Source organism: Alcanivorax sp. 24, from assembly GCF_004360225.1.
GTDB lineage: Bacteria > Pseudomonadota > Gammaproteobacteria > Pseudomonadales > Alcanivoracaceae > Alloalcanivorax > Alloalcanivorax xiamenensis.
Genome location: NZ_SNUA01000014.1, coordinates 56,003 through 111,544, shown reverse-complemented (window position 1 = coordinate 111,544; position 55,542 = coordinate 56,003). Strand labels below are relative to the sequence as shown.

Here is a 55,542-nt window from a genome sequence, read left to right as displayed (position 1 = left end):
TTTCTCCGACGTGTCTCCTCTGTATCGGGCCCTTGGCGTAGTGGTGGTTGGCCTGGTCGCGGCCTTTGTGGCTTTGCAGACCGAGCAGGGCAAGTCCTTCAATCAACTGCGTAAGGACTCCATGGTGGAGCTGCGCAAGGTGGTGTGGCCCACCCGTCAGGAAACGCTGCAAACCACGCTGATCGTTCTGGTCTTCGTGGTGATCGTGGCGTTGCTGTTGTTCGTGCTCGACTGGGCGCTCAACGGCCTGATCTCGACGCTCATCGGCTAAGGGGTACACATGGCTAAGCGCTGGTACGTGGTACACGCCTATTCCGGCTTTGAAAAGCACGTTAAACGAGCTCTGGAAGAGCGCATCAAGTTGCGCTCCATGGAAGAGTTGTTTGGCGAGATTCTCGTGCCCACCGAAGAGGTGGTCGAGATTCGTGGCGGCCAGAAACGTAAGTCCGAGCGGAAATTTTTCCCAGGCTATGTGTTGGTGCAAATGGAGATGTGCGACGACTCCTGGCACCTGGTGAAGGAAACGCCGAAGGTGATGGGCTTCATCGGTGAAGACCCGAAGAACCCGGGGCGTGTTTCACCGATCACCCAGAAAGAGGCGGATGCCATTCTGCGCCGCATGGATGACGCTGTTGAAAAGCCGAAGCCAAAGACGCTGTTCGAGCCCGGCGAAGTGGTGCGGGTCATCGATGGGCCGTTCGCCGACTTCAATGGCGTGGTCGAGGAAGTCAACTACGAGAAAAGCCGGCTGCATGTGGCCGTGCTTATTTTCGGTCGCTCTACTCCGGTGGAGCTGGAATTCGGTCAGGTCGAAAAAACCTGACGCCCGTCCCGGCGATCTTCGCCGGGTTGTCGACAACCTGAGGGGAGCCTGTTTGATGCGGGCGTTCGCACCCAAGGAGTCTCAATACCATGGCTAAGAAAGTACAAGCCTACATCAAGCTGCAGGTGGCAGCGGGTCAGGCTAACCCTTCACCGCCTGTTGGTCCCGCGCTGGGCCAGCATGGTGTGAACATCATGGAGTTCTGTAAGGCATTCAATGCCCAGACTCAGCAGCTGGATGCCGGTGCGCCGGTTCCGGTGGTGATTACGGTTTATAACGACCGTTCCTTCACCTTCACCATGAAGACCCCGCCGGCCGCGTACCTGCTGAAGAAAGCAGCGGGCATCAAGAGCGGTTCCGGTGAGCCCAACACCAAGAAGGTGGGCAAGGTGAATCGTGCGCAACTGGAAGAGATCGCCAAGGCGAAAGAACCGGATCTGACGGCTGCCGATCTGGATGCCGCCGTGCGCACCATCGCGGGCTCAGCCCGTTCCATGGGCCTGGACGTGGAGGACTAATCAATGGCCAAGTTGTCCAAACGCGCCCGCGCCATCCGCGAAAAAATCGAACCGGGCAAGGCGTACCCGGTTGAAGAAGCAGTGGCTCTGCTGACTGAGCTGTCTGCGGTGAAATTCAAAGAGTCCATCGACGTGGCGGTGAACCTGGGTGTTGACCCGCGTAAATCCGACCAGAACGTTCGTGGCGCTTCTGTTCTGCCTCACGGTACGGGCAAAACCGTTCGTGTGGCGGTGTTCGCTCAAGGCGCCAAAGCCGAAGAAGCGAAAGAAGCCGGTGCCGACGTGGTGGGCTTCGACGACCTGGCCGAACAGGTTCAGGGCGGCGAAATCAACTTCGATGTGGTGATTGCTTCTCCCGACGCCATGCGCGTGGTTGGCAAGCTGGGTACCATCCTTGGTCCCCGCGGCCTGATGCCGAACCCGAAAGTGGGTACCGTGACCCCGGATGTGGCCCAGGCGGTGAAAAACGCCAAGGGCGGCCAGGTTCGTTACCGTACCGATAAGGGCGGCATTATCCACTGCACCGTTGGTCAGATTGGCTTTGACGCCAATGCCATCAAGGAAAACGTGGAAGCGCTGATCGCCGACCTGAAGAAAGCGAAACCGGCTTCCGCCAAGGGCGCGTACTTCAAGAAAGTAACGCTGTCCAGCACCATGGGTCCGGGCTTGGCGATCGATACCGCTTCCCTGGCCATGTAAGGTATTCGGGCCGTGCCGAGTGATCGGCGCGGCTCACGTTCTTTGATCCCGGCGGCATGTCGTCGGGGCGTCAAAGACCGCAGGTCCGTCTCGTGAGACGCAGTCTGGCTTTATGAGCTCAGGTCTCAGGGAAGGTTAAGGGGTGACCGCCTGCGTAGGCGCGGTAGTTACAAATCCTGTGTCAAAGCAGGGGCTGGCTTCCGCGATAACGACCGGGTAACCGGTCATGGCAACCGCCGGATCCTCGGTTATGCAGTCTGGGAATCCGGTTTGTTTGTGAATCCAGGAGGTAAATTGTGCCTTTGAATCTGGAGGACAAACGGGCGATTGTGGCTTCGGTGAACGCTGTTGCTTCCGAAGCTCTGTCTGCTGTGGTTGCCGACTATCGTGGTCTTTCCGTGGCTCAGATGACCGAGCTGCGCAAGAAGGCCCGCGAAACCGGCGTGTATCTGAAAGTGGTTCGGAACACGCTGGCCAAGCGCGCTGTTGAAGGTACCGAGTACGAGTGCCTCAACGATTCGCTGGTCGGCCCCACTGTCCTGGCGTTTTCCCAAGAAGATCCGGGCGCTGCTGCTCGGCTCATCAAGGATTTCGCCAAGGATCATGACAAGCTCGAAGTGAAAGCACTGGCTGTCGGCGGTGTGGCGTATGGTGCTCAGGATATCGATGTCCTGGCCAAGCTGCCTACTCGCGACGAAGCCCTTGCTCAGCTTTTGTCCGTCATGCAGGCCCCGGTGGCCAAGTTTGTCCGCACCCTCAACGAGGTGCCCGGCAAGTTTGTTCGCACGATGGCAGCCGTGAAGGACAAGAAACAGCAGGAAGCTGCCTGACATTAAGTCTGGTGGCGTAACTACCCGATCCAATCATGATCGCCCGTACGGTGATTTAGGAGATTGAAAATGGCCGTTTCCAAAGAAGATATCCTCAGCGCAGTTGCTGAAATGAGCGTTATGGACCTCGTTGAACTGATCGAGGCCATGGAAGAGAAGTTCGGTGTAACCGCAGCTGCAGCAGTGGCAGCCGCTCCGGCAGCCGCCGGTGGTGACGCTGGTGGCGCCGCTGAAGAGCAGACCGAGTTCGACGTGGTTCTGACCGGTTTCGGCGACAAGAAAGTCGGCGTGATCAAGGCAGTTCGCGAAGTAACTGGTCTGGGTCTGAAAGAAGCGAAAGACATGGTCGAGGGCGCTCCTGCTCCGGTCAAGGAAGGCGTTTCCAAAGACGAAGCCGAAGAGATCAAGAAAAAGATCGAAGAGGCTGGCGGTACCGTCGAGCTCAAGTAAGCGCGGTAACGCGATGTCTTTCCGCGACATCGAGGAAAGACGCCGGCTGGCAGCTTAAGGGCTGCCAGCCTTTTGTCGTTTCTGTACGAACGGTTTCGTGCAGAGATATCACCCAGGGGTGATAGGTGGTCAACAGCCGAGGAACGCAGATGGCATACTCATTCACTGAGAAAAAGCGGATCCGCAAAGATTTCGGCAAGCTTCCAAAGGTCATGGAGGTCCCGTACCTGCTGGCCATACAGCTCGATTCTTACCGCAAATTCCTACAGCAGGATAAAGGCGCCGAGGCGCGCTTGGATGAAGGCCTGGAAGCTGCCTTCCGGTCCGTTTTCCCGATTTCCAGTTACTCGGGCAACGCGGCCTTGGAGTATGCCGGCTATGAGTTCGGCAAACCGGTCTTTGATGTCAAGGAATGCATCATTCGTGGCACAACCTACGCCGCGCCGCTGCGCGTGCGCATCCGGTTGGTGATCTACGACAAAGAATCCAATGGTGCGATCAAGGACATCCGTGAGCAGCAGGTCTACATGGGCGAGATCCCATTGATGACCGAGAACGGTACCTTCGTGATTAACGGTACCGAGCGGGTCATCGTGTCCCAGCTACACCGCTCTCCGGGTGTGTTCTTTGACCACGACAAGGGTAAGACCCACTCTTCCGGCAAGCTGCTGTATTCCGCCCGGGTGATTCCCTACCGTGGTTCCTGGCTGGACTTCGAATTCGATCCGAAGGATCTGGTCTATGTGCGTATCGATCGCCGCCGCAAGCTGCCGGCGACCATTCTGCTGCGCGCGTTGGGCTATACCTCCGATGAAGTTCTGGAGATGTTCTTCGACACCAACGAGATTCTGGGCGAAGACGATGTCTATCGTATGCGTCTCGTGCCCGAACGTCTCCGTGGCGAGACCGCCACCTTCGACATCCTCGCCGGTGACGAAGTGGTGGTGGAACGTGGCCGCCGGGTAACCGCCCGCCACATTCGCCAGTTGGAAAAAGCCAATATCGAGTACCTGGAAATTCCGGCGGAATACCTCCAGGGCCGTTATCTGGCCAAGTCGATCATCGATGAGGACACTGGTGAGATTCTGGTCGAGTGTAATACCGAACTGACCGCCGATGTCCTGGAAAAACTGAACAAGGCGGGCGTGACCCGTTTCGAAACCCTGTATACCAATGATCTGGACCATGGTCCGTTCATTGCCGATACCCTGCGCGCCGATCCCACTCGCAGCCCGCTTGAGGCCCTGGTGGAAATCTATCGGATGATGCGCCCGGGTGAGCCGCCGACCAAGGAAGCGGCGGAAAATCTGTTCAAGAACCTGTTCTTCACCGACGAGCGTTACGACCTTTCCGGTGTCGGCCGGATGAAGTTCAATCGTCGTCTCGGCCGTGAAGTGGAAACCGGTCCGGGCATCCTCTACGACGGCCGCTATTTCAGCGCCCGTACCGACGAGGAGGGCAAGCAGTACCACGAGCAGCTCGGTGACGACGTGTCCGATATCGTCGACGTGCTCAAGACGCTGGTGGATATCCGTAACGGTAACGGAGTGGTGGACGATATCGACCACCTCGGCAACCGCCGTGTGCGGTCCGTGGGCGAAATGGCGGAAAACCAGTTCCGCGTTGGTCTGGTGCGTGTTGAGCGGGCGGTGAAAGAACGTCTGAGCCTGGCGGAGTCCGAAGGGCTGATGCCACAGGACCTGATCAACGCCAAGCCAGTGGCCGCCGCGGTGAAGGAATTCTTCGGTTCCTCCCAGCTGTCCCAGTTCATGGACCAGAACAACCCGCTCTCCGAGGTCACCCACAAGCGTCGGGTGTCCGCGTTGGGTCCGGGCGGTCTGACCCGTGAGCGCGCCGGTTTCGAGGTGCGTGACGTGCACCCGACCCACTACGGTCGCGTATGTCCGATCGAGACCCCTGAAGGTCCGAACATCGGTCTGATCAACTCCCTGGCGAGTTACGCGCGCACCAACGAGTACGGCTTCCTGGAATCGCCTTACCGCAAGGTCATCGACGGCAAGGTCAGCGAGGAAATCGAGTACCTGTCCGCCATTGAGGAAGCTGAGTGCGTGATCGCGCAGGTCGACGCCAAGATGAACGATGACGGCAGCTTCGTGGAAGACTTCGTCACCGTGCGTCACCGCTACGAATTCACCGTCATGGAGCGCGACACCATCACTCATATGGATGTCTCGCCGCGCCAGGTGGTGTCCGTGGCCGCGTCCCTGATTCCGTTCCTGGAGCACGATGACGCCAACCGGGCACTGATGGGTTCCAACATGCAACGCCAGGCGGTGCCGACGCTGCGTGCCGACAAGCCTCTGGTGGGCACCGGCTTCGAACGTCACGTGGCCCGGGATTCCGGGGTTTGCGTGGTGGCCCAGCGTGGTGGCGTGGTCGACAAGGTGGATGCTTCGCGCATCATCGTCAAAGTCAATGACGATGAAGTGGCCGAGGGTGAGGCCGGTGTGGACATCTACAACCTGACCAAATACACCCGTTCCAACCAGAACACCTGCATTAACCAGCGTCCGCTGGTGAAGGTGGGTGACAAAGTGGCGGCACGGGACATCATGGCGGATGGTCCGTCCGTGGACATGGGTGAGTTGGCGCTGGGTCAGAACATGCGCGTCGCCTTCATGCCCTGGAACGGTTACAACTTCGAGGATTCCATCCTCATCTCCGAGCGGGTGGTGAAGGAGGATCGCTTTACCTCCATCCACATCCAGGAGCTGACTTGTATCGCCCGTGATACCAAGTTGGGCGCGGAGGAAATTACCGCGGATATTCCCAACGTGGGTGAAGCCGCGCTGGCGAAGCTGGACGAGTCCGGCATCGTCTACATCGGCGCGGAAGTGGAAGCTGGCGATATTCTGGTTGGTAAGGTGACGCCGAAAGGCGAGACCCAGCTTACCCCGGAAGAGAAGCTGCTGCGTGCCATCTTCGGTGAGAAGGCGTCCGACGTGAAGGACACCTCTCTGCGGGTTTCCTCTGGCGTCAAGGGCACGGTCATCGACGTGCAGGTGTTCACTCGTGATGGTGTTGAGAAAGACGAGCGCGCCAAGCAGATCGAGCAGGAGGCCCTGGAGAAATTCCGTAAGGATCTGAAAGACGAATACCGGATCCTTGAGCAGGACATTCTGGACCGTCTGCGTTCCGTGATGACGGGCAAGAAGGTCAACGGTGGTGCCGGTCTCAAGCGTGGCACCCAGCTGACCGACGAAGTCCTCAATGAGCTGGATGCGGAGAAATGGTTTGAACTGCGTCCGGCGGACGAGGATGTGGCCGAGCAGCTCGAGCGTGCGCACCAGTATCTGGAGCAGCACAAGAAAGAGCAGGACGAGCGCTACAAGGATAAACAGGCCAAGATCTCCGGCGGTGACGATCTGTCCCACGGTGTATTGAAGGTGGTCAAGGTTTACCTGGCTATCAAGCGTCGCATCCAGCCCGGTGACAAAATGGCCGGTCGTCACGGTAACAAAGGTGTGATCTCCGTGATCATGCCCGAGGAAGATATGCCGTATGACGACAATGGCGTTCCGGTGGACGTGGTGTTGAACCCGCTGGGTGTGCCGTCGCGGATGAACGTGGGGCAGATTCTTGAAACCCACCTTGGCTGGGCCGCCAAAGGTCTGGGTGAGCGTATCGGCGAGATGCTGGACGAGCAGAAGAAAGTCGCCGAAGTGCGTGACTTCCTCGATCAGATCTACAACCGCACCGGCGCCGGCGGCAGCCGCGAAAGCCTGGATCAGTTCTCCGATGACGAGATCATCGAGCTGGCCAGCAACCTGCGTGGTGGTGTGCCGATGGCGACCGCGGTATTCGATGGTGCCAAGGAATACGAGATCAAGGCGCTGTTGGAACTGGCCAGGCGGGACCAGTCTGGTCAGATCGAGCTGTGGGATGGCCGTACCGGTGAGAAGTTCGACCGCAAGGTGACCGTCGGCTACATGTACATGCTGAAACTGAACCACTTGGTGGACGACAAGATGCACGCGCGTTCCACCGGTTCCTACAGCCTGGTTACCCAGCAGCCGCTGGGTGGTAAGGCGCAGTTTGGTGGTCAGCGTTTCGGTGAGATGGAAGTGTGGGCGCTGGAGGCTTATGGCGCCGCCTACACGCTGCAGGAAATGCTCACCGTGAAATCCGATGATGTGAACGGGCGCACGCGCATCTACAAGAACATCGTCGACGGAGATCACCGGATGGATCCGGGCATGCCGGAATCCTTCAACGTGCTGTTGAAGGAGATCCGCTCCCTCGGTATCAACATCGAGCTGGAAAACGACTGAGGTCGTGGCGCCGTTTCGCCAGAAGCGGAACGGCGCCGCTGCCTGACCCGGATTTAGTAGGAAAGAATCGCGAGCGAAAGCTCCATACGGAGGACTGGCCTTGAAAGACTTGCTGAATTTGCTCAAAAGTCAGGGACAAGTCACGGAGTTTGACAAGATCCGCATCGGTCTCGCACCGCCGGATCTGATCCGCTCCTGGTCTTTTGGCGAAGTGAAAAAGCCGGAGACCATTAACTACCGCACCTTTAAGCCGGAGCGTGATGGCCTGTTCTGTGCACGCATTTTTGGTCCGATCAAGGATTACGAATGCCTGTGCGGAAAGTACAAGCGTCTCAAGCACCGTGGTGTGATCTGTGAGAAATGTGGCGTTGAAGTCACTCTCTCCAAGGTTCGCCGTGAGCGTATGGGTCATATCGAGCTGGCCAGCCCGGTTGCCCACATCTGGTTCCTGAAGTCACTGCCGTCCCGTATCGGTCTGATGCTGGACATGACCCTGCGCGACATCGAGCGGGTGCTGTACTTCGAATCCTTTGTCGTAACCGAGCCGGGCATGACCACCCTGGAGCGTGGCCAGCTGCTGACCGACGAAGAGTACTTCGATGCGCTGGAACAGTTCGGCGATGAGTTCGAAGCGAAGATGGGCGCCGAAGCGGTGCAACAGCTTCTGCAGGATCTGGATCTGCGTGACGAGATCAACACTCTGCGTGAAGAGATTGACTCCACCAACTCCGACACCAAGCTGAAGAAGCTGTCCAAGCGGCTGAAGCTGATGGAAGCGTTCCAGGCTTCCGGCAATGAGCCGGAATGGATGATCATGACGGTTCTGCCAGTGTTGCCGCCGGATCTGCGTCCGTTGGTACCGCTGGATGGTGGCCGCTTCGCCACTTCCGACCTGAACGATCTGTATCGCCGGGTGATCAACCGGAATAATCGTCTCAAGCGCCTGCTGGACCTGAATGCCCCGGACATCATCGTGCGTAACGAAAAACGCATGCTGCAGGAGTCCGTGGATGCGCTGCTGGACAACGGTCGCCGCGGCCGTGCCATCACGGGCTCCAACAAGCGCCCGCTGAAGTCGCTGGCGGACATGATTAAAGGTAAGCAGGGGCGTTTCCGGCAGAACCTGCTCGGTAAGCGGGTGGACTATTCCGGTCGTTCCGTGATCGTGGTGGGGCCGACCCTGAAACTGCACGAGTGCGGTTTGCCGAAAAAGATGGCGCTGGAGCTGTTCAAGCCATTTATCTTCTCCAAGCTGGAAGGTCGTGGCCTGGCCACCACCATCAAGGCGGCCAAGAAGATGGTCGAGCGCGAGACCGCCGAGGTCTGGGATATCCTGGCTGAGGTGATCCGCGAGCACCCGGTGATGCTGAACCGGGCGCCGACACTGCACCGTCTTGGTATCCAGGCGTTCGAGCCGGTGTTGATTGAAGGTAAAGCCATTCAGCTGCACCCGCTGGTGTGTGCCGCCTTCAACGCCGACTTCGACGGCGACCAGATGGCGGTGCACGTACCGCTGACCCTGGAAGCGCAGCTCGAAGCGCGCGCTTTGATGATGTCCACCAACAACATCCTGTCACCGGCGAATGGTGAGCCGATCATCGGTCCGACCCAGGACGTGGTGTTGGGGTTGTACTACATCAGCCGTGAGAAGGTGAACGTCAAAGGCGAAGGCCGGGTATTCGCCGACACCAAGGAAGTGATGCGTGCCCTGGGCACCAAAGAGGTGGATCTGCACGCTCGCATCAAGGTGCGACTGGAAGACGTGGTCAAGGATCAGGAAGGCAACATTCACCGGGAATGGCGTATCGCCGATACCACCCCGGGTCGTTGTAAGCTGTGGGATATCGTGCCGGAAGGTATCGGCTTCGACATGGTCAACCAGAACATGACCAAGAAAGCGATTTCCAAGCTGTTGAACACCTGCTACCGGATTCTGGGCACCAAGGAAACCTGTATTTTCGCTGACCAGATCATGTATCTGGGCTTCAGGGAAGCGACCCTGTCCGGCTCTTCCATTGGTGTGGAGGACATGGTCATTCCGCAGGCCAAATACGAGCTGATCGGTAAGGCCGAGGAAGAGGTGCGCGAGATCGAGGAGCAATTCGCTTCCGGTCTGGTAACCCGCGGTGAGCGCTACAACAAGGTTGTGGACATCTGGTCCCGTACCAACGACCAGATCGCCAAGGCGATGATGGAGAACCTGAAGACCGAAGTGGTGAAAAACCGCGAAGGCAAGGATGAAGAGCAGGGCTCCTTCAACTCCATCTTCATGATGGCCGATTCCGGGGCGCGGGGTTCCGCCGCCCAGATTCGTCAGCTGGCCGGCATGCGCGGCCTGATGGCCAAGCCGGACGGCTCTATTATCGAAACGCCGATTACCAGTAACTTCCGTGAAGGTCTGAACGTACTGCAGTACTTCATCTCCACTCACGGTGCCCGGAAAGGTCTGGCGGATACCGCATTGAAGACCGCGAACTCCGGTTACCTGACCCGTCGTCTGGTGGACGTGGCCCAGGATCTGGTGATCACCGAGGAAGACTGCGGCACCGAGCAGGGTCTGATCATGACTCCGCTGATCGAGGGTGGCGATGTGGTCGAGCCTCTGCGTGAGCGGGTGCTGGGCCGGGTCGTGGCTCGCGACGTGATGAATCCGCTGAACCAGGACGAAGTCGCCGTGGAAGCCGGCACCCTGCTGGACGAAGTCTGGGTGGACAAGCTGGAATCCATGGGTGTGGACGAAGTGAAGGTGCGCTCTTCCATCACTTGTGCCACCCGCTGGGGTGTATGTTCCGCCTGTTACGGCCGTGACCTGGCTCGTGGCCATCGGGTCAACGTGGGTGAGGCTGTCGGTGTGATCGCGGCTCAGTCCATTGGTGAGCCGGGTACCCAGCTGACCATGCGGACCTTCCACATTGGTGGCGCGGCAAGCCGTGCCTCCGCGGTATCCAGCATTCAGATCAAGCACGGTGGCAAGGTGCGTTTCCATAACGCCAAGCACGTGACTCATAAAGACGGTCTGGTGATCGTTTCCCGCTCAGCTGAGTTGGCGGTGGCCGATGACCTGGGCCGTGAGCGCGAGCGTTACAAGGTGCCCTACGGTGCGCTGGTTACGGTGAATGAAGGTGACGCGGTGGACGGAGGCCAGGTCGTGGCGACTTGGGATCCGCACACCCACCCGATCATCGCCGAAGTGGCGGGTAAGGTGCAGTTCGGGGATATGGAAGAAGGTATCGCCGTTAACTACCAGACCGATGAGTTGACCGGCCTGACCAACATTGAGGTCATGCCGAGCCAGGATCGCCCTTCCGCGGGTAAGGATCTGCGTCCGGTGGTCCGGGTTGTGGATGGTAAAGGTAAGGCGGTGAGCCTGCCGAATACCGATGTCCCGGCCAACTACTTCCTGCCCGGTGGCGCTTTGTGTGGCCTGAAGAACGGGGCCGATATCTCGGTGGGTGACGTTATCGCGCGGATTCCGCAGGAGTCCTCCAAGACCCGGGATATCACCGGTGGTCTGCCGCGGGTGGCGGATCTGTTCGAGGCCCGTAACCCGAAGGAAGCGGCTATCCTGGCGGAAAAAACCGGTACCGTGTCCTTCGGCAAGGAAACCAAGGGTAAGGTACGTTTGGTGATCACTCCGGACGACGGTGGCGACACCTACGAGGAACTGATTCCCAAATGGCGTCAGCTCAACGTGTTCGAAGGTGAGCACGTGGAGAAGGGTGAGGTGGTTTCCGATGGCCCGCTGAACCCGCACGACATTCTGCGTCTCAAGGGAGAGGTGGAACTGGCCCGCTACATCGTCAACGAGGTGCAGGAGGTTTACCGCCTGCAGGGTGTGAAGATCAACGATAAGCATATCGAAACGATCATCCGCCAAATGTTGCGTAAGGTGGAAATCACCGAAGTGGGCGAGTCGACCTTCATCAAGGGCGAGCAAGTGGAATACGCCCGGGTGATGGAAGAGCTGGACCGCCTGAAAGGTGAAGACAAGATGCGTCCTCAGTTCGAACGGATGCTGCTGGGTATCACCAAGGCTTCCCTGGCCACCGAGTCGTTCATCTCCGCGGCCTCCTTCCAGGAGACCACCCGGGTGTTGACCGAAGCAGCGGTAACCGGGAAGGAAGACGATCTCCGCGGTCTCAAGGAGAACGTGGTCGTGGGCCGTCTGATTCCGGCCGGGACTGGCTATGCCTATCACATGGATCGCCGGCGCCAGCGTGCGGATGCCCGCGGCGACGGTCCGACCATGGACGAGGTGGAGGCGGCCCTGTCCGAGGCGCTCAGCTCCTCTGGCCAGGAGTAAAGGGTCAGGAGTAACGGCCCAGGAATTAAGCGCCACCCAGGTCCCCTGGCATCTTGACTTGATGCCGGGGGGTCCCTAGAATCGCTCGCCCCTATTCTGTAGGTAGGAATCGGGTGGCGAAAATCTGACAATCAAGTCAGTTCGTCACAGAACTGTAAGCGTGGAGCAGTAGTTTCATGGCAACTGTAAACCAGCTGGTGCGCAACCCGCGCAAAAGCAAGGTAGAAAAAAGCGACTCGGTCGCCCTGCAGGGCTGCCCGCAGCGTCGCGGCGTTTGCACCCGGGTGTACACCACTACCCCGAAAAAGCCGAACTCCGCGCTGCGTAAAGTGTGCCGGGTGCGCCTGACCAACGGTTATGAAGTTTCTTCCTATATTCCGGGAGAAGGCCATAACCTGCAGGAGCACTCCGTGGTGCTGATCCGTGGCGGTCGTGTAAAAGACCTGCCTGGTGTGCGCTACCACACCGTGCGTGGCACCCTGGATACCGCCGGTGTTCAGGATCGCAAGCAGCGCCGTTCCAAGTACGGTGCCAAGCGGCCGAAGAAGTAAGTCGTAACCCTATTCATACAGCCGGGCGTTGGTCCCGGTGGGATGAGTAAGGCCGGGCCGGGTCCCGGATAACCTGAAGCATTCCCGCCCCGCGGGTAGTAAGAGGAACACATCCGATGCCAAGAAGACGCGTCGTCGCCAAGCGTGAGATCCTGCCGGATCCGAAATTTGGAAGCCAGTTGCTGGCCAAGTTCATGAACCACGTCATGGTGGACGGTAAGAAATCCGTCGCCGAGCGTATCGTCTACGGCGCTCTGGATATCGTGGCTGAGCGTAAGAGTGGCGAATCCCTGGAGCTGTTCGAAAAAGCCCTGGATAACATCCGTCCGGTGGTCGAGGTGAAGAGCCGCCGTGTTGGTGGCGCCACCTATCAGGTGCCGGTGGAGGTTCGCCCCAGCCGCCGTACCGCCCTGGCCATGCGTTGGCTGGTGGACTCCGCTCGTAAGCGGGGTGAGAAGAGCATGGCCCAGCGCCTCGCCGGTGAGGTGATGGACGCCGCGGAAGGCAAAGGCGCGGCGATGAAGAAGCGGGAAGACGTGCACCGTATGGCGGAGGCCAACAAGGCCTTCTCCCACTTCCGCTTCTAAGGCAGAGCGTAGACAGAGTAAACCGGCCTGCGACCAGGCCGGTTTTTGTATTGGATTCAGAGACTCGAGGTTAGCAGCGTGGCACGTAAGACTCCTCTCAACCGCTATCGCAACATCGGTATCTGCGCCCACGTGGACGCGGGTAAAACCACCACCACCGAGCGGATCCTGTTCTATACGGGTGTCAACCACAAGATGGGTGAAACCCACGACGGTGCGTCGACGACTGACTGGATGGAGCAGGAGCAGGAGCGGGGTATTACCATTACCTCGGCCGCGGTGACTGCTTTCTGGCAGGGCATGGATAAGCAGTACGATCAGCATCGCATTAACATTATCGATACTCCCGGGCACGTGGACTTCACCATTGAGGTGGAGCGTTCTTTGCGTGTTCTGGATGGTGCCGTGGTGGTGTTCTGTGGATCTTCGGGTGTGGAGCCTCAGTCCGAGACGGTGTGGCGTCAGGCCAACAAATACAGCGTGCCGCGCATTGTGTTCGTTAACAAAATGGACCGCGCGGGTGCCGATTTTGACCGTGTCTGCGAGCAGATCCGCACCCGCCTGGGCGCCAAGGTTGTTCCGATCCAGTACAACATCGGCACTGAAGACGAGTTCAAAGGTATTGTCGACCTGATCCGGATGAAGGCGATCTTCTGGAATGAAGACGATCTGGGCATGAGCTATGAAGAGCGTGACGTCCCCGAGGAAGTGCTGTCCCGCTGTGAAGAGCTGCGTGAGCAGATGATGGAGGCGGCTGCTGAAGGCTCGGAAGAGCTGATGGAAAAGTACCTCGAGAATGGTGAGTTGGATAACGACGATATCAAGGCGGGGCTGCGCGAGCAGGTTCTGGCCAACGAAATCGTTCTGGCTCTGTGTGGTTCCGCCTTCAAGAACAAGGGCGTTCAAGCCATGCTTGATGCGGTTATCGAGTTTCTGCCCGCTCCGGACGAGGTAAAGGCTATCCAGGGTACGCTGGAAGATGGCGAAACCGTTGAGTCCCGTAAGTCTTCCGATGACGAGCCGTTTTCCGCTCTGGCTTTCAAAATCGCTACTGACCCGTTTGTTGGCTCACTGACCTTCATCCGTGTTTACTCCGGTGTGGTGAACTCCGGTGACAGCGTGATGAACTCCGTGAAGCTGAAGAAGGAGCGGGTTGGTCGTCTGTTGCAGATGCACGCGAACAGCCGTGAGGAAATCAAGGAAGTTCGCGCTGGTGATATCGCCGCTTGCGTGGGTCTGAAGGATGTCACCACCGGTGACACTCTGTGTGATCCGAACAAGGTGATCGTGCTGGAGCGGATGGAGTTCCCGGAGCCGGTGATCTCCGTGGCGGTGGAGCCCAAGTCCAAGGCCGATCAGGAAAAAATGGGGTTGGCGCTAGGTCGTCTGGCTCAGGAGGACCCCTCTTTCCGCGTTAAGACCGACGAGGAGACCGGGCAAACCATCATCTCCGGTATGGGTGAGCTGCACCTGGACATCATCGTTGATCGCATGAAGCGTGAGTTCAAGGTGGAAGCGAACGTGGGCGCGCCGCAGGTGGCCTACCGTGAAACCTTCACCAGGCCCGCCGACGTTGAAGGTAAGTTCGTCAAGCAGTCCGGTGGTCGTGGTCAGTATGGTCACGTCAAGGTTAAGTTTGAGCCGATCGATCGGGATGAAGAGTTCCAGTTCGAAGAGCAAATCCATGGTGGTGTGGTGCCGAAAGAATACTTTGGCGCCATTCAGAAGGGTATCGATGAGCAGCTGCAGGCAGGTGTGCTGGCTGGTTATCCGATCCTTGGTGTGAAGGCCATCCTGTATGATGGTTCCTACCACGAAGTGGACTCCAACGAGAACGCCTTCCGCATGGCGGGTGGTCTGGCGGTGCGTAATGCCGCCAAGGAAGCCGGTGCGATCCTGCTGGAGCCGATCATGAAAGTGGAAGTGGTCACTCCGGAGGATTACATGGGTGACGTGATGGGTGACCTGAACCGTCGTCGTGGTACCGTCCAGGGTATGGATGACACGGTTTCCGGCAAGGTAATCCGCGCCGAGGTGCCGCTGTCCGAGATGTTCGGTTACGCCACCGACGTGCGTTCCATGTCCCAGGGTCGTGCCAGCTACTCCATGGAGTTCCTGAAGTACGCCGAGGCTCCGCGCAACATTGCCGAAGACGTGATCAACGGTAAGAAATCTTAAATTTACGGTGAATTTGTAAAGGTATAGAACCGTGGCAAAGGAAAAGTTTGAACGTAATAAACCGCACGTAAACGTAGGCACGATTGGCCACGTTGACCATGGTAAGACGACGCTGACGGCCGCTTTGACGCGGGTGTGCTTCGAGGTGTGGGGCTCTGGTTCGGCGAGTGCCTTCGATCAGATCGATAACGCCCCGGAAGAGCGTGAGCGTGGTATTACGATTGCGACCTCCCACGTGGAGTACGACTCTCCGACCCGTCACTACGCGCACGTTGACTGCCCGGGTCACGCCGACTACGTGAAAAACATGATCACCGGTGCGGCGCAGATGGATGGCGCGATCCTGGTGGTGTCCGCCGCTGACGGCCCGATGCCGCAAACCCGGGAGCACATTCTGCTGTCCCGCCAGGTAGGCGTGCCGTACATCGTCGTGTTCCTGAACAAAGCGGACATGGTGGACGACGAAGAGCTGCTGGAACTGGTTGAAATGGAAGTGCGTGAGCTGCTGAGCGACTACGACTTCCCGGGCGACGACACCCCGATCATCAAGGGTTCCGCGCTGAAGGCGCTGGAAGGCGATACCAGCGAAATTGGTATGCCGGCGGTACAGAAGCTGGTGGAAACGCTGGACGAGTACATTCCGGAGCCGGAGCGTGCCGTTGACCTGCCGTTCCTGATGCCGATCGAAGACGTGTTCTCCATCTCCGGTCGCGGTACCGTGGTAACCGGTCGTGTGGAGCGTGGCATCATCAAGGTGGGTGAAGAGATCGAGATTGTGGGTATCAAGGATACCACCAAGACCACCTGTACCGGTGTTGAGATGTTCCGCAAGCTGCTGGACGAAGGCCGCGCGGGCGAGAACGTGGGTGTGCTGCTGCGTGGCACCAAGCGTGACGAAGTGGAGCGTGGTCAGGTTCTGGCGAAGCCGGGCTCAATCACCCCGCACACCAAGTTCGTTGCCGAGGTGTACGTGCTGAGCAAGGACGAAGGTGGTCGTCACACTCCGTTCTTCAACGGCTATCGTCCGCAGTTCTACTTCCGTACCACCGACGTTACCGGTGCCTGTACGCTGCCGGAAGGCACCGAAATGGTAATGCCGGGCGACAACGTGCAGATGGACGTTGAGCTGATCGCACCGATCGCCATGGAAGACGGCCTGCGCTTCGCGATCCGCGAAGGTGGTCGTACCGTTGGCGCCGGCGTGGTGGCCAAGATCGTAGAGTAAGATAATTTGAGGTCGGGGCTTGCTCCGGCCTTTTTTTGTCTATATACTCTGCGCCCTCTTTCCAGTGTTAATGCTGGAGAGGGCGCGATCAACCGGGGCATCGTTCCCGGGCTTGTTTTGACACCCACCTCCTTCGGATGAGAAGGATGGGCGGGCTTTTTGCCATCTAAAGTATGGTTCGAAACAGTCTGGAGTTTGTTAGCTATGGCTAACCAGAGAATCCGAATCCGTCTCAAGGCTTTTGATCATCGCCTGATCGATCAGTCCGCCCAGGAGATCGTGGATACGGCAAAACGCACGGGTGCGCAGGTACAGGGTCCGATCCCTCTGCCCACGCGTAAAGAACGGTTTACGGTGTTGGTCTCTCCGCACGTTAACAAAGATGCGCGGGATCAGTACGAGATCCGTACCCACAAGCGGATGGTGGACATCGTGGAGCCCACGGACAAGACCGTGGACGCACTGATGAAGCTGGATCTGGCCGCTGGTGTGGATGTGCAGATCAGCCTGGGATAACTCAGCCTGAGACAACAACGTGCGGCCTGGCCGCAACAGGTTGTGAAGAGGTAGACAATGGCGATTGGTGTGATCGGTCGAAAATGCGGGATGACCCGGGTGTTCACTGAAGATGGTGTCAGTGTGCCGGTGACCGTGATTGAAGTGTCCCCGAATCGGGTGAGCCAGATTAAGACCGAAGAGACAGATGGCTACGAGGCCGTGCAAGTGACGGTGGGCGAACGCCGCGCAAGCCGAGTGACCAAGCCGATGGCGGGTCATTTCGCCAAGGCGGGTGTTGAGGCTGGCCGCACTGTTGGTGAGTTTCGCGCTGCCGCGGGTGACTTGCAGGTGGGCGGTGAGCTGACCCTGGAAGTGTTCGAGGCTGGCCAGATCGTGGACGTAACCGGTACCTCTAAAGGTAAAGGTTTCGCCGGTACGGTTAAGCGTTGGAATTTCCGTACCCAGGACGCCACTCACGGTAACTCTCTGTCCCACCGCGCTCCGGGTTCCATCGGTCAGAACCAAACCCCGGGCCGCGTATTCAAGGGTAAGAAAATGGCGGGCCACATGGGTGCCGAGCGTGTGACGGTTCAGAACCTGGAAGTCGTGCGCGTGGACGTGGAAAAGAATCTGTTGCTGGTTAAGGGTGCGGTCCCCGGCGCGGCCGGTGGTGATGTGATCGTGATCCCGGCAGTGAAGGCGAAGGCCTGAAAGAGGAATAGAGGATGAATCTCAATACCGCCTCTGGAGGTACCGTTACTGTGTCTGAAGTCGCCTTCGGCAAGGACTTCAACGAGCCTCTGGTTCATCAGGTAGTGACTGCTTACCTGGCGGGTGCCCGTCAGGGTTCCAAAGCGCAGAAAAGCCGCTCCGATGTCAGTGGTGGTGGTCGTAAGCCCTGGCGGCAGAAAGGTACTGGCCGTGCTCGCGCCGGTACTATCCGCAGCCCGCTGTGGCGTGGCGGCGGCAAGACGTTTGCCGCGGTGCCGCGTGACCACTCACAGAAAGTAAACCGCAAAATGTACCGTGGCGCGCTGCGCTGCATTTTGTCCGAGCTGGTTCGCCAGGAGCGCTTGGTTGTGGTGGACGACTTCTCCGTCGACTCCCCGAAAACCAAGCAGGTGTCCGCCAAGCTCAAGGATCTGAACCTGAGCAATGTTCTCATCGTGACGGATGACGTGGATGAGAACCTGTATTTGGCAGCTCGTAATCTGCCGAAGGTCGACATTCGCGATGCCAGCGGTGTGGATCCGGTCAGCCTGATCGCCTTTGACAAGGTGCTGGTGACCGTGCCGGCTCTGAAGAAGCTTGAGGAGGCGCTGGCATGAATAAAGAGCGCATTTTAAAAGTGCTGCTTGCACCGCACTTTTCCGAAAAGGCCACCGACGCGACCGAGCGTAGCAATGCCTTCGCTTTCAAAGTGGCAAAAGACGCCACCAAAGCGGAGATCAAGGCAGCCGTGGAAGCCATGTTCGAGGTCAAGGTGCGTAACGTTCGGACTCTGAACGTGAAAGGCAAGCGCAAGTTCTTCGGTCGTGTCGCCGGTAAGCGTAGCGACTGGAAGAAGGCCTACGTGTCCCTTGAACAAGGCCAGGATATCGACTTCCTGGGCGCTGAGTAAGGTAAGGGAGTAAGTAATCATGGCGATTGTTAAGACCAAGCCGACTTCTCCGGGCCGCCGCTTTGTCGTAAAGGTGGTCAACGAGGAGCTGCACAAAGGTGCTCCCTACGCGCCCTTGCTGGAAGCCAAGGCCAAGAATGGCGGCCGTAACAACAATGGTCGTATCACCACCCGTCATAAAGGTGGTGGCCACAAGCAGAAATACCGCGTAGTGGATTTCCGTCGCAATAAAGATGGTGTCCCGGGTGTGGTGGAGCGTCTGGAATACGATCCGAACCGTTCCGCGCACATCGCGCTGGTGAAGTATATGGATGGCGAGCGTCGTTACATTCTGGCGCCGAAAGACCTGAAGGCGGGCGACCGCGTTCAGTCCGGTGAAGACGCTCCGATCAAAGTGGGTAATGCTCTGCCGCTGCGCAACATCCCGCTGGGTTCCACGATTCACAATGTGGAGCTGAAGCTTGGTAAAGGTGGTCAGCTGGCTCGCTCCGCGGGCACGTCCGTCCAGCTGCTGGCGAAGGACGGACAGTATGTAACCCTGCGTTTGCGCTCCGGCGAAATGCGCAAGGTGCACGCTGAGTGCCGAGCCACCATCGGGCAAGTATCCAACAGTGAGCACAGCCTGCGCTCGCTGGGTAAGGCCGGCGCAACCCGCTGGCGCGGTGTTCGTCCCACTGTTCGCGGTGTGGCCATGAACCCCGTGGATCACCCCCATGGTGGTGGTGAAGGGCGTACGTCCGGTGGCCGTCATCCGGTAACCCCCTGGGGTGTACCGACCAAGGGCCACAAAACCCGTACCAACAAGCGCACCTCCAAGATGATTGTGCGCGACCGTCGTAAGTAAGGGATAGAGAGAGGTTCAGGCTGTGCCACGTTCACTGAAAAAAGGTCCGTTTCTGGATCACCACCTGTTGAAGAAGGTGGAAGAAGCGGTGGAAGCCGGCTCCCGTAAGCCGATCAAAACCTGGTCCCGTCGCTCCATGATCATCCCGGAGATGGTGGGTTTGACCATCGCGGTACATAACGGCCGTCAGCATGTTCCGGTATTGGTTTCCGAGCACATGGTGGGCCACAAGCTGGGCGAATTCGCCCTGACCCGTAACTTCCGCGGGCATATCGTGGACAAAAAGGCTAAGCGATAAGGTGACAGCCATGGCGACTGAAGTTGCAGCCCGTCTGCGGGGCGCAAGAATTTCGGCTCAGAAAGCCCGCCTGGTGGCCGACCAGATCCGAGGTCTGGAGGTGGAAAGGGCGTTGAATGTTCTCGCCTTTAGCCCCAAGAAGGCGGCCAAGATTGTTAAGAAGGTGCTGGAGTCCGCGATTGCTAACGCGGAAAACAACGACGGCGCCGATGTGGATGAGCTGAAAGTATCCACCATCTACGTGGATGAAGGCATGACGATGAAGCGTATCCGTCCTCGCGCGAAAGGGCGTGCGGATCGGATTCTCAAGCGTACCTGCCACATCACTGTAAAAGTCTCGGAAGGTCAGGAGTAACCAGATGGGTCAGAAAGTTCATCCGATCGGTATTCGTCTGGGCATCGTCAAGGAGCACAACTCCCTGTGGTATGCGGGTCCCAAGACCTACGCAGACTGCCTGGTTACCGATCTGGAGGTGCGTGAATATCTGTTCAAGCGCCTCAAGAATGCCTCGGTGAGCCGGATTAAAATCGAGCGTCCGTCCGAAAACGTTCGCATCACCATTTCCACGGCTCGTCCGGGGATCGTGATCGGCAAGAAGGGCGAGGACGTTGAGCGCCTGCGTCGCGACGTGGCTGCCAAGATGGGTGTGCCGGTGCACATCAACATCGAGGAAGTGCGTAAGCCTGACGTGGATGCCCGTCTGGTAGCCGACAATATCGCTGGCCAGATCGAACGTCGTGTTATGTTCCGCCGTGCTATGAAACGTGCGGTTCAGAACGCGCTCAAGGCCGGTGCCGAAGGTATTCGGGTCCAGCTTTCTGGCCGTCTTGGTGGTGCCGAGATTGCTCGTACGGAATGGTACCGTGAAGGTCGCGTGCCGCTGCACACTCTGCGTGCGGACATCGATTACGCCAACGTGCGTGCTGAGACCACCTACGGAACCATCGGTGTGAAGGTCTGGATCTTCCGTGGCGAAGTGCTTGGTGGCATGGAGCAGGTTCAGGAAGAGCAGAAGCAGTCCAAGGGCGCGAAAAAGCGCGGCCGTGGTTAAAAGGTAACGAACGATGTTGCAGCCGAAGCGTACCAAATTCCGGAAAATTCATAAGGGCCGTAACCGTGGCCTGGCACAGCGCGGCAACAAGGTGTCTTTTGGCACCATCGGCCTGCAGGCCACCGGCCGTGGCCGGATCACCGCGCGTCAGATCGAGGCGGCTCGTCGGGCCATGACCCGTCACATCAAACGGGGCGGTAAGATCTGGATTCGGGTCTTCCCCGACAAGCCGATTACCCAGAAGCCGCTCGAAGTGCGGATGGGTAAAGGTAAAGGTAGCGTGGAGTACTGGGTAGCCCAGATTCAGCCGGGCCGCATGCTCTACGAAATGGAAGGTGTTTCCGAAGACGTGGCGCGTGAAGCGTTCCGTCTGGCCGCGGCCAAGCTGCCGGTCAGCACCCGTGTCGTGACTCGGACGGTGATGTAAGCCATGAAAGCGAGCGAACTGAAAGAAAAGAGTGTTGAGCAGTTGCGCGAGCAGCACCTTGAGCTGCTGGAACAACAGTTCAAGCTGCGCATGAAGAAAGCATCCGGTCAGCTTTCCCAAACCCATCAGCTTGGGACGGTCCGCCGTGATATTGCACGTGTGAAGACCATTCTGCGGGAAAAACAGGGTAACTAATCATGGCAGAGGCGAAACAGAAACTGCGCCGGACCGTTACCGGTAAAGTGATTTCCAGTAAAGGTGATAAGACCATCACCGTATTGGTTGAGCGCCGGGTACAACACCCCATTTATGGCAAGATCATCAAGCGTTCTACCAAACTGATGGCTCACGATGAGCAGAACCAGTGTGGCGAAGGCGACCTGGTCACCATCGAAGAATGCCGTCCGCTGTCCAAGCGTAAAAGCTGGATGCTGGTCAGCGTAGTGGAGCAGGCCGTCAAGGCCTGATGAGAGAATGCTGTGGCTGCCTGCACAGGGCAGGAGTTGGAGAGAGTAAGCGATGATTCAGACCGAAACCATGCTCGAAGTCGCCGATAACAGCGGCGCTCGTCGAGTGCAGTGCATCAAGGTGCTGGGTGGCTCCCACCGCCGCTATGCAGGCATTGGTGACATCATCAAGGTCACAGTAAAGGAAGCGATTCCGCGTGGTCGTGTTAAGAAAGGCGACGTGATGAGCGCTGTCGTGGTACGTACCCGTCGTGGTGTGCGTCGCCCCGATGGTTCTGTGATTCGTTTTGACGAAAACGCCGCGGTCCTGTTGAACAACAACAAGGCTCCGATCGGCACCCGGATCTTTGGGCCGGTGACCCGTGAACTGCGTAACGACCAGTTCATGAAGATCATCTCCCTGGCACCGGAAGTTCTTTAAAGGCGGGTTAAGGCAATGCTCAAGATCAAGCGCAATGACGAAGTCATCGTAATCGCGGGCAAGGACAAAGGTAAGCGGGGCCAGGTACAGCGCGTGCTCCCTAACGGCCGCCTTCTTGTCTCCGGTGTGAACATGGTGAAAAAACACGTTCGCGCCAACCCTAACCGCGGTATTCAAGGTGGCATCGTTCAGCAGGAGGCGGGTATTCACGCTTCCAATGTGGCCATCTGGAATGCGAAGACCCAGAAGGCCGATCGTGTCGGCGTCCGTTTCGAGGACGGCAAAAAAGTGCGGTTCTTCAAGTCCAACGGCGAAGCGCTGGACGCGTGAGGTTAGGTGAACCATGAGTGATCTGAAGAAGGTTTACAACGAAGAGATTGTGCCGAAGCTCCGCGATGAGTTCGGTTACAAGAACGTCATGGAGGTGCCCCGCATCACCAAGATCACCCTGAACATGGGTGTGGGTGAAGCGGCCGCTGACCGGAAGGCGATCGAAGGTGCGCTGTCGGATATGACCGCCATCGCGGGTCAGAAGCCCCTGGTCACCAAGGCGCGCAAGTCCGTGGCGGGCTTCAAGATCCGTGAAGGCTGGCCGATTGGCTGCAAGGTGACCCTGCGTAACCGTCGTATGTACGAGTTCCTGGAGCGCCTGGTATCCGTGGCGATCCCGCGTGTCCGTGACTTCCGGGGCCTGAACCCGAAGTCCTTTGACGGCCGCGGCAACTACTCCATGGGTCTGCGGGAGCAAATCGTGTTCCCGGAAATCGATTTCGACAAGGTCGACAAGCTGCGTGGTCTGGATATTACCATCACCACATCAGCCAAGACCGATGACGAAGCACGGGCGCTGCTGCGCGCCTTCAACTTCCCGCTGAAAGGCTAAGAGGATTTGTCATGGCAAAGGTCTCTATGAAAAACCGGGAGGCGAAGCGCGCCAAGTTGGTTCAGCGTTACGCCGCCAAGCGTGCCGCGCTGAAAGCGGTTGTCCAGGACCCCAACGCGGAACCCGAAGCGAAGTGGGAGGCTCAGTTGGAGCTGCAGAAGCTGCCGCGGGACTCTTCTCCGGTTCGCCAGCGTAACCGCTGCCGCATCACCGGCCGTCCGCATGGTTACTACCGCAAGTTCGGCCTGAGCCGCATTAAACTGCGTGAAGCAGCGATGCGTGGTGACGTTCCCGGGCTGGTTAAATCCAGCTGGTAAGCAAAGAGTAGCGGAGCAACTGCAGCATGAGCATGCAAGATACCCTGGCGGATATGTTTACCCGTATTCGCAACGCGCAAATGGCTCGTAAAGTCGAAGTGGAGATTCCCTCCTCCAAGGCCAAGGAAGCCATTGCCAAGGTTTTGAAGGAAGAAGGTTACATCGACGGCTATGCCGTGTCCGAGGACGCCAAGCCGACGCTGACCGTACAACTGCGTTATTTTGAAGGCCAGCCGGTGATCGAGAAGATCGCTCGGGTGAGCCGTCCGGGCCTGCGGGTATACAAAGGTGCCGGTGAGATTCCCAAGGTGAAAGGTGGCCTGGGTGTGATGATCGTGTCCACCAACCAGGGCATCATTTCCGATCGGGCCGCCCGCCAGGCGAATGTCGGCGGCGAACTGATCTGCGAAGTGTCCTAAGGTTTTGGTGTAGACGGATTAGGTGCAGCGATGTCTAGAGTAGCGAAAAATCCGGTTAACCTGCCCAAAGGCGTCGAGGTAGCTATCGACGGCCAGAAGGTGACCGTGAAAGGGTCCAAGGGCAGCCTGGATCACCAGGTGCACGATTTGGTGGAAGTGGCCGTGGATGACGGCGTATTCTCCGTCAAACCCCGTGAAGAGTCTCAGCAGGCCTGGGCCGTGGCCGGTACCACGCGTGCTCTGGTCAACAACATGGTTACCGGTGTCTCCGCGGGCTTCGAACGTCGCCTGCTGCTGAACGGCGTTGGTTACCGTGCTCAGGCCCAGGGCAAGACCCTGAATCTGACGCTGGGCTTTTCCCATCCGGTAGCCTATGAGCTGCCTGAAGGGATCACCATTGAAACCCCGAGTCAGACGGAAATCGTCATCAAGGGTATTGATAAGCAGCTGGTAGGCCAGGTGGCCGCCAATGTTCGGGGCTTCCGCCCGCCCGAGCCCTATAAGGGCAAAGGGGTGCGCTATGCTGATGAGCAAGTGCGCCGTAAGGAAGCCAAGAAGAAATAATCGTTGAGACAGAAGCCATGATGGACAAGAAAGTTGCACGTCTGCGCAGGGCAAAGCGTACTCGCCTGAAGATTCGTGAGCTGGGCGAGCTTCGTCTTTCCGTGCATCGCACTCCGCGCCATATTTATGCGCAAATCACCAGCAGCGCTGGTGATCGCGTGCTGGCCTCCGCGAGCACGGTGGAAAAAGGCCTGCGCGCTGGCGCGACGGGTAATTCTGAAGCCGCCGCTAAAGTTGGCGAGTTGATCGCTCAACGCGCTAAAGAGGCGGGTATCGAAAGCGTGGCCTTTGACCGTTCCGGTTTCCGTTATCACGGCCGGGTCAAGGCGCTGGCGGATGCCGCACGCGAAAACGGGCTTAAATTCTAAGGGTACTTGGTTATGGCGAAAGTTGATCCCAACGAAGGTCTCCAGGAGAAGCTGGTTCAGGTGAACCGGGTTGCCAAGGTGGTGAAAGGCGGCCGTATCTTCGGCTTCACCGCGTTGACCGTGGTGGGTGACGGTAATGGCAAAGTGGGTTTCGGTCGCGGTAAAGCCCGTGAAGTGCCCGCCGCCATCCAGAAGGCCCTGGAAGCTGCCCGTCGCAACATGATTCAGGTGGAGCTCAACGGCACCACCATTCAGCATCCGATCAAGGCTCGGCATGGCGCTTCCAAGGTGTTCATGCAGCCGGCCAGCGATGGTACCGGTGTCATTGCTGGCGGTGCCATGCGTGCCGTGCTGGAAGTGGCTGGTGTGCAGAACGTACTGGCCAAGTGCTATGGTTCCACCAACCCGGTGAATGTGGTTCGTGCCACGTTCGAGGGTTTGAAAGCGATGGCCTCCGCCGAGTCCGTTGCCGCCAAGCGCGGTAAAACGGTCGAAGAGATCCTGAGCTAAGCGCAGACAGACGGAACGTAACGATGGCTGACAAGATCAAGGTAACGCAGGTAAAAAGCACCAACGGCCGGCTGGAAAAGCACAAGGCCTGTGTGCGTGGTCTCGGTCTGCGCCGTATTGGCCATACCGTTGAAGTTGAAGACACCCCTTCGGTACGCGGCATGATTAATAAAGTCGCGTACATGGTGCGGGTAGAGGGAGAATAAGCGATGCGTTTGAATGATCTGCATCCCGCTGAAGGTTCCCGTCCGGCCCAGAAACGGGTCGGTCGCGGTATCGGCTCCGGTCTCGGTAAAACGGGTGGTCGTGGCCATAAAGGTCAGAAATCCCGTTCCGGCGGTACCGTGAAGCCCGGGTTCGAAGGTGGTCAAATGCCGCTGCAGCGCCGTGTGCCGAAGTTCGGTTTCACGTCCAAGCTGGCAATGGCAACCGCTGAAGTGCGCCTGGAAGAGCTGGCCAAAGTGGAAGGCGACGTAATCGACCTGGCCTCTTTGAAAGCCGCCGGCGTGGTTCGTTCTGACAAGAAACGCGCCAAGATCGTACTGCGTGGTGGCATTGACCGCGCGGTGACGGTACGTGGCGTGGCGATCACCAAAGGTGCCCGCGAAGCGGTGGAAAAAGCCGGCGGTAAAGTCGAGGAATAACAGGAACCGGGCTATGGCCAAGAACCGTGCACAAACGCTTAACAGTGGTGCCGTCGCAGCCAGCGGTGGCGCTACTCGGGAGTTGTGGCGTCGTATCGGATTCCTGCTTGGGGCCCTGCTGGTATTCCGGATCGGGGCCCATATTCCGGTACCGGGTATGAACCCGGACATGTTGGAACAGATGTTCAACCAAAACCGGGATACTATCCTTGGCCTGTTCAACATGTTCTCCGGCGGCTCTCTTGAGCGCATGAGTATTTTTGCACTCGGCATCATGCCGTACATTACCGCGAGCATCGTAATTCAGTTGATGACCGCGGTAGTCCCCAGTCTTGAGCAATTGCGCAAGGAAGGGGAGCAGGGCCGTCGCAAGATTACTCAGTACACCCGTTACCTGACCGTTGCTCTGGCGCTGGTACAGTCTTTCGGGGTATGCGCGGGTCTCAAGAGCCAGGGAATCACCCTGTTGCCGGAAGGCGCGGACAGCATGCAGGTGGCGAGCTTCTATTTTGTGGCCGTGACCTCATTGGTGACCGGGACGATTTTCCTGATGTGGCTGGGTGAACAGATCACCGAGCGTGGCATCGGGAACGGCATTTCCATGCTGATTTTCGCTTCCATCGTAGCCGGCTTGCCGGGAGCGGTGGCGCAGACCTTCGAGTCCGCCCGTCAGGGTGAGCTGGGACTGCTGGCCATGCTGATGGTGTTCCTGGTGGCCGTGGCGGTGATTTTCGGTGTGGTGTTCGTGGAACGCGGTCAGCGCCGCATAACCGTGAACTACGCTCGACGTCAGCAAGGCCGTCGGGTGTACGCGGCGCAGCAAAGCCATTTGCCGCTGAAAGTAAACATGGCGGGTGTGATTCCGGCGATTTTCGCCAGTTCCATCCTGCTGTTTCCGGCGTCACTGACCCAGTGGTTCAGTGATTCCAACCCGGATTCCTGGTGGGGGATGACCCTGCGCCGGGTCAGTGATGCACTGCTGCCGGGTACGCCGCTGTACATTCTGTTGTTTACGCTGGCGATCATGTTCTTCTGCTACTTCTACACGGCGTTGGTGTTCAACCCGAAGGATGTGGCGGACAACCTGAAGAAATCCGGGGCCTATATCCCGGGTATTCGCCCTGGTGAACAATCAGCACGTTACATCGATACCGTGATGGGCCGTCTGACGCTGATCGGTGCCGTGTACATGACGCTGGTTTGTCTGTTGCCGCTGGGGCTGCAGGCGATCTGGAATGTACCTTTCTATCTGGGCGGTACTTCGCTGCTGATCGTGGTAGTCGTGGTGATGGACTTCTGGGGCCAGGTAAACTCCCATTTGATGTCCACTCAGTACGAGAAACTGATGAAGAAAGCCAACCTGAAAGGGTATGGCGGCACCGGTCTGGTGCGTTAACAAGGCCTTAGTGGCCGAGATAGTGAGGCGAGTGCGATGAAAGTTCAGGCTTCTGTAAAGAAGATCTGCCGTAACTGCAAAGTGATCCGCCGCAAGGGGCGGGTCATGGTGATCTGCAGTGCCGAGCCGCGGCACAAGCAGCGTCAGGGTTAATTGGCGAGCTTCTTTCCTAGAGATTGGTTGAAATTCAGTCGGTGTAACGCTAGACTCTCCCGCCTTTCGGCGCCAGAGACTGGCGATACCGCTTTGTGAATCGGAGATATTCGGATGGCCCGTATTGCAGGCGTAAACATCCCGGACAACAAACATACGGTGATTTCCCTCACCTATATTTTCGGGATTGGCCGCACCCGTGCTCGCCAGATTTGCGAGCAGACCGGCATTGCGCCGGAGGTTAAGATTCGTGATCTGTCCGGCGATCAGCTGGACGCGATCCGTGCGGAGGTTGCCAAGGTTTCCACGGAGGGCGACCTGCGTCGGGAAATCAACATGAATATCAAGCGGTTGATGGATCTGGGCTGCTACCGTGGCATCCGTCATCGTCGCGGCTTGCCGCTGCGCGGTCAGCGCACCAAAACCAACGCCCGCACCCGTAAGGGCCCGCGGAAACCGATCCGCAAGTAAGTCCTGAATTTGGATAGGCATCATGGCTAAAGCGAAAAGAGACAGTGGCGCACGTCGGAAGAAGGTAACGCGGACCGTTGCGGATGGCATCGCTCACGTACACGCTTCTTTCAATAACACCATCATTACCATCACCGATCGTCAGGGCAATGCGTTGTCCTGGGCGACCTCTGGTGGCGCGGGTTTCCGTGGCTCCCGTAAGAGCACCCCGTTCGCGGCCCAGGTGGCTGCGGAAAACGCCGGAAACGCCGCCAAGGACTATGGCTTGAAGAATCTGGAAGTGCGGGTGAAAGGCCCGGGTCCGGGTCGCGAGTCTTCCATTCGGGCGCTGAACGCCTGTGGTTACAAGATTACCCATATTCAGGACGTGACGCCGATTCCGCACAATGGTTGCCGTCCGCCGAAGAAGCGCCGCGTGTAACGGGAGTTAGAGCAAGATGGCAAGATATCTCGGTCCCAAGTGCAAGCTTTCCCGTCGTGAAGGCACTGACCTGTTTTTGAAGAGCGGCATTCGTCCGCTGGAATCCAAGTGCAAGGCGGAGCAGCCCCCGGGCCAGGCCGCCGCCGGTCGTCGCCCCAGCCGCCTGTCCGACTACGGCGTGCAGCTGCGCGAGAAGCAAAAAGTGCGTCGTATGTACGGTGTGCTGGAAAAGCAATTCCGTAGCTACTACAAGAAGGCGGCCCGTGCTCGTGGCGCCACCGGTGAAGTGCTGCTGCAATTGCTGGAAGGTCGCCTGGACAACGTGGTTTACCGCATGGGCTTCGGCGCTACCCGCTCTGAAGCGCGTCAGCTGGTATCTCACCGTGCGATCCTGGTTAACGGTCAGTCCGTTAACATTCCGTCCTACCAGATCAGCGCCGGTGACGTGATCACCGTGCGTGAGAAGTCCAAGAACCAGCTGCGCGTGAAGAACGCCATGGAGCTGGCTCAGCAACGTGGCTTCCCGACCTGGTTGGAAGTGGACGAGAAGAAGCTCGAAGGTACTTTCAAAGCGCTGCCGGAGCGTATTGACCTCCCCGCGGAGATCAATGAAAACCTGATCGTCGAGCTGTACTCCAAGTAAGGACTGCCTGAGGGATCTCTATGACCGCCGTGAACGAATTTCTCACGCCCCGCTCGATCGCGGTCAACGCGATCAGCGAGACCCACGCAAAGGTTGTGCTTGAGCCGCTGGAGCGGGGTTTTGGGCATACGCTGGGCACGGCGCTGCGCCGCATCCTGTTGTCCAGCATGCCGGGATGCGCCATCACTGAAGTGGAGATCGATGGCGTACAGCACGAGTACTCCACCATTGACGGCATTCAGGAAGATGTAATCAACATCCTGCTGAACCTCAAGGGTGTGGCTCTGAAGATGGATGACCGGGAAGAAGTGGTCCTGGAACTGGTCAAAAAAGGCCCGGGTGATGTGACCGCCGATGATATCCAGCGCGACCACAGCGTGGAGGTCATCAATCCGGAGCATCTGATCTGCACCATCACCGGTGACACCGAGCTGCGTGTCCGTATGAAGGTGGAGAAAGGTCGGGGCTATGTGCCCGCGGACAGCCGTCGCAGCGATGACGACGAAACCCGTGGCATTGGCCGTCTGCAACTGGATGCCAGCTTCAGCCCCGTGCGCCGTGTCGCCTACGTGGTGGAAGCGGCCCGGGTGGAGCAACGGACCGACCTGGACAAGCTGGTTATCGATCTGGAAACCAACGGGACCATTGATCCCGAGGAAGCTATCCGGCGCGCGGCCACCATTCTGCAACAGCAGATCGCGGTGTTCGTCGACCTGGAGCAGGACTCCAAGCCCGAGCCAAAACAGGAGCGGGAGGAAGTCGACCCCATCCTGCTGCGTCCGGTGGATGACCTGGAATTGACGGTACGTTCCGCCAACTGTCTGAAAGCCGAGAACATTTACTATATCGGCGATCTGGTACAGCGCACCGAGGTGGAGCTGCTGAAAACGCCGAACCTCGGCAAGAAGTCGCTCACCGAGATCAAGGATGTGCTGGCTTCCAAAGGGTTGGCGCTGGGCATGCGTCTGGAGAACTGGCCACCGGTCAGCCTCCGTGATGATGACCGACTGAACACCAAATTGCGCTAATTGAGTTGTCGTGGACGCTGTGAAGCGCCCTTGAAGATAGGAATAGAACCATGCGTCATCGCAAGAGCGGCAGAAAACTGAATCGGAACAGCTCACATCGTCAGGCCATGTTCCGTAACATGGCGGTGTCGCTGTTGGAACACGAAGCGATCAAGACCACCTTGCCGAAGGCAAAGGAGCTGCGTCGTGTTGCCGAGCCCCTGATCACTCTGGCCAAGGAAGATTCCGTGGCCAACCGTCGCCTGGCATTCAGCCGGACCCGGTCCAAGGAAGTGGTAGGCAAGCTGTTCAACGAACTCGGCCCGCGCTATAAAGCGCGTCCGGGTGGCTATGTGCGGATCCTTAAAATGGGCTTCCGTGCTGGCGACAATGCCCCGATGGCCTATGTGGAACTGGTGGATCGTCCCGAGCCGGGTGAAGCCGCCGACGCTGAATAAACGCGTAGCCTTCCGCATGTCTGGTCCCGAAATAGGTTGACACCTATTTCGTCTCGGAACGCCCGATGCACCGCATCGGGCGTTTTGTATTTCAGGGCCAGATGAGGCCGTTCCTGGTTATAGATTTCCACCGACTCATCGACCCTTGTCCTGGCCTGCTCCAGGCTCCCTGGCCGCACTAGCAGGAACTCCGTCCTCAGGATGCCGTTCACCCGCTCCGCCAGCGCGTTCTGATAGCAGTCGTAGCCATCGGTCATCGAACATTGAATGCCGTGCCGACGGTGCAATTCCTGGTAACTGTCGCGGCAGTATTGGATACCCCGGTCGCAGTGGTGGATCAACGGCAGGCGCCCCGACCGGTCGCGCAGGGCCTTGCGCAACGCCTGCTCCACATCCTCGCTGCGTAAGCTCTCATGCACATGATGGAGCACGATCCGGTCACCAGACTTACGTGGCTTATGCCCGAGCGGGTCGGCAGATAGGTGATATCCGCCACCCAGACTTGGTTAGGCCGGCAGGCTACCACTTGCTCGGAGCCCGGCTTGAGCAGATTCGGGTGACGCCGGAAGCGGTGATGACTGTGCGTGGTCTTATGGTAGGCCCGGCGGCGAGGCACCAACAGGCGCTGGGCCCGCGGTACCTGGAGCAGCTGATCCCGGCCCAGATGAAGGGTGTGATCCGGTTGTCCATGGAGAAGATGTTGGAAGCTTGCGAGCGCCGATCCGGGGCTGGCGACGACGGATGGTCCGGACAAAGTCCACCACCCGCTGTTCCCGATCCTCCCTTGCTTGCTGTGCTCGCTCCGCCTGATACCAGGCTTGGCGGCTGATGCCCAGGAGATGACAGGCCCTGCTGACGGTCAATCCGGCAACGCGTCTCTGCGTGAGGACTTGCCGGGCCGCTTTTTTACGGTCACCCCGTAGTCCTTCTCCATGACATCGACAACGGCTTCGAAGAACTCGGCCTTCTGTTCGGCCAACCGCGGCTTCTCTTCAAGCTCCTTGATTCGCTGTTCGGGGGTAGGTGGGGACTTCGGCACGGTAGGGCTCCGGCTCGCACGGTGGGGGGGCAGGACGCCAGTCCTGGTCGCCATATCGACGTAATCACTTTAGTACCATCGAGCGGCCCTGAATACCGTGGCGGGCCTGGGCCTGCTTATAGGTCAGCTCACCGCGCTCCACCTCGTCCGCCACCGCCTGTTTAAAGGCCAGGGTGTAATCCCGCTGCGTGCGCTTAACCCTTTGATTCATCACGTTCTCCCAAAGTCAGGGCCGGAACGTGTCAACTCTATTCAGGGCGGGTCAGCATCAACAAAAAAGCCGGGATATGCCCGGCTTTTTTGTGTCTTGTCTTTCTGGCGGGCTCTCCCCTCAGGCCCTCAGCGGCGGCGTCAAAGCTCGTCCCCTGTTCTTTTTCCGTCGTGGGCGGCCGCTTCTTTCAAGATTGTTTGTGATCGTCCTCTTCCTGGTCTGGAAAGGCATCCGCCTGTTCCAGCCAATCCGGGCCCAGTTGCGCCTGGACATATTCCCGAATGAATTGCCGTACTTTCTGTGAGGGCGTGACGTCCTCACGGGCGCAGAGCTGCTCGAATGCGCGCTTTTTGCGAGGATCAATAAGAAGGGTGAGGCGGGCAGTGCGTTTTTCCATGTTAATTTGATTAACATTGAGTGAATGTTGAATAGGAATATAATACTCATCTGATTTCTCTTCAATGGGATTTGGCCTTTATGTCACACCGTCGCTATCTGTTCTCGTTGAAAATAGGTTATGCGCTGCGGGAGTGCGTGGCGGAAGGCTATGGCGCGGGTGAGCGGAGAAAGGACCTGGTCGCCGGGCTCACGGTTGGTGTCATCGCCATTCCCTTGTCCATGGCGCTGGCCATTGCCAGCGGGGTGCCTCCCCAGCATGGGCTGTACACCGCCATTATCGCCGGCTTTCTGATTGCCTTGACCGGGGGCTCGCGCTTCAGTGTCTCGGGGCCGACCGCCGCTTTTGTGGTGATTCTCTACCCGGTGGCGCAGAGTCACGGTTTGCCCGGATTGCTGATGGCGTCGGTACTGGCGGGTGTCATGCTGATCCTGATGGCGGTGTGCCGCCTCGGAAGGCTGATCGAGTACATCCCGCAGGCGGTGACACTGGGCTTCACCGCGGGCATCGCGGTGGTGATCGCGACCCTGCAGCTCAGCGATTTTCTGGGCCTTCACACTGGTCCGGCGCCGGAAGGCTACCTGCAGAAATGGTCAGTGCTGATTCAGTACTTGCCCGGCCTGCATGGCCCCAGTCTGTTAGTGGCGGTGATAACGCTGGCCACGCTGATTCTCTGGCCGCGACTGAAGACACCGCTACCGGCCCATTTGCCGGCGGTACTGATCGGATCGCTGCTGGCGTGGTGCCTCAACCGTTATCAACTGCCGGTGGAGACCCTGGGCTCCCGTTTCAGCTTTCTGTTGCCGGACGGCTCCCTGGGGCACGGGATCCCATCGGTACTGCCGGCCGTCGACTGGCCCTGGAATCATGGTGCGGGGGGCGGTAACAGCCACTTCTGGTCCTGGGCGTCCTGGCGGGAATTGGTGCCCGCGGCTTTCGCTATTGCCATGCTCGGTGCCATTGAGTCGTTGCTGTGCGCGGTGGTCCTGGACGGTATGTCAGGTAAGCGCCACAGTGCCAATAGCGAGCTGTTGGGGCAGGGTATCGGTAATCTGGTGGCCCCGTTTTTTGGCGGTATCACCGCCACCGCGGCGATTGCCCGATCCGCCGCCAATTTCAAGGCCGGTGCCAGATCGCCTGTGGCATCCATGATTCACGCCGCCGTGGTGCTGCTGGGGATGGTGGTGTTGGGGCCTTTGCTGGCCTATCTGCCAATGCCGGCAATGGCGGCATTGCTGATGATGGTGGCTTGGAATATGAGCGAGGCGCATAAAGCAATGCGCTTGCTCCGTCGTGCTCCTCTGGGTGAGGTGTTGGTCTTTCTGAGCTGTTTTTCCCTTACCGTGTTTCTGGATATGGTGGTGGCCATCACCGTGGGGGTACTGCTGGCCGCCTTGTTGTTCATGCGTGAAATCGCCGCCATGACGCGGATTTCCGACATCACCAACTCGCCCCGGCTGCGGGACTATCAGATCCCGGAACAGTGGGGCGTGCTCAAGATCGTGGGTCCGTTGTTCTTTGCCGCCGCCGACCGTGTCTTCGCGGAGGCCGACGGCCTGGCCGCCGGCCGCTCTGGTGTGGTGTTGTATATGGATGGCGTGTCTGTCCTCGATGGTGGGGGTGTGTCCGCTCTGCAGGGTTTTGTCGATCGCTGTGCCGCCAGTGGTTGCCAGGTGATGGTAGCGGATCTGGGTTTCCAGCCTCTCAAGACCCTGGCCCGTGCCGGTATGGAGCCGCTGCCGGGGAAATTGAGATTCTCTCCGAGTCTCGATGAAGCCCTGAAGTCGCTGGCTTGAGGTGTGGCGGTGCTCCCCGACTTTACGCAATTTTGCGTTTCCCCCTCTTGTGTTCCCTGATTGTGGAGAGCATCACTAGTCAGACTCAGGTTCCCATGTCTGAAACCGCGGGGAGGTATCATGAGCGACAAACAACCGTTTCTGACCGATATCAAAACGCTGCGAGAGCGAGCTCGTAAACACATCGAACAAGGGGCGGTGACCGAAGGCTACAACGCGGATCGCGCCCAGGTGGTCGAGCTGTTGAATGCGGCCCTGGCCACGGAAATCGTGTGCACGCTGCGTTATAAACGGCACTACTATATGGCGGATGGGCTCAACGCCAGTATCGCCGCCGAGGAGTTCCTCGAACACGCCCAGCAGGAACAACAGCACGCGGACTGGCTGGCCGAACGCATCGTGCAATTGGGAGGGGCACCGAATTTTTCCCCTGAAGGTCTGCAAAGTCGATCCCATGCGGAATACGTGGAAGGCGTGACTCTCAGGGATATGGTGCGCGAGGATCTGGTCGCTGAGCGGATTGCTATCGACAGCTATCGTGAGATCGCGGCCTATCTGGGCGAGAAGGACCCCACCACCCGTCGTATCATGGAGGAAATCCTGGCCCAGGAGGAAGAACACGCCGATGATATGGCGGCGATCCTGGAGGCGCTTTGATTTTCCCTTTCACGGAGCGCCGGCCGGAGAGCCGGCGCCGCTTACGCCGACGTCGCAATGGAGATATCTATGACCGAGCCCCGTGTCGTGAAACAACCTGGCCGTATTATCGCCGGCATTCAGATACGCACCAGTAATGAGTTGGAAATGCGCTCGGATGACGCCCGCATTCCCCGCCTCTGGCAAAGCTTTGAAAGCGAAAAACTGAATGAGGTGATCCCGGATAAGGCGGCGGGGTCCCCGGTGTATGGTGTTTACACCGAGTACAGTAACGGCATGGACGGCGAGTACAGCGTGCTGGCCGGGGTCGAAGTCACCGATGAGGCCAAGGTGCCGGACGACTACCTCACGGCGGTGCTCAATGCGGGCGACTACCTGGCTTTTGAAGCGCAGGGGCCGCTGGACAGGATCGTTCCGGAAACCTGGGCGCGGGTATGGGCTTATTTCGAGTCGGCGCAGGCGCCGCAGAGGGCGTTTGATACGGACTATGAGGTCTACGAGAGTACCGACAAGGTCACCCTGTACGTCGGCATCCGCTAAGCGTCCTCGGGGCGGGGACCGGGCTCCGGGCCCGGCCTCGGCCCCTGAGGCGCTGCTTACAGGCCCATGCAGTTGGCGTAGAAAGTAGTGGTAGCGGGCCAATCGGAGAAGACCGCGGTCACCCCTACGTCTCGGGCCAGCACGTCCAGCAGTGTCAGTGTGTCGCCGTCATTGTCGATGGCCTCATTGACGCTCTGATAATACCAGCCGCCTCCCGAGGCCAGTGGACCGGAACGCTCCAGTGACCAGGCAATCAGTTGCAACCCGGCGGCTTTGGCCGCTCGGGCATATTCGCTGGGAACGATCTGGTTATTGGCATCGGTGGTGACCAGCATCCACAGCGGCGGCGCCAGATAATTCACGCCTTGACCGGCCAGGGTGGCCATGTCCGGTTCCCAAGTGCCGGGGGTTTGCGGGTCCAGTCCGCTGCCGTCACGATCGTCCAGGTAAACCGCCTGGCGGCCATAGGCCGGCTCGGCGCTGATCCAGTAAAGCACGTCATCCAGATTGAACGATTGGGGCAACACCTGACGGGGTGAGACGCCGGCTTCCTTGTACTCGTTGATCAATTGCTGGGCGTACCGTTCCTGGGTGTAGTCCCCGTCGTACGGCATGGGAACACTGGGTTCCTTGAGCTCGGGAGTCATTTTCACGCCCAGTTCCTGGAACAGCGCGATGCTCTCCTTGTGGCTCATCAAAGTGCCGTTCTGACTGTAGAGATCGGTGCGCCAGTCCGGTGTGGACGCCATGTATTCCTCCACGGTGCGGGCATCGGGATTGCCGGCGTCCATCTTGCCTTCAAGGCTTTTGAATTCTTCCAGGGTCAGATCACTGGTGCAGCAGCTCACATTGCTGAAGTCGTATTCACCATTGCCCAACGGCACGGGCGGGCTGCTGCATTTGCCGGCCAGATCGGTGGCCAGGATGTTGGTGGTGGTGTGCAGATCGCACTGGGAATGGCGGCAAACCAGTTCCTTGTCCCGGGTGAAGGCGACATCGCATTCCAGAATACCGGCACCCATGCGAGCGGCGGCCCGGTAGGATTCCTCGGTATGTTCGGGGAACTGTAGCGGGGCTCCCCGGTGGCCGATGGACCAGTCCGTGCTCCGTTGCGGGCGTTTCCGCTCGGCACAGGACTGCAGGCGCCGCTTCAACGGGCCGGGATCCATATCGTCCACCAGATAGTAGGGGCGCGGCCCCAGTTCCACCGTGCCGGCGATATGGACAGGGCGGTGGCGGTCGGGGCCGTGATCGGCACCGTGGCCATAACCGTTACCTTTGCCGTTGTTGGCGCAGGCAGCGGTGGCCAGACCGAGCAGGGACAGGGCAAGCATGAAACGAGTCACGGTCGAACGCATGGCGGGAGCTCCCTTCTTGAGTTATTGGCGGACTTCCCAACCTAGAAATGTTCTATGACGATCCGGTTAGCGTCGTGCCTCAGCTCGAGCCGGATGTCTGAAGTGTGCGTTGTGTCACGATCTCCCAGGAGGCAGGGTGCCTTTCGCGGAAGGATGTTCCGTTACGTTGCGCGTTTGGCATGGATGCTGCTTCTTTATTCAGGAAAGAAAAAAGTTCATCGCAGTTTAGAGGGCCACGGTGCTTTAATCATGGGCGCGGGTCTGTAACGGAAGGGGCTACGAAGCCGCTGTGGGAAGCGGCCTTGGCCGCGAATGCCCTGGGTCGTTGGCGATTCGCTTGCAAGCAAGCTTCCCACAGCGGCTTCGTAGCATGATCTGAATGGATGTCTTCGAGGTAACCGAGCAATACGGGTCTCCTTTGCTCTCCTGGAAAGGTTTGTCGTTGTTGGCGTCCGCAACGCGGCGGTTCACTCGAATCGGGGCTGCACGGAGCCCGGCTGGAGCGAGACTTCCCGCTAAACCGCGATGAGCCAGAAAAAAGGGGGGGAGGCATGAGCACGGGATTGAGCGATCACTGGTTGATGCACCGGCAGGTGGTCAGTCTGGTAAATCAATGCCGGCGCCGGATTCGCGAGGAATTCGCGGTAGCGCTGCGATTGTCTGATGCTGACCTGCGCCAACAGCTCAGACACTATGCCCGGGTTAGCCAGGACACGCGGATCCGTGCGTTGCTGAGCGAAATCGATAGCCTGGCGCCGGAGCTTCCGGCTGAGCCCGAGGCGCCTCGTCAGATGTACCGTGGGCAGGCGGTTCGTTCAGAGGAGAAACCTTCCCAGGCCAGAACGCCCAAGCCGGTGAAGAAAAGCAAACGAATGTACCGCGGGCGCCCAGTGGAGGATTAGGGGAAGGGCTTCCTTTCAATCCGGGGTTTTGCCTTTCTGGAGGGGAGCGTCACCGGTCAGGGCGTTCCAGGACACGCTGTGAATACGTCCCTGTAAGCTCGTGTTTGGCCATCCCTGGCCAAACACGGTCCTGGAACGTCCTGACCGGCGACACTCCGCGAGTTCTGAAGTGCCCAACTTCGAATCAAGGTTGGGTGGAAAGAACACAGAACCCTTCGGTTGGCTGTGACCGAGGGTCTTGCGTGTATCCCGGGTGTCCATGACTGTGTGAGGCAGGACGCCGAACGCAAGCCTACAGGGATGTATTCACGGCGGGTCATGGACACCCGGGATACACGCAAGACCCGCCTGCGAAGCACCAAGGCTTCCCATCACAAAGAGTCGATTTCCCGCCAATCCGCGATGAACTTTACTTTTTTCCCAGTAGAGGTTTCAGAAAGCGCCCGGTGTGGCTGGCTTTGACCTTGACCACCTGTTCCGGCGTGCCCTCGGCGATGATCTCGCCGCCGCCGTCACCGCCCTCCGGGCCAAGATCAACGATCCAGTCGGCGGTCTTGATCACGTCCAGGTTGTGCTCGATCACGACGATACTGTTGCCGTGGTCGCGCAGCCGGTTGAGGACGTCCAGCAACAACTGAATATCCTGGAAGTGCAGCCCGGTGGTGGGCTCGTCGAGAATGTAGAGCGTGTTGCCAGTATCGCGACGGGACAGTTCCCGCGCCAGCTTTACCCGTTGCGCTTCACCGCCGGACAGTGTGGTGGCGGCCTGGCCCAGTTTGATGTAACTCAGACCCACGTCCAGCAGGGTCTGCAGACGCCGTTGCAAAGCCGGCACCGCGTCGAAAAACTCGCGACCCTCTTCCACGGTCATTTCCAGCACTTCGTAGATATTCTTGCCCTTGTAGGTGATTTCCAGGGTTTCCCGATTGTAGCGTTTGCCTTCGCACACCTCGCAGGGAACATAAATGTCTGGCAGAAAGTGCATTTCCACCTTGATCACGCCATCGCCCTGGCAGGCCTCGCAGCGGCCGCCCTTGACGTTGAAGCTGAAACGGCCGGGCTTGTAGCCGCGGGAGCGGGCTTCCTGGGTACCGGCGAACAGCTCCCGCACCGGTGTGAAAATACCGGTGTAAGTGGCCGGGTTGGAACGCGGGGTGCGGCCGATCGGGCTCTGATCGATATCCACCACTTTGTCGAAGTGATCGAGCCCCTTGATCTCCCGATACGGCGCCGCGCGCAGAGTGGTGGCTTTGTTCAGGCGGGTGGCGGCCACCGGGTACAGGGTGTGGTTGATCAGCGTGGACTTGCCGGAACCCGAGACGCCGGTAATGCAGGTGAACAGGCCCACCGGCAGTTTGATATGGGCGTCTTTGAGGTTATTGCCGCTGGCGCCGGTGAGTTCCAGCCAGCGGTCGTTGGCGGCGACCCGTTTTTTCGGAACGGCGATGGCGCGCCGGCCGGACAAATAGTCACCGGTCAGGGACCGGGGGTTGCCGGCCACGTCTTCCGGTTTGCCCTGGGCCACCACTTGTCCACCATGCACGCCAGCGCCGGGGCCGATATCGATGACATGGTCCGCCATACGGATGGCGTCCTCATCGTGCTCCACCACCAGCACGGTATTGCCGAGATCACGCAGCCGGGTCAGGGTGCTGAGCAGGCGCTCATTGTCGCGCTGATGCAGGCCAATGGAGGGCTCGTCGAGCACGTACATTACCCCCACCAGGCCAGCGCCGATCTGGCTGGCCAGGCGGATACGCTGGGCCTCACCGCCGGACAGGGTCTCCGCGCTGCGCTCCAGAGTCAGATAGTCCAGACCGACATTGACCAGGAACTGCAGACGGTCACGGATTTCCTTGAGAATCTTCTCGGCGATCTCGCCCCGGCTGCCGGCCAGTTTCAGTTGATCGAAATAGTCGAATGCCTTGCCCACCGCCATGCGCACCACCTGGGGCAGTGTGGTTTCGTCGATGAACACATGCCGGGCGGCTTCCCGAAGCCGGGAGCCGTGACAGCTCGGGCAGGTGGAGGTCGACAGGTAGGTGGCCAGATCCTCGCGTACCGCGTCCGACTCGGTTTCCCGATAGCGGCGCTCCATGTTGGGGATGATGCCCTCGAACGGATGGTTGCGGCTGATGATGTCTCCACGGTCGTTGAGATAGCGGAATTCCACGTTTTCCTTGCCGGTACCGTAGAGGATCTTCTTGCGGACGGTTTTGCTCAGTTTTTTGAACGGCACATCCATATCAAAGCCGATGCTGTCAGCCAGAGAGGTGAGCATCTGGAAATAGTAGACGTTGCGGCGGTCCCAGCCGCGAATCGCGCCCTCGGCCAGGGACAGTTCATCGCTGGTGATGACCTTGTCCTCGTCGAAGAACTGTTTGACACCCAGACCGTCGCAGCTCGGGCAGGCACCGGCCGGGTTGTTGAACGAAAACAAGCGGGGTTCCAGTTCTGGAATGGAGTAGCCACAGTGGGGGCAGGCGAATTTGGCGGAGAAAGTCGTCTCTTCGCCCTTGCCGTCCATGGGGGCGATTACGGCGATGTCATCCGCCAGGTGCAGGGCGGTCTCGAACGATTCCGCCAGACGATTCTGCAGATCCGGACGCACCTTGAAACGATCCACCACCACTTCGACGGTGTGCTTCTTGTTCTTGTCCAGGGGCGGGGTGTCGTCCATGTCGTGGATACGGCCGTTGACCCGGACCCGCACGAAACCCTGGGCACGAAGTTCGTCGAACAGATGCAGATGCTCGCCTTTTTTTTCCCGAACCACTGGCGCCAACAGCATCAGCCGGGCCCCATCCTCCATGGCCAGTACCTGATCCACCATCTGGCTGATGGTCTGGGCCGTCAGTGGCGTGTCGTGCTCGGGACAGCGGGGTTCGCCTACCCGGGCGAACAGCAGCCGAAGATAGTCGTAGATCTCGGTAATGGTGCCCACGGTGGAGCGTGGGTTGTGGCTGGTGGACTTCTGTTCGATGGAAATCGCCGGGCTCAGCCCCTCGATATGGTCGACATCGGGCTTTTCCATCATCGACAGGAACTGCCGGGCGTAGGTGGACAGCGACTCCACGTAGCGGCGTTGCCCTTCGGCGTAGAGCGTGTCGAACGCCAGCGACGATTTGCCGGAACCGGACAGGCCGGTGATCACCACCAACTTGTCCCGTGGAATGTCCAGGTCCACGTTTTTCAGGTTATGGGTACGGGCACCGCGCACCAGAATGGTATCCATGGGTACTGCCACCTACTGTCAAAATGAACAGTGGAGTATAGGGGAAATGATGTGAAGGAGAAAAGAAATGAACGGTCGGGCGGCGGCGGGACTGGAAGGGCCGACACGCGATGCGTGTCGGCCGGGGGGAATCACAGGTTTTCCTGGGCCCAGTTCACCGCCTGCAGGCGATTGGAAGCGTTGATCTTCTTGAAGATGTTGTAGATATGGGTCTTGATGGTATGGGGGCTGAGGTTCAGGGCGCTGGCAATCTCGGAGTTCTTGGCGCCGGTGGCCATGACTTTGAGTACTTCCACTTCGCGGTCGGTCAGATTCACTTCGCTGCGTGAGAAGGTCTTGTTGAACGCGCGGCTTTTCACCAGATATTGCTGCAGCACTTTGCGCGGGAACCACAGCTCGCCTTCGAAAATTGCCTTGATACCCTTGGTCAGCAGGCCCTGGGGGCAGTCGTGCAGGAAGCCGCCATTGACCATCGGCAGGCCGGCCAGACGCGACAGGGAGGCGTCGTCGTCCACGTTGAAGACGCCGGTGAGCACGTCGCAATCCAGGCGCTGGTCCACGGCCAGGAGATGATTGATGACATCGTTGACGTCCACCGAATGGTAATCCACCAGGAACAGGTTCTGCTCCGCTCCGGCCAGATCGTCTTCGGCTACCATGTCAACCGTTTTCACGGCGGTGGCGGGAATGGACTCCTTAGCGAGAAACTCGGTAAGCAGGGCGTTTTGCAGGTGCTGGTTACCAACCACGTACACCTTCTGAGCAGGGATTTTGTCCATGGAGTCTTCCGTGATGCGCTGAGGCTATCGGAGTGGCTACGAAAAATACCGTATTGTGCAAAAATCTATCACCCCTGGCGGGGCGGTTCAATTTGCTATTGCCTTAACTGACAAGGTTTTACAGGTTCGGGCTTGATTCGGATCGGTATCCGGTCGTTTTGTTCCCGCCCGGTGCCGGGGGAATCTGGTACACTTGCCGCCCCTAACCAGTCGCACCAGTTGTCAATCACCATGACGGATCAGCCCACCGCCGCGCTACGGCGCACGGAAATCAGTGCCAGCGGTTCCCTGGCCGCGATCTTTGCCCTGCGTATGTTCGGGCTGTTCATGATTCTACCGGTGTTCGCCGTGTTCGGTGGGCAGCTTGAGGGCGCCACCCCGCTGCTGATCGGTACCGCCATTGGCGCCTACGGTTTGATGCAGGCGTGTCTGCAGATCCCGTTTGGCATGCTCTCCGACCGCTTCGGGCGCCGTCCGATGCTACTGATCGGTCTGGCCCTGTTCATGGCCGGTGGCGTGGTGGCGGCGCTGAGTGACACCATCCACGGCGTTATCCTGGGGCGTGCCCTGCAAGGGTCCGGTGCCATCGCCAGCGTCATCATGGCGCTGATCGGCGATGTGGTGAGCGAGCGCAACCGTACCAAGGCAATGGCCCTGATCGGAATGTCGGTGGGCGGTTCCTTCATTCTGGCACTGATTCTGGGGCCACTGCTGGCTCACTGGCTGGGACTGAGCGGCCTGTTCTGGTTGACCGTGGCCCTCGGGGCGGTGGCGTTGCTGGTGGCGCTGCGGGTGCCGGCGCCAAAGGTGATGCAGGATGAGGCGCTGCCGCCGTCGCAGCGGTTCCGGCAGGTGCTTGGCAGCCCTGATCTGCGCCGCCTGGATCTGGGTATCCTGGTGCTGCATCTGACCATGACCGCGTCCTTCGTGGTGCTGCCCAAATTATTGCAATCCCGGCTCGGATTGAGCCTGGAGCAGCATAGTCTGCTGTATCTGGTGGTTCTGGTGGCGGGTTTCCTGGCCATGATCCCGCTGATCATCGCCGCGGAGCGCCATGGCGCGGTACCGATCAAAAGAGCGGCGGTGGCTTTGCTGATCGTCGCCGAGGTGTTGCTGGCGGTGGCCGGCGAGACCTTGTGGCACTTTGTGCTGGCCTTGTTTGTCTATTTCATGGCCTTCAATCTGCTGGAAGCCCTGTTGCCCTCCATGGTTGGCCGAGCCGCGCCAGCCGGTACCCGTGGCACCGCCATGGGCGTGTACTCCACCAGCCAGTTCCTGGGCGTCTTCATCGGCGGGCAACTGGGCGGTGCCCTGTTTCAGTGGGTGGGCGCCGAGGCGGTTTTCTATGGGTGCGCCGCCATGGCGCTGTTCTGGTTATGGCGTCTGGCCGGCATGAAGGAACTGCCAAAGCTCGATAACCGGGTCATTCAACTGAACCCCGCCGACGACCCGCGCCATACGGTGGAGCGGCTGCGTGCCGTGCCCGGTGTGCTGGAGGCGGTGGTGGTCACCGAGAAGCATCTGGCCCTGCTGAAGGTGGATAATCAGCTGCTTGACGAGCACGCGCTCCAGGCCCTCGCCGCCGAAGGGCAAAACTGACAGAATACCCGTTTATCCAGTTACGCCGCCGCAGGGCGGCCAGTCGAATTTGAGGGAGTGAAAGGCCATGGCGAGAGGGGTGAACAAAGTGATATTGATCGGCAACCTGGGTGCCGATCCGGAAACCCGCTTCATGCCCAGTGGCGGGGCGGTGACCAATGTCCGCCTGGCCACCTCGGAAACCTGGAAGGACCGGCAGACCGGTCAGATGCAGGAGCGTACTGAATGGCACCGGGTGGTGTTCTTCAACAAGCTTGGCGAGATCGCCGGTGAATACTTGAAGAAAGGCAGCAAGGTTTACGTTGAAGGCTCGATCCGTACCCGTAAATGGCAAGGGCAGGACGGCCAGGACCGCTACACCACCGAGATTGTCGCCAACGAAATGCAAATGCTGGATAGCCGTGGCGAAGGCGGTGGCGGCTTCGGTGGCGGCGACCGCCAGGGCGGTGGCGCGCCCCGCCAGCAGCAAGGCGGCTACGATCAAGGCGGCAATGACTACAACCAGGGCGGCGGCCAGAGCGGTGGTGGTCAAAGTGGCGGTTTCGGTGGCCCGGCCGACGATTTCGACGACGATATCCCGTTCTGACTGCCCGACCCACTCCTGCCCGGGGGCCGTCTGCCCCTGGGCGTCCCCGCGAGGCGGATTTCCAGCTTCCCTTTCCTGAATGTCCTGGTCCCGTGAATATTCCATGACAAAACGACGGTCATGGCGGTCGCGGCTCGTCTTGTTAATGCGGCCCACCATTTCGCGGCAGGTTGCCCGTCGCCGAGGTGGCCAGGCGGCATCAAGTATCAATCCAGACAGTTGGCATCTTTTCGTTGCCCCCGCTCCCGGGGCAACGATCTTTTTCTTCTCCTGATGCCGGCCCTTTTCCTGCTTTCCTCGACGCGCTTGTCACCGTCGCTTCATGGCCATCCCGCCCCGGGGAAAGGGCGTCATGGGCGTGTCATCGTGATGGTCCACCCTGGTGCCCCGTCTTGTGAAATCGCGCCGTCTTGCCCTGCGCGCGGCACTGGCCCTATTTGAGCAGGTGCTAGCAGGCTCCGGATTGAGGTACAGTTAACGTTTCGACTTCGTTGCTGGCGCGGTCGTACCAGTCGGTCCATCAGGACACGGCTAGGCAAGTTCATTGGGGTGTAGTGGATTCATGACCATGTATGCCATGGAAAACAAACGTCCGTGCCGGCACCATCGCATGCCCGGCAGGATGTCGGATGTTGGATTGAAATGATGCGTCGTGGTTTCGCCTTGGGGGCGGTGTTTGTCGTCAGTCTGATCCTGTTTCTCATTGTGTTGATGCCGGCGGCGGTGCTGGTGGAGCGGATTCCGCAACTGCGCCCGGGGGGCGCGCCGCTGACCGTGGCCGACGCCCGGGGGCGCTGGTGGAGCGGCTCCGCGGCGGTCAGTTGGCGCGATCAACAGGGGCGGGCGCGCTGGGAGGTCAATTGGCACGGATTGACGCCGGGGCTTGATCTGGCCATGGTATCCAACGATTTGGATGTGCAAGGCTGGCTGGGCGCCGCCTGGGGTAACTGGCGTCTGGAGCAATGGCGCGCCAGCGTGCCGGTGGCGATGGTAAGCCGCTATATTCCCCAGGGACAGGCCGATGGCACGGTAAGGGTAACCCTGATTGCTCTGGAACTCGCCGATGATGCCGTGGTCGATGCCAAAGGCACCCTTGATTACAGTGGGGGCACGGTTGGCTGGGGGCGCGGTGAGTCGGCGCCGGTGCCGCCTCTTCAGGGGCGTCTGAGCATGATGGAGACCGGCCCGTCGCTGGTGGTGACGGACCCCGAACAGAAAAAAGTGGTTGCCGCCCGGGTGGCGGAGCAAAAACTGAACGTACAAGTATTCAGGGCGTGGCCCCAATTGCTCGGGGTCAGCCAGGGGGGGGATCCCTCCGATGTGGTGTTCCAGATGAGTCAGCCGTTTCCGCCGGGACGCTGACAGATAGCGCTGGAAAAAAAACCGCATTTTTTATATTACGGTAATGTGTCCGCTGTAGGGTCGGTCGACGTCGGCACCCGTGAACGTGTGTCAATGCGGCGGGCCCGGGTGAACAAGGACATCCGGCCAGCCCTGGGTCGTCAGTTCCGGTATCGGAACGGCGGAGGTCGGTGGCGGTTGGTATAACGATAACGGGAAGTGACGCTTTTATGATTCAGTGGGCCCAAAGGGGAAATGCGCAGCAATGGCAGCCTCCGCTCCGTATGGCGGTGATGTTGCTGTTGGTGGTGGGGCTTGCCTACCTGATCGCGCAGACCGTCTGGCTGCTGAGTTACGGCCCCAATGATCCGGTACCGGAATCGGGGCTGCGCACCATGTCCGCGTCCGGGCAGAGCGGGGAGCGTCGCGGCATCTCTCCGTCGGAGATGGAAGCCTGGAACCTGTTCGGGGTGTACCAGGCGGAGGAGGACGTCAGCGACAAGCCTGTCGACGCGCCGGATACCCGCCTTAAACTGAAACTGCTCGGTGTCTTTCGCAGTCTGGATCGCAGCCAGTCTTCCGCCATTATTGCCGAGAGCGGCGGGGACGCCGAGCTGTACCACATCGGCGATGCCTTGCCCGGCAACGCCACCGTCGAAGAGATTTACGCCGACCGTATCATCCTCAAACGCGTGGGGCAGTTGGAAACTCTGCGCCTGAGCGAGCTGGCCGCGCTCGGCGGGGTCTCGGTATCGTCCCGGCCGCCGCCGCCTCCTCCGCCAAGACAGCCCGAGGAATCCTCGCCGGGTGAGGCTGACCTTGGCCAGCAGCGCACCACACTGATTCGTCAGCTCGGCCTCAAGGCTGTTGCCAGTGGCGAGAGCCAGGGGTATTCGCTGGGCTCTTCCGCGCCAAAACAACTGATCGAGCAGGTCGGCCTGAATCAAGGCGACGTGATTTTGTCGGTGAACGGGTATCTCCTGGGCACCGAGGAAAATGACCTGGCGGCACTGCAGTCGTTCCAGGAGTCCCAGAGCGCCACCATCGTGGTACAGCGTGGCGATCAGGAATTCACCGTGAGTTATCCACCGTAGCGAGACCTTTATGGAGCCCCTGAAACAGCATCGTGGAGTTTCTGCCAAGAGGCTCCTGGCACCGGCCCTAGGCAGCATTCTGGCTGTCCTTGTCGTGTCCGTGAGCCTGCCGGCCCACGCGCAGCGCGCCGGCCAGGACCAGGTGGTGCAGAACGCCGATGGCAAGACATGGACCGTCAATATCCGTAATGCGGATATACAGGCGTTTATCAGCCAGGTGGCGGAGATGACCGGCAAGAACTTCGTGGTCGATCCACGGGTCCGGGCCCGTGATGTGACGGTGATATCCAATCAGCCGCTGACGTCCGCCGAGGTCTATGAGCTGTTCCTGTCGGTTCTTCAGGTGCATGGTTACGCCGCGGTACCTTCCGGTGATGTGGTCAAGATCGTCACCAACACCACCGCCAAGCAGAGCAACCTGCCGATGACCGAGGCCAACGAGGCCGGCGGCGAGGAACTGGTAACCCAGGTGATCGCGGTGCAGAACTCCCCGGTGGAGGAACTGGTACCGGTGCTGCGCCCCCTGGTGCCCCAGTACGGCCATCTGGCGGCGGTGGGCTCCGCCAATGCTCTGATCATCAGCGACCATGCCGACAATATTCAGCGCATGCGCGCCATCATTCATCACCTCGACAACACCGAAAGTGAAGAGGTGGAGATTGTTCAGCTGCAGCACGCTTTCGCCGGCAACATGGTGTCGCTGCTCGATCAGTTGGTCAGCAGTCCCCAAGCGGCGGGGGGCAACCGCCGTGCGCCGAGAGCGGAGTCCGCCACGGTGGTGGCCGATGAGCGCACCAACCGTCTGATCCTGAAAGGCGACAGGGCCACCCGGGCGAGGCTGCTGCCGTTGATCGCGCGGCTGGATACTCCTTCTTCCGCCTCCAGCCGGGTTCAGGTGATCCGTCTGAGTCATGGCGACGCCGAGGATATGGCCGAACTATTGATGAACTTCGCCCAGGGGGCGGCGGCGGTGCGTAAGGGAGGGGAAGGTTCCAGTACCCCGGGCGGTTCCAGTGGCGCCGCCGTGGCGGGCACCGGCGACAACAAAGTGTCGATCCAGGCCGACGCTTCTCTCAATGCTCTGGTGATTCGCGCCGAGCCGGAGATGATGAATGAGCTGCAATCGGTGATCAGCCAGTTGGACGTACGGCGTACTCAGATCCTGATTGAAGCGGCGATTGTCGAGGTCACCGGCGACAAGGCTGACAGCCTGGGCTTTCAGTATCTGGCCGGCAGCAGCAGTGGCGGTTATGGCGGCGTCAATTTTTCGGGGCAGGGGCTTAGCGTACAAGGCCTGATCCAGGCCATGCTCACCGATGACCCCACCAATCTGACGCTGGGCGACGGTATTGCCGCTGGTGTTGGCGAAACCGACGCGGATGGAAACCTGCGTTGGGGCGCTCTGGTTCAGGCCCTGGCCAGCACCACCAACACCAATCTGTTGTCCACTCCGAGCATCCTGACACTGGATAACCAGGAAGCGTCCATTATCGTGGGGGAGAATGTGCCGTTCATTACCGGGCAGTCCACGTCCTCCAGTTCCACCACCGCCAACCCATTCACTACCATCCAACGGGAAGATGTGGGCCTGACCCTGAAAGTAACCCCGCATCTGGCGGGTATGGATACCATCCGGCTGGAGCTGGATCAGGAAACCTCCGCGGTGAAGGATGATTCCTCCGCGTCCGATATCATCACCACCAAACGCCAGTTGACCACCACGGTGCTGGCGGATGACGGTCAGACCATCGCCTTGGGGGGGTTGATCAGTGATGACGTGCAGAAGACCGTGCGCAAGGTGCCCCTGTTGGGCGATATTCCTCTGTTGGGTGTGTTGTTCCGCGCCACCAGCGAGACTCACGTGAAACGCAATCTGATGGTCTTCATCAAGCCGACCATCCTGGAAAGCAATGAGCGTCTGGTGGATATGACGCGCGACAAGTACATGGGGATCACCGCCATGCAGTTCAGTGTTGATGAGAATGGCGAATTAGTGCAGGAAGTGAAGAACCCGCTGCCCACCCGGGTCGACCGGCTGTTCAATGGCCGTACCAGCACCTCCGATGATTATCGCCGGGCCTATGAGCGCGAACAGCAACGCAGCGCCGATGAGAGTGTGGTGCCGCCGGCCTCCGGGCCCGTGATCAACGCCGAGCAGGGTTCAGCGGCACAGAAGAGCAAAGCCGACGACGAACAAGGCGAACAATAAGCCTCGCGGGAGCGGTTGGGTTCCCGCCGCTTCCCGTTCTTCCCGTCTTCGGTGAGTGAGCGCTTGTCGCAAGCGGACTATTCCGATGAGGTGGCGTCCAGGGCGCGCAGATTGTTGAGTACCCGCCGGGTTCTTTCCAGCTTCTTGTTGAGCTCCACGTTGTCCGGTGCCAGGGGCTTGAGCTCCTGCCAGATGGCGTACGCGGCCTGATATTCACCACGGGCGTAGAGCGCATCCCCGGTGGCCATATCCTTGTTGTAACGCTCTCGGAAAAGCGTCTCCACCTCGTCGCGCAACGCCGTGAGATGGTTGTTGGGGGTGGTGCGCAGGTATTCCCGTATTGCCAGCAGATCCTGCAGCGAGCCGCTTTCGCGGTAGGCGGCCATTAAAGACTCCGAGCGTTGCTGTTGGCGTTGGGTCTGCTGTTGCTCGGCTCTGTGGCGGGCTTGGGCCAACACCTGCTGCGCTTGGTTCAGGGCCTCGGGCGCGGGTCGATCCGGTTGTAGCTGGTGGGCCAGATGCAAAGCCCGTTGTGCCCGTGACCAGTCCCCCTGCGCGGCGTAGGCGTTACCCGCTTCGGTGAGTCGCTCGGCCAGGTCGGCCCGCAGAGTCTGGCGAAGCTCGAGGGTCTGCCCCGCTTCCGGCAGGGTGTAGCCGGGGAGTGTGCTGTCCAGGGAGGCGCTGTCCAACAGGGCGCGGGCCTGGGCCTGCCACCATTCGGAAAGACGTTGCCGCAGGCGCCGTGCCTCTTGCTGATGCAGTGACTCACGCAAGGCCACCAGCGGGCCGGGATAGATCAAATGGCCGCCGGTGGATTCCAGTAGTCCCTGAGCCTCACGCCACTGTTCCTGCCCGGCAAGGCGCTGTGCTTCCGCCAGGGTTTGGTCCCGATATTCGCGGCTCGCCTTGATGATGTCTTCCCGCTGTTGGCTCAGTGCCGCATGATCCGGGGCGTCTTGTCGCAGGCGCTCATCCAGCATTGTCAGTGCTTCCCGGTAACGGTGCTCATGGAGTACCTGCTCCAGGGTCTTCTCGGCGACTTCCGGCGGTGGCGGCGTGGTTTGGCAGGCGCTCAGTGCGAGCGCTCCGGCCAGCAAAAGCAATCCGGGGCGGCGTGATGAATCAGGACGATGCACGGTGGCCGTCCGTATTGAGGCGGGTCAGGAATTGGGCGATGCGTTGCTCCATCAGGGTTTCGGACAGGGCGTGCACACCGTTGACCCGATAGGTGCTGACCGGCTCCTGTCGGCCACGAACGCGCATGGAGCCATACTCCAGGGCCCGCACCCGAGGGGCAATATTGGCGTCCTTGAACACCGAGGCGGCGGCAATGATTTCTCCCGCGGCGGCCATGTTTGAGAGCCGGGATGCCAGATTCACGGTATCGCCGACCACGGTGTACTGCATGCGATCACGGGAGCCCAGGTTGCCGGCCAGCATGGCGCCGGAATTGATACCGATACGGAATTCCACGGTGGTCAGGCCCCGGGCCTGACGGTGCTCATTGAGGCGCTGGATCAGGCGCTGGATCATCACCGCGCAGCAGAGGCCATGGAACAAGTGCTCCGGATCCTCTTCCGGCACCCCGAACACAATCATGGCGCAGTCGCCCATATATTTGTCGATGGTGCCGCGATAGGAGTCCGCCGCCCAGGCGATGGCGTCGAAGTAAACGTTGAGCATGTGGGCCACGGCTTCCGGTGCCAGACTCTCCGACAAGCGGGTAAAGCCGACAATATCGGCGAACACCACGGTGGCGTTGACATCCCGTCCGCCGAGAGTGACCTGGTCCAGGTCGGCCATCATGCTTTTCGCCACCGAAGGGCTGACGAAGCGCTGCAGAACCCTTTCCACCTGGTCTTTCTCCAGCATGCTGTGAGCCATGCTGTTGTAGGCCTCGATCAGCAGCCCGATCTCGTCATTGCGGCGTTCGTGGATACGGAACTGCAAGTCGCCGCGCCGCATGGCGCTGGTGGCGGCCAGCAGATCACGAATCGGCTGGGACAACCGGCGGCTGATCACGAAAGAAGCGATGATGGCGATCAGGCCCATGATCACGGTGGCGGTGATCATGGCGGTCCGGACTTCTTTCTGGGCCAGAGCGATAGGTTGATCGGAGAGGGTGATCGCCACCGCGCCGACCTGAGTATCGTTCACCATAACCGGAGAAATATAAGTGCTCATGGGGGCGTCGGCCATGGTCCAGCGGCTGACGCCCGCCTCGCTCTGCGGTCCGCGTTGGGTCGGCTGCACGCCGGCTTCGTCGATCAAGTCGCCGTTCCGGTCAAACAGGGTGGCGCCATAAATATTGTCGCTGCGAACCAGGTTGTTGATGTGCACCTTGAGCAGGAAACGATCCTCGGCCAGCAGAGGTTCACGGGCGGTATGCGCCAATTGGGAGGCTATGGCGCCGCCGAAGCTGTCCGCCTGTTGGCGCATGCGTTCCAGCTGGTTGTTCAGCAGCAGAGTGCCGAGAACGGCCATGCCCAGAAGGAGCATCGCCGAGATCGACAGGCCCATTTTCCAGGCAACCGGGAAATAGGCGGGCAGGTAAGGTCGCAACAGCCGGCTGAGCCGGTGCTTGCTCTGTTGCGGTTGTTGTTTTGAAGAATCGTCCACGCTGCTGTTCCTAGAGCCCGTTTGGGAGTGCCCGTCTTCGCCGAAGCTTGAGGCAATATCGCCGTACCCTTGCCGGGGGCGGCTCATAACCGGGCCGGGTGCCGTCGACACCGTGTTGGTATTCTCTATCGGTACTTTCTATTGCTACTTTCTCTCGGTATTTGCTACCCGTATTCCGTATTCTACCTGAATGGCCGCTTCGCGGAGGAGAAGATCAAGGCGTGTCCCCTGTCGGCGGCTTGCCAGGCTGCGGTTCCGGTGTCACATTGCCAGAATGGCGCAGGTTAGGGAACCATGGAATGGGCCTCGTTTCCACCCAACCAGCATGACGGGCTTCGGCGGAGGATGCCTTGTGCATCCGGTAGCCGGGTAGTTCCGGGAGTATTGTCCCGGGAAAGCGGGTTCCAGGAAATTACGATGGGATTTATAAAAGAGCGGCGAGTGCCCGCCAATGGTCTGGATATGTACATTGCCGAGGCGGGCGCCGAGGGTGCCCCTTTGGTGTTGTGTTTGCACGGTTTCCCGGAGTGCTGGGCCTCGTGGCGCTATCAGCTGCCGGTGCTGGCTCAGTCCGGATACCACGCGGTGGCGCCGGATTTACGTGGTTACGGCCAAACCCGGGGCGCGGCGACGGTGGAGGACTGCCGTCTGTCCCGTCTGGCCGCGGATGTGGTGGCTCTGATCGAGGTGCTTGGCACCGAGCGGGCGGTGCTGGTAGGGCATGATTGGGGGTGTGCACTGGCTTGGGACGTGGCCAGAACCTATCCGGAGCGGGTAACGGCGGTGGTAGGGCTATCGGTTCCCTATGGCGGCCCCGCGCCACGCCCGCCCACGGAAACGATGCGGGACCTGTTCGGCGACCATTTCTTTTACATGCTTTATTTCCAGCAGGCCGAGGTGCCGGAAAACGAGCTTGGAGAGGACATTCGATATAGCCTGAGGGCCTTGTTTCACAATCTGTCCGCCGAAGGCATGGCCAATTTCCAGGTGGCACCGGATGACAGCGGTGTGCTGGATTCCATGCGCGTGCCGGCGCGGCCCTCGCGCTGGATGCGTGAGGAAGACCTGGATTATTACGTGGCCCGCTTCGAAAAGACCGGGTTTACCGGGGCGCTCAACTGGTACCGGGCCATGGATGCATCCTGGGAAGAAAGCCGCGCTGACGACAACTGGGCGATTCAGGCGCCGGTGCTGTTTCTCGGTGGCATGCAGGATCCGGTACTAATGTTCAGTCAGAAGGCGTTGGCGCGCATGCCGGACTATGTGCCGAATTTGAATACCGTGGTCCTGGACCAGTGCGGGCATTGGATCCAGATGGAGCAGGCCGCGGAAGTGAATCGGGAAATACTCGCGTTTCTGGCGGAGGCGGCGCCGCCCGGAGGGGATCACCCCGAACCCTGATCTGCATCAAGGGGGCCCGGGCGTGAATCGGAGACTATTCTCTCCGGGGCGCAAGCCCCGCTGCGTATGCTTCCGGTATATCCGGCTTTTCAAGGCCCCACGGCGGGGCCTTTTTTAATGGTTCATAGCGGAATGACTGGAATGACTGGAATGACCGGAATGGACGTCTACTAGCGGGCGTAATACGGCTCCGCTGTCCATGATGGAAGGCAAGGCCGTTTCCCGCTAAACCGCGATGAACCTTTTTATGACCACCATCCCTGGCGGCCGCCACCATCGCGCGGAACGAACCCGCTACCAGTGAATCCCCTTGAACAGCCGCGAGAAGGCCGCCTGCTCCCGGCTGATCCGCTTCGGCGTGCGCTCGCGTCGCCCCATCGCGGCGGCGGAGTCGGAGAACAGTTTGTAGCCGGTGTTCATGATCGTTTCCGTGGCCCGTGGAGTAATGAAGTGCATCACCTGGCCGAGAACGCCGAGACTGGTGGCGATCCGTTTGGGTTGGCGCACGATGGCGTCGCAGATCATGTCCGCCGCCTGGCTGGGGCTGATGGTGGGCACGTGATTGTACAGCTTGGTGGGCGCGATCATCGGCGTGCGCACCAGAGGCATGTTGATGGTGGTGAAACGGATACCCTGGTGAGCCAGCTCGCTGGCGGCGCAACGGGTGAACGAGTCCAGCGCGGCCTTGGACGCCACATAGGCGGAGAAACGCGGCGCGTTGGTCAGAACCCCGATACTGGAGATATTGATGACGTGCCCGCTGCCCTGTTCGAGCATGCTCGGTAGCAGGCGCATGATCAGCCGCAAGGAGCCGAAATAGTTCAGCTGCATGGTGCGCTCGAAATCGTGGAAGCGGTAGACCGAGTTGACCACCGAGCGGCGAATGGAGTGGCCAGCGTTGTTCACCAGGATATCGACCCGGCCGTAATCCTCCAGGACCTCTTTCACCAGGTCGTCCACGGACTCCAGCTTCGAGACGTCGCAGCGGTAGGCCCGGGCGATGCCCCCCACCTGCTTGATCTCGTGCAGGGTTTCCTCCAGTTTTTCGGGAGTACGGGCCACCACCAGCACGGTGGCGCCGGCGCGAGCCAGCTTCAGGGCCGAGGCCTTGCCGATCCCGGAAGTGGCTCCGGTGATCAGTACCACCTTGTCTTCCACCTTGTCCGGCAGCGATGGCAACGGCTGCAATTCATCCTCACGTTGATCCCGTTCCGGGTCCAGGTGGTTTTCCCAGAAATCCCACAACTGCTGGATGTAGCTTTCCAGATCCGGCACTTCAATGCCGCTGCCCTCCAGTGCGGCCCTGGCCCGCTGATTGTCATACTGGGTCGGGAACGTCAGGAATTGAACGATGGTGGGGGGAATATCCAGGCTTTCCAGCAACTGGTTGATCAGGGCTTTCGGTGTCAGTGCGTTGACGCCTTTCCTGACGAAACCGGGTACCGCGTTGAAGACACGATTATCCAGGCGCACCGGCATGCGCGGCGCCTGGGCGGCACCGGCGATGATGTCCATCACCTCGCTGAAGTTATAGCTGCGCCCGGCGGTCAGGTGAAAACACTGACCATTGCCGTCGGTTTGATGGGCGATGTGATCCAGTGCGTTGGCCACGAAATCCACTGGAACGATGTTGAAATGGCCGCTTTCCACGCCCACCAGCGGGAACCAGTTGGGAAGGTAATCCTTGAGCTTCTGGATCAGTTTGAAGAAATAGTACGGGCCGTCGATTTTGTCCATTTCCCCGGTCTGGGAATGGCCCACTACCAGAGACGGCCGGTAGATGCGCCAGGGTATCTGGCTTTCCTGGCGCACCAGCGCTTCCGATTCATGCTTGGTCAGCAGGTAGGGATTGTCCAGGCCGGTGGCTTCTTCGAACATGTCTTCGGTGAAGGTGCCGGGATAGAGCCCGCCGGCGGCTACCGAGGAAACGTGATGGAAACAGCTGGCCTGCAACTGTTCCGCCAGTTTCAGGGTCTGGCGGGTGCCTTCGATATTGGTGTAACGCTGAGTGTTCTCGTCGGCATTGAGGTCATAGATCGCCGCCAGGTGGAAAAAATGGTCAATCTGGCCGCGCAGGTCATCCAGGTCCCGCTTGCTCAGCCCCAGGCTTTTTCTCGTCAGATCACCGGTGATCGGCACCAGGCGCTGCTCCTCCACGCCCAGGCGTCGCCGCAGCGCCTCCAGCTTGTATTCGGAGCCCGGACGAACCAGGGCGAAGACCCGGCTGCCTTCCCGTTTCAGAAGCCGGGCAACCAGAAAGCGGCCGATGAAGCCGGTGGCCCCTGTGACGAAATAATTCATGGTGGTCAGTCCCTCGTTAGCACGCACGATTTGTTGTAGAGCCTGTTTGGCGATCTTGCCGGGCACCTGATCGATGATGCGCCCCTTGTCCGGACGATACCAGCGTGGACCGGTCTCGTTTTTACAACTAACAAGTGTTAGTTATTTTGTGGTCATTACCTTCTAATGTCAACAGCCTCCCCAGGCTGTTGCAAGAAGCCTGCCTTTTATGGCTATATAGGGATAAGTAATAACTAACAGTTGTTTGTTGAGAATGACGGAAACCCTGCGACAAAAGCAGAAAAAGGAAACCCGCGAACGGATTCTGGGCGCGGCCCGGCAATTGATGGCTGGCGGGCGGGGCCTGGACAGTCTGGGATTGCGCGAGGTGGCTCGTGAAGCCGGCCTCGCCGCCACGTCTCTGTATAACCATTTTCCCGATATGGAAGCGCTGGGGTTGGCATTGATTGACGAGGCCTGCTTTCGGCTGCGTGTGGCCATGTCGGAGGGGCGGCGCAGCATGATCGAGATCGGGCCACGCCAGGCGATTCAGGAGTTGGTGGGACGTTTCGGCCGCTTCATTCTGTCCAACGAAGGCGAGTTTCGCCTGTTGCTGCAGCAGCGGCTTGGGCGCAGCCGGCGCTATCGGGCCCGTATTCACAGTGAGCTGCAATTGCTGGTGGATGAGTTGGCCGAGGATATCCGCTCGGTGGTGGCGGCCCAGGGGCGCCCGGCGGTGCCCGCCGAGCGTGAGGCGGAAGCAGCGGTGTCGCTGATGTTCGGACTTGGCGTGGCGATGCTGGATGTCTCTCCGGCGCGGCGCGAGGAACTGGCCGCCAACGCGGTGGAGCAACTGGCGATCCTGGCCCTGGGAGGGCGTCGCTGGGCTCAGGGTGAGCGCCTTTAGTGGTCTTCCGGCGGCCCGCTGGCGGCCTGGGAACCAGGCCGCCAGCGGGCCCGCGCCCTTTGTGCTACAATAGCCGTCTTTCCCAATCTATTTCCTGGAGCACAATGGTAATCGTCAAAGGGCTCATTCCAGTGCGGGATGATCTGCGGGATGACGCCTTGGCACTGATCCAGACTCTGGCCAGCGAGGCACGTCTGGAAGAAGGCTGCGTTTCATACGAAGTCTACGTACAGGCGGATTCCCCCCGGGTCATC

The 55,542-nt window shown here is 59.6% G+C and carries 59 protein-coding genes and 1 pseudogene (2 of these 60 only partly in view); 52 read left to right on the top strand and 8 right to left on the bottom strand.

Features of this window, described 5'->3' with window-relative positions; translation table 11 throughout:
- The 40 genes from secE to rplQ all read left to right on the top strand — a co-directional run.
- Window positions 1-271 carry the 3' portion of a preprotein translocase subunit SecE gene (gene secE, locus E0L37_RS17215; protein ID WP_133492910.1) on the top strand. Its footprint begins 104 nt before the window's first position, so only the last 271 of its 375 coding nucleotides appear in the window; the start codon falls outside the window, past its left edge; its stop codon occupies window positions 269-271.
- Window positions 272-280: 9 nt separating this feature from the next.
- Window positions 281-823 carry a transcription termination/antitermination protein NusG gene (nusG, locus tag E0L37_RS17210; protein ID WP_022996210.1) on the top strand — a complete coding sequence of 181 codons (543 nt, stop codon included), beginning with the start codon at window positions 281-283 and terminating at the stop codon, window positions 821-823.
- An 89-nt stretch (window positions 824-912) separates the two neighbouring features.
- Complete coding sequence (gene rplK / locus E0L37_RS17205; protein ID WP_014996123.1) at window positions 913-1,341, top strand: 50S ribosomal protein L11; 429 nt, start codon at window positions 913-915, stop codon at window positions 1,339-1,341.
- 3 nt (window positions 1,342-1,344) lie between these two features.
- On the top strand, window positions 1,345-2,040 hold the full coding sequence (gene rplA / locus E0L37_RS17200; RefSeq protein WP_133492909.1) for a 50S ribosomal protein L1: 696 nt from the start codon (window positions 1,345-1,347) through the stop codon (window positions 2,038-2,040).
- A 296-nt stretch (window positions 2,041-2,336) separates the two neighbouring features.
- On the top strand, window positions 2,337-2,870 hold the full coding sequence (gene rplJ / locus E0L37_RS17195; protein WP_014996121.1) for a 50S ribosomal protein L10: 534 nt from the start codon (window positions 2,337-2,339) through the stop codon (window positions 2,868-2,870).
- Between the two features lie 69 nt (window positions 2,871-2,939).
- Window positions 2,940-3,320, top strand: coding sequence for a 50S ribosomal protein L7/L12 (rplL, locus tag E0L37_RS17190; protein WP_022996212.1), 381 nt, complete (start codon window positions 2,940-2,942; stop codon window positions 3,318-3,320).
- 149 nt (window positions 3,321-3,469) lie between these two features.
- Window positions 3,470-7,612 (top strand): DNA-directed RNA polymerase subunit beta, encoded by a 4,143-nt coding sequence (gene rpoB / locus E0L37_RS17185; protein WP_133492908.1) that lies wholly within the window; start codon window positions 3,470-3,472, stop codon window positions 7,610-7,612.
- Window positions 7,613-7,712: 100 nt separating this feature from the next.
- A complete protein-coding gene (gene rpoC / locus E0L37_RS17180) occupies window positions 7,713-11,915 on the top strand; it encodes a DNA-directed RNA polymerase subunit beta' (RefSeq protein ID WP_133492907.1) in 4,203 nt (1,400 codons plus the stop codon).
- Window positions 11,916-12,091: 176 nt separating this feature from the next.
- Window positions 12,092-12,466, top strand: coding sequence for a 30S ribosomal protein S12 (gene rpsL, locus E0L37_RS17175; RefSeq protein ID WP_014996117.1), 375 nt, complete (start codon window positions 12,092-12,094; stop codon window positions 12,464-12,466).
- A gap of 116 nt (window positions 12,467-12,582) precedes the next feature.
- A complete protein-coding gene (gene rpsG / locus E0L37_RS17170; protein WP_133492906.1) occupies window positions 12,583-13,053 on the top strand; it encodes a 30S ribosomal protein S7 in 471 nt (156 codons plus the stop codon).
- 78 nt (window positions 13,054-13,131) lie between these two features.
- Window positions 13,132-15,231 carry an elongation factor G gene (gene fusA / locus E0L37_RS17165; RefSeq protein ID WP_133492905.1) on the top strand — a complete coding sequence of 700 codons (2,100 nt, stop codon included), beginning with the start codon at window positions 13,132-13,134 and terminating at the stop codon, window positions 15,229-15,231.
- A 31-nt stretch (window positions 15,232-15,262) separates the two neighbouring features.
- Window positions 15,263-16,456 carry an elongation factor Tu gene (tuf, locus tag E0L37_RS17160; RefSeq protein ID WP_133492904.1) on the top strand — a complete coding sequence of 398 codons (1,194 nt, stop codon included), beginning with the start codon at window positions 15,263-15,265 and terminating at the stop codon, window positions 16,454-16,456.
- Between the two features lie 204 nt (window positions 16,457-16,660).
- Window positions 16,661-16,972 carry a 30S ribosomal protein S10 gene (rpsJ, locus tag E0L37_RS17155; protein WP_022995848.1) on the top strand — a complete coding sequence of 104 codons (312 nt, stop codon included), beginning with the start codon at window positions 16,661-16,663 and terminating at the stop codon, window positions 16,970-16,972.
- A 57-nt stretch (window positions 16,973-17,029) separates the two neighbouring features.
- Complete coding sequence (rplC, locus tag E0L37_RS17150) at window positions 17,030-17,665, top strand: 50S ribosomal protein L3 (RefSeq protein ID WP_133492903.1); 636 nt, start codon at window positions 17,030-17,032, stop codon at window positions 17,663-17,665.
- 14 nt (window positions 17,666-17,679) lie between these two features.
- On the top strand, window positions 17,680-18,282 hold the full coding sequence (gene rplD / locus E0L37_RS17145) for a 50S ribosomal protein L4 (RefSeq protein WP_133492902.1): 603 nt from the start codon (window positions 17,680-17,682) through the stop codon (window positions 18,280-18,282).
- On the top strand, window positions 18,279-18,575 hold the full coding sequence (gene rplW, locus E0L37_RS17140; protein ID WP_133492901.1) for a 50S ribosomal protein L23: 297 nt from the start codon (window positions 18,279-18,281) through the stop codon (window positions 18,573-18,575). The genes rplD and rplW overlap by 4 nt, the downstream gene beginning before the upstream one ends.
- A gap of 19 nt (window positions 18,576-18,594) precedes the next feature.
- A complete protein-coding gene (gene rplB, locus E0L37_RS17135; RefSeq protein WP_133492900.1) occupies window positions 18,595-19,419 on the top strand; it encodes a 50S ribosomal protein L2 in 825 nt (274 codons plus the stop codon).
- Between the two features lie 22 nt (window positions 19,420-19,441).
- Window positions 19,442-19,717 carry a 30S ribosomal protein S19 gene (gene rpsS, locus E0L37_RS17130; RefSeq protein WP_014996108.1) on the top strand — a complete coding sequence of 92 codons (276 nt, stop codon included), beginning with the start codon at window positions 19,442-19,444 and terminating at the stop codon, window positions 19,715-19,717.
- Window positions 19,718-19,727: 10 nt separating this feature from the next.
- Window positions 19,728-20,072, top strand: a complete 345-nt coding sequence (gene rplV, locus E0L37_RS17125) for a 50S ribosomal protein L22 (protein WP_133492899.1) — start codon at window positions 19,728-19,730, stop codon at window positions 20,070-20,072.
- A 4-nt stretch (window positions 20,073-20,076) separates the two neighbouring features.
- On the top strand, window positions 20,077-20,769 hold the full coding sequence (rpsC, locus tag E0L37_RS17120) for a 30S ribosomal protein S3 (RefSeq protein WP_022995843.1): 693 nt from the start codon (window positions 20,077-20,079) through the stop codon (window positions 20,767-20,769).
- A gap of 13 nt (window positions 20,770-20,782) precedes the next feature.
- Window positions 20,783-21,196: a 50S ribosomal protein L16 gene (gene rplP / locus E0L37_RS17115; RefSeq protein ID WP_014996105.1), complete on the top strand. Its 414-nt coding sequence runs from the start codon at window positions 20,783-20,785 to the stop codon at window positions 21,194-21,196.
- 3 nt (window positions 21,197-21,199) lie between these two features.
- Window positions 21,200-21,391 carry a 50S ribosomal protein L29 gene (gene rpmC / locus E0L37_RS17110; RefSeq protein ID WP_014996104.1) on the top strand — a complete coding sequence of 64 codons (192 nt, stop codon included), beginning with the start codon at window positions 21,200-21,202 and terminating at the stop codon, window positions 21,389-21,391.
- 2 nt (window positions 21,392-21,393) lie between these two features.
- Window positions 21,394-21,663: a 30S ribosomal protein S17 gene (gene rpsQ, locus E0L37_RS17105; protein WP_022995842.1), complete on the top strand. Its 270-nt coding sequence runs from the start codon at window positions 21,394-21,396 to the stop codon at window positions 21,661-21,663.
- 52 nt (window positions 21,664-21,715) lie between these two features.
- Entirely contained in the window at window positions 21,716-22,084 is a 369-nt protein-coding gene (gene rplN / locus E0L37_RS17100; RefSeq protein ID WP_014996102.1) for a 50S ribosomal protein L14, read from the top strand.
- A 15-nt stretch (window positions 22,085-22,099) separates the two neighbouring features.
- Window positions 22,100-22,414, top strand: coding sequence for a 50S ribosomal protein L24 (gene rplX, locus E0L37_RS17095; RefSeq protein WP_022995841.1), 315 nt, complete (start codon window positions 22,100-22,102; stop codon window positions 22,412-22,414).
- 13 nt (window positions 22,415-22,427) lie between these two features.
- A complete protein-coding gene (gene rplE, locus E0L37_RS17090; RefSeq protein WP_133492898.1) occupies window positions 22,428-22,967 on the top strand; it encodes a 50S ribosomal protein L5 in 540 nt (179 codons plus the stop codon).
- Window positions 22,968-22,978: 11 nt separating this feature from the next.
- Window positions 22,979-23,284, top strand: coding sequence for a 30S ribosomal protein S14 (gene rpsN / locus E0L37_RS17085; protein WP_133492897.1), 306 nt, complete (start codon window positions 22,979-22,981; stop codon window positions 23,282-23,284).
- Window positions 23,285-23,310: 26 nt separating this feature from the next.
- The gene (rpsH, locus tag E0L37_RS17080; protein WP_133492896.1) at window positions 23,311-23,703 is read left to right on the top strand and encodes a 30S ribosomal protein S8; all 393 of its coding nucleotides are present in this window, start codon (window positions 23,311-23,313) and stop codon (window positions 23,701-23,703) included.
- A 30-nt stretch (window positions 23,704-23,733) separates the two neighbouring features.
- The gene (rplF, locus tag E0L37_RS17075; RefSeq protein ID WP_133492895.1) at window positions 23,734-24,267 is read left to right on the top strand and encodes a 50S ribosomal protein L6; all 534 of its coding nucleotides are present in this window, start codon (window positions 23,734-23,736) and stop codon (window positions 24,265-24,267) included.
- Window positions 24,268-24,284: 17 nt separating this feature from the next.
- On the top strand, window positions 24,285-24,635 hold the full coding sequence (gene rplR / locus E0L37_RS17070; RefSeq protein ID WP_205655641.1) for a 50S ribosomal protein L18: 351 nt from the start codon (window positions 24,285-24,287) through the stop codon (window positions 24,633-24,635).
- A gap of 12 nt (window positions 24,636-24,647) precedes the next feature.
- Entirely contained in the window at window positions 24,648-25,145 is a 498-nt protein-coding gene (rpsE, locus tag E0L37_RS17065) for a 30S ribosomal protein S5 (RefSeq protein ID WP_014996095.1), read from the top strand.
- Between the two features lie 23 nt (window positions 25,146-25,168).
- Window positions 25,169-25,351 (top strand): 50S ribosomal protein L30, encoded by a 183-nt coding sequence (rpmD, locus tag E0L37_RS17060; RefSeq protein ID WP_133492894.1) that lies wholly within the window; start codon window positions 25,169-25,171, stop codon window positions 25,349-25,351.
- A gap of 3 nt (window positions 25,352-25,354) precedes the next feature.
- Window positions 25,355-25,789 carry a 50S ribosomal protein L15 gene (gene rplO, locus E0L37_RS17055; RefSeq protein WP_014996093.1) on the top strand — a complete coding sequence of 145 codons (435 nt, stop codon included), beginning with the start codon at window positions 25,355-25,357 and terminating at the stop codon, window positions 25,787-25,789.
- Window positions 25,790-25,802: 13 nt separating this feature from the next.
- A complete protein-coding gene (secY, locus tag E0L37_RS17050; RefSeq protein ID WP_014996092.1) occupies window positions 25,803-27,185 on the top strand; it encodes a preprotein translocase subunit SecY in 1,383 nt (460 codons plus the stop codon).
- Between the two features lie 36 nt (window positions 27,186-27,221).
- Window positions 27,222-27,338 carry a 50S ribosomal protein L36 gene (gene rpmJ / locus E0L37_RS17045; RefSeq protein WP_008928865.1) on the top strand — a complete coding sequence of 39 codons (117 nt, stop codon included), beginning with the start codon at window positions 27,222-27,224 and terminating at the stop codon, window positions 27,336-27,338.
- 114 nt (window positions 27,339-27,452) lie between these two features.
- Entirely contained in the window at window positions 27,453-27,809 is a 357-nt protein-coding gene (rpsM, locus tag E0L37_RS17040) for a 30S ribosomal protein S13 (RefSeq protein ID WP_022995835.1), read from the top strand.
- A 22-nt stretch (window positions 27,810-27,831) separates the two neighbouring features.
- The gene (gene rpsK, locus E0L37_RS17035; RefSeq protein ID WP_014996090.1) at window positions 27,832-28,230 is read left to right on the top strand and encodes a 30S ribosomal protein S11; all 399 of its coding nucleotides are present in this window, start codon (window positions 27,832-27,834) and stop codon (window positions 28,228-28,230) included.
- A gap of 16 nt (window positions 28,231-28,246) precedes the next feature.
- Window positions 28,247-28,873: a 30S ribosomal protein S4 gene (rpsD, locus tag E0L37_RS17030; protein ID WP_133492893.1), complete on the top strand. Its 627-nt coding sequence runs from the start codon at window positions 28,247-28,249 to the stop codon at window positions 28,871-28,873.
- A 20-nt stretch (window positions 28,874-28,893) separates the two neighbouring features.
- The gene (rpoA, locus tag E0L37_RS17025) at window positions 28,894-29,901 is read left to right on the top strand and encodes a DNA-directed RNA polymerase subunit alpha (RefSeq protein ID WP_133492892.1); all 1,008 of its coding nucleotides are present in this window, start codon (window positions 28,894-28,896) and stop codon (window positions 29,899-29,901) included.
- 50 nt (window positions 29,902-29,951) lie between these two features.
- A complete protein-coding gene (rplQ, locus tag E0L37_RS17020; RefSeq protein ID WP_014996087.1) occupies window positions 29,952-30,338 on the top strand; it encodes a 50S ribosomal protein L17 in 387 nt (128 codons plus the stop codon).
- Window positions 30,339-30,394: 56 nt separating this feature from the next.
- Here rplQ and E0L37_RS17015 read toward each other — a convergent pair.
- Both E0L37_RS17015 and E0L37_RS17010 read right to left on the bottom strand, forming a co-directional pair.
- Window positions 30,395-31,588 (bottom strand): annotated as a pseudogene (locus E0L37_RS17015) (IS3 family transposase); the annotation flags it as partial.
- A gap of 187 nt (window positions 31,589-31,775) precedes the next feature.
- Window positions 31,776-31,985, bottom strand: a complete 210-nt coding sequence (locus E0L37_RS17010) for a CopG family transcriptional regulator (RefSeq protein ID WP_133492891.1) — start codon at window positions 31,983-31,985, stop codon at window positions 31,776-31,778.
- Window positions 31,986-32,065: 80 nt separating this feature from the next.
- On the opposite strand from E0L37_RS17010, the gene dauA reads away from it, so the two are divergent.
- The 3 genes from dauA to E0L37_RS16995 all read left to right on the top strand — a co-directional run bounded on the left by dauA (window position 32,066) and on the right by E0L37_RS16995 (window position 34,978).
- Window positions 32,066-33,781: a C4-dicarboxylic acid transporter DauA gene (dauA, locus tag E0L37_RS17005; protein WP_133492890.1), complete on the top strand. Its 1,716-nt coding sequence runs from the start codon at window positions 32,066-32,068 to the stop codon at window positions 33,779-33,781.
- Window positions 33,782-33,901: 120 nt separating this feature from the next.
- A complete protein-coding gene (locus tag E0L37_RS17000) occupies window positions 33,902-34,438 on the top strand; it encodes a bacterioferritin (RefSeq protein WP_133492889.1) in 537 nt (178 codons plus the stop codon).
- 69 nt (window positions 34,439-34,507) lie between these two features.
- Window positions 34,508-34,978, top strand: a complete 471-nt coding sequence (locus tag E0L37_RS16995) for a GyrI-like domain-containing protein (protein WP_159661332.1) — start codon at window positions 34,508-34,510, stop codon at window positions 34,976-34,978.
- Window positions 34,979-35,034: 56 nt separating this feature from the next.
- Here the strand turns inward: E0L37_RS16995 and E0L37_RS16990 are convergent, their stop codons facing one another.
- On the bottom strand, window positions 35,035-36,336 hold the full coding sequence (locus tag E0L37_RS16990) for a glycerophosphodiester phosphodiesterase family protein (RefSeq protein WP_133492887.1): 1,302 nt from the start codon (window positions 36,334-36,336) through the stop codon (window positions 35,035-35,037).
- Window positions 36,337-36,887: 551 nt separating this feature from the next.
- Between E0L37_RS16990 and E0L37_RS16985 the strand changes: the two genes are divergently transcribed.
- A complete protein-coding gene (locus tag E0L37_RS16985) occupies window positions 36,888-37,238 on the top strand; it encodes a hypothetical protein (protein ID WP_133492886.1) in 351 nt (116 codons plus the stop codon).
- 409 nt (window positions 37,239-37,647) lie between these two features.
- Here E0L37_RS16985 and uvrA read toward each other — a convergent pair whose 3' ends face one another.
- Both uvrA and E0L37_RS16975 read right to left on the bottom strand, forming a co-directional pair.
- On the bottom strand, window positions 37,648-40,473 hold the full coding sequence (gene uvrA / locus E0L37_RS16980; protein WP_133492885.1) for an excinuclease ABC subunit UvrA: 2,826 nt from the start codon (window positions 40,471-40,473) through the stop codon (window positions 37,648-37,650).
- A 131-nt stretch (window positions 40,474-40,604) separates the two neighbouring features.
- Complete coding sequence (locus E0L37_RS16975) at window positions 40,605-41,252, bottom strand: LuxR C-terminal-related transcriptional regulator (RefSeq protein ID WP_055099462.1); 648 nt, start codon at window positions 41,250-41,252, stop codon at window positions 40,605-40,607.
- 231 nt (window positions 41,253-41,483) lie between these two features.
- Between E0L37_RS16975 and E0L37_RS16970 the strand changes: the two genes are divergently transcribed.
- The 5 genes from E0L37_RS16970 (at window position 41,484) to gspD (ending at window position 48,081) form a co-directional block, all read left to right on the top strand.
- Window positions 41,484-42,851 carry an MFS transporter gene (locus E0L37_RS16970; protein ID WP_133492884.1) on the top strand — a complete coding sequence of 456 codons (1,368 nt, stop codon included), beginning with the start codon at window positions 41,484-41,486 and terminating at the stop codon, window positions 42,849-42,851.
- Between the two features lie 67 nt (window positions 42,852-42,918).
- A complete protein-coding gene (gene ssb, locus E0L37_RS16965; RefSeq protein WP_133492883.1) occupies window positions 42,919-43,437 on the top strand; it encodes a single-stranded DNA-binding protein in 519 nt (172 codons plus the stop codon).
- A 642-nt stretch (window positions 43,438-44,079) separates the two neighbouring features.
- Complete coding sequence (gene gspN / locus E0L37_RS16960; RefSeq protein ID WP_133492882.1) at window positions 44,080-44,799, top strand: type II secretion system protein N; 720 nt, start codon at window positions 44,080-44,082, stop codon at window positions 44,797-44,799.
- Window positions 44,800-45,008: 209 nt separating this feature from the next.
- Complete coding sequence (locus E0L37_RS16955) at window positions 45,009-45,872, top strand: type II secretion system protein N (protein WP_236564140.1); 864 nt, start codon at window positions 45,009-45,011, stop codon at window positions 45,870-45,872.
- A 94-nt stretch (window positions 45,873-45,966) separates the two neighbouring features.
- Window positions 45,967-48,081 (top strand): type II secretion system secretin GspD, encoded by a 2,115-nt coding sequence (gene gspD, locus E0L37_RS16950; protein ID WP_133492881.1) that lies wholly within the window; start codon window positions 45,967-45,969, stop codon window positions 48,079-48,081.
- 77 nt (window positions 48,082-48,158) lie between these two features.
- Here the strand turns inward: gspD and E0L37_RS16945 are convergent, their stop codons facing one another.
- On the bottom strand, window positions 48,159-49,217 hold the full coding sequence (locus E0L37_RS16945; RefSeq protein ID WP_133492880.1) for a hypothetical protein: 1,059 nt from the start codon (window positions 49,215-49,217) through the stop codon (window positions 48,159-48,161).
- A complete protein-coding gene (locus E0L37_RS16940) occupies window positions 49,204-50,700 on the bottom strand; it encodes an adenylate/guanylate cyclase domain-containing protein (RefSeq protein WP_133492879.1) in 1,497 nt (498 codons plus the stop codon). The genes E0L37_RS16945 and E0L37_RS16940 overlap by 14 nt, the downstream gene beginning before the upstream one ends.
- A gap of 417 nt (window positions 50,701-51,117) precedes the next feature.
- Here E0L37_RS16940 and E0L37_RS16935 point away from each other — a divergent pair, with 417 nt between their 5' ends.
- Complete coding sequence (locus tag E0L37_RS16935) at window positions 51,118-52,101, top strand: alpha/beta fold hydrolase (RefSeq protein WP_133492878.1); 984 nt, start codon at window positions 51,118-51,120, stop codon at window positions 52,099-52,101.
- A 294-nt stretch (window positions 52,102-52,395) separates the two neighbouring features.
- On the opposite strand, the gene E0L37_RS16930 is transcribed toward E0L37_RS16935, so the two are convergent.
- Complete coding sequence (locus E0L37_RS16930) at window positions 52,396-54,402, bottom strand: SDR family oxidoreductase (RefSeq protein WP_133492877.1); 2,007 nt, start codon at window positions 54,400-54,402, stop codon at window positions 52,396-52,398.
- Between the two features lie 253 nt (window positions 54,403-54,655).
- Between E0L37_RS16930 and fabR the strand changes: the two genes are divergently transcribed.
- Both fabR and E0L37_RS16920 read left to right on the top strand, forming a co-directional pair.
- The gene (gene fabR, locus E0L37_RS16925; RefSeq protein ID WP_133492876.1) at window positions 54,656-55,288 is read left to right on the top strand and encodes an HTH-type transcriptional repressor FabR; all 633 of its coding nucleotides are present in this window, start codon (window positions 54,656-54,658) and stop codon (window positions 55,286-55,288) included.
- 104 nt (window positions 55,289-55,392) lie between these two features.
- Window positions 55,393-55,542: the start of a putative quinol monooxygenase gene (locus tag E0L37_RS16920; RefSeq protein WP_133492875.1), read on the top strand. 210 nt of this gene lie beyond the right edge of the window; the window shows 150 of its 360 coding nt (coding positions 1-150); its start codon is at window positions 55,393-55,395; its stop codon lies off the right edge, out of view.

Excerpts from the sequence above, each read along its gene's own strand:
- nusG (WP_022996210.1), top strand. The coding sequence starts at position 281 with ATGGCTAAGCGCTGGTACGTGGTACACGCCTATTCCGGCTTTGAAAAG.
- rplK (WP_014996123.1), top strand. The coding sequence starts at position 913 with ATGGCTAAGAAAGTACAAGCCTACATCAAGCTGCAGGTGGCAGCGGGT.
- rplA (WP_133492909.1), top strand. The coding sequence starts at position 1,345 with ATGGCCAAGTTGTCCAAACGCGCCCGCGCCATCCGCGAAAAAATCGAA.
- rplL (WP_022996212.1), top strand. The coding sequence starts at position 2,940 with ATGGCCGTTTCCAAAGAAGATATCCTCAGCGCAGTTGCTGAAATGAGC.
- rpoB (WP_133492908.1), top strand. The coding sequence starts at position 3,470 with ATGGCATACTCATTCACTGAGAAAAAGCGGATCCGCAAAGATTTCGGC.
- rpsL (WP_014996117.1), top strand. The coding sequence starts at position 12,092 with ATGGCAACTGTAAACCAGCTGGTGCGCAACCCGCGCAAAAGCAAGGTA.
- rpsG (WP_133492906.1), top strand. The coding sequence starts at position 12,583 with ATGCCAAGAAGACGCGTCGTCGCCAAGCGTGAGATCCTGCCGGATCCG.
- rpsJ (WP_022995848.1), top strand. The coding sequence starts at position 16,661 with ATGGCTAACCAGAGAATCCGAATCCGTCTCAAGGCTTTTGATCATCGC.
- rplC (WP_133492903.1), top strand. The coding sequence starts at position 17,030 with ATGGCGATTGGTGTGATCGGTCGAAAATGCGGGATGACCCGGGTGTTC.
- rplD (WP_133492902.1), top strand. The coding sequence starts at position 17,680 with ATGAATCTCAATACCGCCTCTGGAGGTACCGTTACTGTGTCTGAAGTC.
- rplW (WP_133492901.1), top strand. The coding sequence starts at position 18,279 with ATGAATAAAGAGCGCATTTTAAAAGTGCTGCTTGCACCGCACTTTTCC.
- rplB (WP_133492900.1), top strand. The coding sequence starts at position 18,595 with ATGGCGATTGTTAAGACCAAGCCGACTTCTCCGGGCCGCCGCTTTGTC.
- rplV (WP_133492899.1), top strand. The coding sequence starts at position 19,728 with ATGGCGACTGAAGTTGCAGCCCGTCTGCGGGGCGCAAGAATTTCGGCT.
- rpsC (WP_022995843.1), top strand. The coding sequence starts at position 20,077 with ATGGGTCAGAAAGTTCATCCGATCGGTATTCGTCTGGGCATCGTCAAG.
- rplP (WP_014996105.1), top strand. The coding sequence starts at position 20,783 with ATGTTGCAGCCGAAGCGTACCAAATTCCGGAAAATTCATAAGGGCCGT.
- rpmC (WP_014996104.1), top strand. The coding sequence starts at position 21,200 with ATGAAAGCGAGCGAACTGAAAGAAAAGAGTGTTGAGCAGTTGCGCGAG.
- rpsQ (WP_022995842.1), top strand. The coding sequence starts at position 21,394 with ATGGCAGAGGCGAAACAGAAACTGCGCCGGACCGTTACCGGTAAAGTG.
- rplN (WP_014996102.1), top strand. The coding sequence starts at position 21,716 with ATGATTCAGACCGAAACCATGCTCGAAGTCGCCGATAACAGCGGCGCT.
- rplX (WP_022995841.1), top strand. The coding sequence starts at position 22,100 with ATGCTCAAGATCAAGCGCAATGACGAAGTCATCGTAATCGCGGGCAAG.
- rplE (WP_133492898.1), top strand. The coding sequence starts at position 22,428 with ATGAGTGATCTGAAGAAGGTTTACAACGAAGAGATTGTGCCGAAGCTC.
- rpsN (WP_133492897.1), top strand. The coding sequence starts at position 22,979 with ATGGCAAAGGTCTCTATGAAAAACCGGGAGGCGAAGCGCGCCAAGTTG.
- rpsH (WP_133492896.1), top strand. The coding sequence starts at position 23,311 with ATGAGCATGCAAGATACCCTGGCGGATATGTTTACCCGTATTCGCAAC.
- rplF (WP_133492895.1), top strand. The coding sequence starts at position 23,734 with ATGTCTAGAGTAGCGAAAAATCCGGTTAACCTGCCCAAAGGCGTCGAG.
- rplR (WP_205655641.1), top strand. The coding sequence starts at position 24,285 with ATGATGGACAAGAAAGTTGCACGTCTGCGCAGGGCAAAGCGTACTCGC.
- rpsE (WP_014996095.1), top strand. The coding sequence starts at position 24,648 with ATGGCGAAAGTTGATCCCAACGAAGGTCTCCAGGAGAAGCTGGTTCAG.
- rpmD (WP_133492894.1), top strand. The coding sequence starts at position 25,169 with ATGGCTGACAAGATCAAGGTAACGCAGGTAAAAAGCACCAACGGCCGG.
- rplO (WP_014996093.1), top strand. The coding sequence starts at position 25,355 with ATGCGTTTGAATGATCTGCATCCCGCTGAAGGTTCCCGTCCGGCCCAG.
- secY (WP_014996092.1), top strand. The coding sequence starts at position 25,803 with ATGGCCAAGAACCGTGCACAAACGCTTAACAGTGGTGCCGTCGCAGCC.
- rpmJ (WP_008928865.1), top strand. The coding sequence starts at position 27,222 with ATGAAAGTTCAGGCTTCTGTAAAGAAGATCTGCCGTAACTGCAAAGTG.
- rpsM (WP_022995835.1), top strand. The coding sequence starts at position 27,453 with ATGGCCCGTATTGCAGGCGTAAACATCCCGGACAACAAACATACGGTG.
- rpsK (WP_014996090.1), top strand. The coding sequence starts at position 27,832 with ATGGCTAAAGCGAAAAGAGACAGTGGCGCACGTCGGAAGAAGGTAACG.
- rpsD (WP_133492893.1), top strand. The coding sequence starts at position 28,247 with ATGGCAAGATATCTCGGTCCCAAGTGCAAGCTTTCCCGTCGTGAAGGC.
- rpoA (WP_133492892.1), top strand. The coding sequence starts at position 28,894 with ATGACCGCCGTGAACGAATTTCTCACGCCCCGCTCGATCGCGGTCAAC.
- rplQ (WP_014996087.1), top strand. The coding sequence starts at position 29,952 with ATGCGTCATCGCAAGAGCGGCAGAAAACTGAATCGGAACAGCTCACAT.
- E0L37_RS17010 (WP_133492891.1), bottom strand. The coding sequence starts at position 31,985 with ATGGAAAAACGCACTGCCCGCCTCACCCTTCTTATTGATCCTCGCAAA.
- dauA (WP_133492890.1), top strand. The coding sequence starts at position 32,066 with ATGTCACACCGTCGCTATCTGTTCTCGTTGAAAATAGGTTATGCGCTG.
- E0L37_RS17000 (WP_133492889.1), top strand. The coding sequence starts at position 33,902 with ATGAGCGACAAACAACCGTTTCTGACCGATATCAAAACGCTGCGAGAG.
- E0L37_RS16995 (WP_159661332.1), top strand. The coding sequence starts at position 34,508 with ATGACCGAGCCCCGTGTCGTGAAACAACCTGGCCGTATTATCGCCGGC.
- E0L37_RS16990 (WP_133492887.1), bottom strand. The coding sequence starts at position 36,336 with ATGCGTTCGACCGTGACTCGTTTCATGCTTGCCCTGTCCCTGCTCGGT.
- E0L37_RS16985 (WP_133492886.1), top strand. The coding sequence starts at position 36,888 with ATGAGCACGGGATTGAGCGATCACTGGTTGATGCACCGGCAGGTGGTC.
- uvrA (WP_133492885.1), bottom strand. The coding sequence starts at position 40,473 with ATGGATACCATTCTGGTGCGCGGTGCCCGTACCCATAACCTGAAAAAC.
- E0L37_RS16975 (WP_055099462.1), bottom strand. The coding sequence starts at position 41,252 with ATGGACAAAATCCCTGCTCAGAAGGTGTACGTGGTTGGTAACCAGCAC.
- E0L37_RS16970 (WP_133492884.1), top strand. The coding sequence starts at position 41,484 with ATGACGGATCAGCCCACCGCCGCGCTACGGCGCACGGAAATCAGTGCC.
- ssb (WP_133492883.1), top strand. The coding sequence starts at position 42,919 with ATGGCGAGAGGGGTGAACAAAGTGATATTGATCGGCAACCTGGGTGCC.
- gspN (WP_133492882.1), top strand. The coding sequence starts at position 44,080 with ATGATGCGTCGTGGTTTCGCCTTGGGGGCGGTGTTTGTCGTCAGTCTG.
- E0L37_RS16955 (WP_236564140.1), top strand. The coding sequence starts at position 45,009 with ATGATTCAGTGGGCCCAAAGGGGAAATGCGCAGCAATGGCAGCCTCCG.
- E0L37_RS16935 (WP_133492878.1), top strand. The coding sequence starts at position 51,118 with ATGGGATTTATAAAAGAGCGGCGAGTGCCCGCCAATGGTCTGGATATG.
- E0L37_RS16930 (WP_133492877.1), bottom strand. The coding sequence starts at position 54,402 with ATGAATTATTTCGTCACAGGGGCCACCGGCTTCATCGGCCGCTTTCTG.
- fabR (WP_133492876.1), top strand. The coding sequence starts at position 54,656 with ATGACGGAAACCCTGCGACAAAAGCAGAAAAAGGAAACCCGCGAACGG.